General features: G+C 56.3%; 52 protein-coding genes and 4 pseudogenes (1 of these 56 cut by a window edge). 33 read left to right on the top strand and 23 right to left on the bottom strand.

The genetic code is table 11. From position 1 onward, the window contains the following. Window positions 1-258: 258 nt before the first annotated feature. Window positions 259-714 (bottom strand): flavodoxin, encoded by a 456-nt coding sequence (locus ACYZTU_RS05775; protein ID WP_461968642.1) that lies wholly within the window; start codon window positions 712-714, stop codon window positions 259-261. A 148-nt stretch (window positions 715-862) separates the two neighbouring features. Here ACYZTU_RS05775 and ACYZTU_RS05770 point away from each other — a divergent pair, with 148 nt between their 5' ends. Both ACYZTU_RS05770 and ACYZTU_RS05765 read left to right on the top strand, forming a co-directional pair. After that, a complete protein-coding gene (locus ACYZTU_RS05770) occupies window positions 863-1339 on the top strand; it encodes a PAS domain-containing protein (protein WP_461968640.1) in 477 nt (158 codons plus the stop codon). A 54-nt stretch (window positions 1340-1393) separates the two neighbouring features. Further along, the gene (locus ACYZTU_RS05765) at window positions 1394-1999 is read left to right on the top strand and encodes a hypothetical protein (RefSeq protein WP_461968638.1); all 606 of its coding nucleotides are present in this window, start codon (window positions 1394-1396) and stop codon (window positions 1997-1999) included. 1 nt (window position 2000) lies between these two features. Here the strand turns inward: ACYZTU_RS05765 and ACYZTU_RS05760 are convergent, their stop codons facing one another. Then, window positions 2001-2960 (bottom strand): MerR family transcriptional regulator, encoded by a 960-nt coding sequence (locus ACYZTU_RS05760; protein WP_461970969.1) that lies wholly within the window; start codon window positions 2958-2960, stop codon window positions 2001-2003. A gap of 210 nt (window positions 2961-3170) precedes the next feature. On the opposite strand from ACYZTU_RS05760, the gene ACYZTU_RS05755 reads away from it, so the two are divergent. From ACYZTU_RS05755 to ACYZTU_RS05725, 7 genes are all read left to right on the top strand, one after another. Further along, window positions 3171-3740 (top strand): antibiotic biosynthesis monooxygenase, encoded by a 570-nt coding sequence (locus ACYZTU_RS05755; protein WP_461968636.1) that lies wholly within the window; start codon window positions 3171-3173, stop codon window positions 3738-3740. A gap of 72 nt (window positions 3741-3812) precedes the next feature. Next, window positions 3813-4523, top strand: coding sequence for a dihydromonapterin reductase (gene folM, locus ACYZTU_RS05750; RefSeq protein ID WP_461968634.1), 711 nt, complete (start codon window positions 3813-3815; stop codon window positions 4521-4523). 25 nt (window positions 4524-4548) lie between these two features. Further along, a complete protein-coding gene (gene folE / locus ACYZTU_RS05745; protein WP_461968632.1) occupies window positions 4549-5124 on the top strand; it encodes a GTP cyclohydrolase I FolE in 576 nt (191 codons plus the stop codon). Window positions 5125-5126: 2 nt separating this feature from the next. After that, window positions 5127-5498, top strand: a complete 372-nt coding sequence (gene folX, locus ACYZTU_RS05740; protein ID WP_461968630.1) for a dihydroneopterin triphosphate 2'-epimerase — start codon at window positions 5127-5129, stop codon at window positions 5496-5498. A 69-nt stretch (window positions 5499-5567) separates the two neighbouring features. Beyond that, complete coding sequence (locus tag ACYZTU_RS05735) at window positions 5568-5864, top strand: DUF1244 domain-containing protein (RefSeq protein WP_008150700.1); 297 nt, start codon at window positions 5568-5570, stop codon at window positions 5862-5864. After that, a complete protein-coding gene (locus tag ACYZTU_RS05730) occupies window positions 5857-6195 on the top strand; it encodes a HopJ type III effector protein (RefSeq protein WP_461968628.1) in 339 nt (112 codons plus the stop codon). The genes ACYZTU_RS05735 and ACYZTU_RS05730 overlap by 8 nt, the downstream gene beginning before the upstream one ends. 123 nt (window positions 6196-6318) lie before the next feature. Then, entirely contained in the window at window positions 6319-7569 is a 1251-nt protein-coding gene (locus tag ACYZTU_RS05725; protein ID WP_461968626.1) for a 2-aminoadipate transaminase, read from the top strand. Window positions 7570-7689: 120 nt separating this feature from the next. Here ACYZTU_RS05725 and trxB read toward each other — a convergent pair whose 3' ends face one another. Next, a complete protein-coding gene (trxB, locus tag ACYZTU_RS05720) occupies window positions 7690-8652 on the bottom strand; it encodes a thioredoxin-disulfide reductase (protein WP_131061180.1) in 963 nt (320 codons plus the stop codon). A 315-nt stretch (window positions 8653-8967) separates the two neighbouring features. Here trxB and cysZ point away from each other — a divergent pair, with 315 nt between their 5' ends. From cysZ to ACYZTU_RS05685, 7 genes and pseudogenes are all read left to right on the top strand, one after another. Further along, window positions 8968-9720, top strand: coding sequence for a sulfate transporter CysZ (gene cysZ, locus ACYZTU_RS05715; RefSeq protein ID WP_461968624.1), 753 nt, complete (start codon window positions 8968-8970; stop codon window positions 9718-9720). Between the two features lie 86 nt (window positions 9721-9806). Beyond that, window positions 9807-11096, top strand: a complete 1290-nt coding sequence (locus ACYZTU_RS05710) for a DUF6538 domain-containing protein (protein ID WP_461968622.1) — start codon at window positions 9807-9809, stop codon at window positions 11094-11096. A 57-nt stretch (window positions 11097-11153) separates the two neighbouring features. Next, window positions 11154-11401, top strand: a pseudogene (locus ACYZTU_RS05705) (tyrosine-type recombinase/integrase); the annotation flags it as partial. 802 nt (window positions 11402-12203) lie between these two features. Next, window positions 12204-12986, top strand: a complete 783-nt coding sequence (locus tag ACYZTU_RS05700) for a phage antirepressor KilAC domain-containing protein (protein WP_461968620.1) — start codon at window positions 12204-12206, stop codon at window positions 12984-12986. 337 nt (window positions 12987-13323) lie between these two features. Continuing rightward, window positions 13324-13965 (top strand): ATP-dependent Clp protease proteolytic subunit, encoded by a 642-nt coding sequence (locus ACYZTU_RS05695; protein WP_461968618.1) that lies wholly within the window; start codon window positions 13324-13326, stop codon window positions 13963-13965. A gap of 57 nt (window positions 13966-14022) precedes the next feature. After that, a complete protein-coding gene (locus tag ACYZTU_RS05690; protein ID WP_461968616.1) occupies window positions 14023-14532 on the top strand; it encodes a phage antirepressor KilAC domain-containing protein in 510 nt (169 codons plus the stop codon). Between the two features lie 328 nt (window positions 14533-14860). Beyond that, window positions 14861-15706: a hypothetical protein gene (locus tag ACYZTU_RS05685; protein ID WP_461968615.1), complete on the top strand. Its 846-nt coding sequence runs from the start codon at window positions 14861-14863 to the stop codon at window positions 15704-15706. 725 nt (window positions 15707-16431) lie between these two features. Here ACYZTU_RS05685 and ACYZTU_RS05680 read toward each other — a convergent pair. Then, a complete protein-coding gene (locus tag ACYZTU_RS05680; RefSeq protein ID WP_461968613.1) occupies window positions 16432-16791 on the bottom strand; it encodes a hypothetical protein in 360 nt (119 codons plus the stop codon). A 37-nt stretch (window positions 16792-16828) separates the two neighbouring features. Beyond that, complete coding sequence (locus tag ACYZTU_RS05675; protein WP_461968611.1) at window positions 16829-17176, bottom strand: hypothetical protein; 348 nt, start codon at window positions 17174-17176, stop codon at window positions 16829-16831. A 95-nt stretch (window positions 17177-17271) separates the two neighbouring features. Here ACYZTU_RS05675 and ACYZTU_RS05670 point away from each other — a divergent pair, with 95 nt between their 5' ends. The 6 genes and pseudogenes from ACYZTU_RS05670 (at window position 17272) to ACYZTU_RS05645 (ending at window position 25491) form a co-directional block, all read left to right on the top strand. Further along, on the top strand, window positions 17272-17502 hold the full coding sequence (locus ACYZTU_RS05670; protein WP_461968609.1) for a helix-turn-helix domain-containing protein: 231 nt from the start codon (window positions 17272-17274) through the stop codon (window positions 17500-17502). Window positions 17503-18108: 606 nt separating this feature from the next. Continuing rightward, on the top strand, window positions 18109-18729 hold the full coding sequence (locus tag ACYZTU_RS05665; RefSeq protein WP_461968607.1) for a recombinase family protein: 621 nt from the start codon (window positions 18109-18111) through the stop codon (window positions 18727-18729). A gap of 659 nt (window positions 18730-19388) precedes the next feature. Next, entirely contained in the window at window positions 19389-21104 is a 1716-nt protein-coding gene (locus ACYZTU_RS05660; RefSeq protein WP_461968605.1) for a site-specific DNA-methyltransferase, read from the top strand. Further along, window positions 21101-23665 carry a DEAD/DEAH box helicase gene (locus tag ACYZTU_RS05655; RefSeq protein WP_461968603.1) on the top strand — a complete coding sequence of 855 codons (2565 nt, stop codon included), beginning with the start codon at window positions 21101-21103 and terminating at the stop codon, window positions 23663-23665. The genes ACYZTU_RS05660 and ACYZTU_RS05655 overlap by 4 nt, the downstream gene beginning before the upstream one ends. A 56-nt stretch (window positions 23666-23721) precedes the next feature. After that, window positions 23722-24045, top strand: a pseudogene (locus ACYZTU_RS05650) (recombinase family protein); the annotation flags it as partial. Window positions 24046-24153: 108 nt separating this feature from the next. Further along, the gene (locus ACYZTU_RS05645; RefSeq protein ID WP_461968601.1) at window positions 24154-25491 is read left to right on the top strand and encodes an IS4 family transposase; all 1338 of its coding nucleotides are present in this window, start codon (window positions 24154-24156) and stop codon (window positions 25489-25491) included. Between the two features lie 339 nt (window positions 25492-25830). Here ACYZTU_RS05645 and ACYZTU_RS05640 read toward each other — a convergent pair whose 3' ends face one another. The 3 genes from ACYZTU_RS05640 to ACYZTU_RS05630 all read right to left on the bottom strand — a co-directional run bounded on the left by ACYZTU_RS05640 (window position 25831) and on the right by ACYZTU_RS05630 (window position 29344). Continuing rightward, a complete protein-coding gene (locus ACYZTU_RS05640) occupies window positions 25831-26805 on the bottom strand; it encodes a hypothetical protein (protein WP_461968600.1) in 975 nt (324 codons plus the stop codon). Between the two features lie 728 nt (window positions 26806-27533). Next, window positions 27534-28352, bottom strand: a complete 819-nt coding sequence (locus tag ACYZTU_RS05635) for a hypothetical protein (RefSeq protein ID WP_461968598.1) — start codon at window positions 28350-28352, stop codon at window positions 27534-27536. A 107-nt stretch (window positions 28353-28459) separates the two neighbouring features. Continuing rightward, the gene (locus ACYZTU_RS05630; RefSeq protein ID WP_461968596.1) at window positions 28460-29344 is read right to left on the bottom strand and encodes a peptidoglycan recognition protein family protein; all 885 of its coding nucleotides are present in this window, start codon (window positions 29342-29344) and stop codon (window positions 28460-28462) included. A gap of 696 nt (window positions 29345-30040) precedes the next feature. On the opposite strand from ACYZTU_RS05630, the gene ACYZTU_RS05625 reads away from it, so the two are divergent. Next, window positions 30041-31192, top strand: a complete 1152-nt coding sequence (locus ACYZTU_RS05625) for a polymorphic toxin type 44 domain-containing protein (RefSeq protein ID WP_461968595.1) — start codon at window positions 30041-30043, stop codon at window positions 31190-31192. An 865-nt stretch (window positions 31193-32057) separates the two neighbouring features. Next, window positions 32058-32228: pseudogene (locus ACYZTU_RS05620) on the top strand (integrase); the annotation flags it as partial. Between the two features lie 68 nt (window positions 32229-32296). Here the strand turns inward: ACYZTU_RS05620 and ACYZTU_RS05615 are convergent. Next, entirely contained in the window at window positions 32297-33970 is a 1674-nt protein-coding gene (locus ACYZTU_RS05615) for a hypothetical protein (RefSeq protein ID WP_461968593.1), read from the bottom strand. Between the two features lie 541 nt (window positions 33971-34511). Between ACYZTU_RS05615 and ACYZTU_RS05610 the strand changes: the two genes are divergently transcribed. Further along, a complete protein-coding gene (locus ACYZTU_RS05610; protein ID WP_461968591.1) occupies window positions 34512-34730 on the top strand; it encodes a hypothetical protein in 219 nt (72 codons plus the stop codon). 1063 nt (window positions 34731-35793) lie between these two features. Here ACYZTU_RS05610 and ACYZTU_RS05605 read toward each other — a convergent pair. Then, entirely contained in the window at window positions 35794-35955 is a 162-nt protein-coding gene (locus ACYZTU_RS05605) for a hypothetical protein (protein ID WP_461968589.1), read from the bottom strand. Window positions 35956-36355: 400 nt separating this feature from the next. Between ACYZTU_RS05605 and ACYZTU_RS05600 the strand changes: the two are divergent. Beyond that, window positions 36356-36577: pseudogene (locus ACYZTU_RS05600) on the top strand (EI24 domain-containing protein); the annotation flags it as partial. Between the two features lie 40 nt (window positions 36578-36617). Then, on the top strand, window positions 36618-37841 hold the full coding sequence (locus ACYZTU_RS05595) for a glycosyltransferase family 4 protein (RefSeq protein ID WP_461968587.1): 1224 nt from the start codon (window positions 36618-36620) through the stop codon (window positions 37839-37841). On the opposite strand, the gene ACYZTU_RS05590 is transcribed toward ACYZTU_RS05595, so the two are convergent. The 3 genes from ACYZTU_RS05590 to ACYZTU_RS05580 all read right to left on the bottom strand — a co-directional run bounded on the left by ACYZTU_RS05590 (window position 37810) and on the right by ACYZTU_RS05580 (window position 40206). Next, a complete protein-coding gene (locus ACYZTU_RS05590) occupies window positions 37810-38913 on the bottom strand; it encodes an NADH:flavin oxidoreductase (protein ID WP_461968585.1) in 1104 nt (367 codons plus the stop codon). The genes ACYZTU_RS05595 and ACYZTU_RS05590 overlap by 32 nt on opposite strands. Window positions 38914-39113: 200 nt before the next feature. Next, window positions 39114-39596, bottom strand: coding sequence for a glutathione peroxidase (locus ACYZTU_RS05585; protein ID WP_449643766.1), 483 nt, complete (start codon window positions 39594-39596; stop codon window positions 39114-39116). A gap of 124 nt (window positions 39597-39720) precedes the next feature. Then, window positions 39721-40206, bottom strand: a complete 486-nt coding sequence (locus ACYZTU_RS05580) for an FKBP-type peptidyl-prolyl cis-trans isomerase (protein WP_045061434.1) — start codon at window positions 40204-40206, stop codon at window positions 39721-39723. Here ACYZTU_RS05580 and ACYZTU_RS05575 point away from each other — a divergent pair. The 3 genes from ACYZTU_RS05575 to ACYZTU_RS05565 are packed head-to-tail and all read left to right on the top strand — an operon-like array spanning window position 40175 to window position 43579. Further along, complete coding sequence (locus ACYZTU_RS05575) at window positions 40175-40513, top strand: DUF3565 domain-containing protein (RefSeq protein WP_461968583.1); 339 nt, start codon at window positions 40175-40177, stop codon at window positions 40511-40513. The genes ACYZTU_RS05580 and ACYZTU_RS05575 overlap by 32 nt on opposite strands. A gap of 60 nt (window positions 40514-40573) precedes the next feature. Beyond that, window positions 40574-42673, top strand: coding sequence for a phosphate acetyltransferase (gene pta / locus ACYZTU_RS05570; protein ID WP_282375127.1), 2100 nt, complete (start codon window positions 40574-40576; stop codon window positions 42671-42673). Further along, entirely contained in the window at window positions 42674-43579 is a 906-nt protein-coding gene (locus tag ACYZTU_RS05565) for an acyltransferase (RefSeq protein WP_461968581.1), read from the top strand. Between the two features lie 141 nt (window positions 43580-43720). On the opposite strand, the gene cysN is transcribed toward ACYZTU_RS05565, so the two are convergent. From cysN to ACYZTU_RS05550, 3 genes are all read right to left on the bottom strand, one after another. Continuing rightward, window positions 43721-45619: a sulfate adenylyltransferase subunit CysN gene (cysN, locus tag ACYZTU_RS05560; RefSeq protein ID WP_461968579.1), complete on the bottom strand. Its 1899-nt coding sequence runs from the start codon at window positions 45617-45619 to the stop codon at window positions 43721-43723. A 9-nt stretch (window positions 45620-45628) separates the two neighbouring features. Further along, the gene (gene cysD / locus ACYZTU_RS05555; protein WP_348123467.1) at window positions 45629-46546 is read right to left on the bottom strand and encodes a sulfate adenylyltransferase subunit CysD; all 918 of its coding nucleotides are present in this window, start codon (window positions 46544-46546) and stop codon (window positions 45629-45631) included. Between the two features lie 247 nt (window positions 46547-46793). Next, window positions 46794-47552 carry a Nif3-like dinuclear metal center hexameric protein gene (locus tag ACYZTU_RS05550; RefSeq protein ID WP_282375121.1) on the bottom strand — a complete coding sequence of 253 codons (759 nt, stop codon included), beginning with the start codon at window positions 47550-47552 and terminating at the stop codon, window positions 46794-46796. Window positions 47553-47654: 102 nt separating this feature from the next. On the opposite strand from ACYZTU_RS05550, the gene algW reads away from it, so the two are divergent. From algW to ACYZTU_RS05535, 3 genes are all read left to right on the top strand, one after another. Then, window positions 47655-48815: a Do family serine endopeptidase AlgW gene (algW, locus tag ACYZTU_RS05545; protein ID WP_461968577.1), complete on the top strand. Its 1161-nt coding sequence runs from the start codon at window positions 47655-47657 to the stop codon at window positions 48813-48815. Window positions 48816-48901: 86 nt separating this feature from the next. Beyond that, window positions 48902-51007 (top strand): TonB-dependent siderophore receptor, encoded by a 2106-nt coding sequence (locus ACYZTU_RS05540; protein ID WP_461968575.1) that lies wholly within the window; start codon window positions 48902-48904, stop codon window positions 51005-51007. Between the two features lie 12 nt (window positions 51008-51019). After that, window positions 51020-51739, top strand: coding sequence for a DUF4198 domain-containing protein (locus ACYZTU_RS05535; protein ID WP_461968573.1), 720 nt, complete (start codon window positions 51020-51022; stop codon window positions 51737-51739). Between the two features lie 55 nt (window positions 51740-51794). Here the strand turns inward: ACYZTU_RS05535 and hisC are convergent, their stop codons facing one another. The 7 genes from hisC to ACYZTU_RS05500 all read right to left on the bottom strand — a co-directional run. Then, window positions 51795-52847, bottom strand: coding sequence for a histidinol-phosphate transaminase (hisC, locus tag ACYZTU_RS05530; protein ID WP_461968571.1), 1053 nt, complete (start codon window positions 52845-52847; stop codon window positions 51795-51797). A 2-nt stretch (window positions 52848-52849) separates the two neighbouring features. Continuing rightward, window positions 52850-54187 (bottom strand): histidinol dehydrogenase, encoded by a 1338-nt coding sequence (gene hisD, locus ACYZTU_RS05525; RefSeq protein ID WP_449643236.1) that lies wholly within the window; start codon window positions 54185-54187, stop codon window positions 52850-52852. A 126-nt stretch (window positions 54188-54313) separates the two neighbouring features. Continuing rightward, a complete protein-coding gene (hisG, locus tag ACYZTU_RS05520; protein ID WP_007901570.1) occupies window positions 54314-54949 on the bottom strand; it encodes an ATP phosphoribosyltransferase in 636 nt (211 codons plus the stop codon). 128 nt (window positions 54950-55077) lie between these two features. After that, on the bottom strand, window positions 55078-56343 hold the full coding sequence (murA, locus tag ACYZTU_RS05515) for a UDP-N-acetylglucosamine 1-carboxyvinyltransferase (RefSeq protein WP_449643235.1): 1266 nt from the start codon (window positions 56341-56343) through the stop codon (window positions 55078-55080). A gap of 22 nt (window positions 56344-56365) precedes the next feature. Beyond that, on the bottom strand, window positions 56366-56605 hold the full coding sequence (locus ACYZTU_RS05510; RefSeq protein ID WP_007912386.1) for a BolA family protein: 240 nt from the start codon (window positions 56603-56605) through the stop codon (window positions 56366-56368). Between the two features lie 113 nt (window positions 56606-56718). Then, complete coding sequence (locus tag ACYZTU_RS05505; protein ID WP_449643234.1) at window positions 56719-57024, bottom strand: STAS domain-containing protein; 306 nt, start codon at window positions 57022-57024, stop codon at window positions 56719-56721. Further along, window positions 57021-57069 carry the final stretch of an MlaC/ttg2D family ABC transporter substrate-binding protein gene (locus ACYZTU_RS05500; RefSeq protein WP_461968569.1) on the bottom strand. The gene runs 608 nt beyond the window's last position, so only the last 49 of its 657 coding nucleotides appear in the window; its start codon lies beyond the right edge, outside the window; its stop codon occupies window positions 57021-57023. Before ACYZTU_RS05500 ends, ACYZTU_RS05505 begins: the two co-directional genes overlap by 4 nt.

The following is a 57069-nucleotide window of genomic DNA, read 5'->3' as shown; positions in this document are numbered from 1 at the left end:
GCATTGGCAGCCAGCTTGATGGCCTGGCGAGTCAGTACGCCGACGAGGCTGGATCCACGTCAAAGTACTGCCGCCAATAACGGTGCGGCGAACAGGTTCAGCAGCCCCGTCAGAACCATGACTAACCGCTAGATAGCCAGCAGTACGGCCAATTCAGTCGCCAGTCGAGCCAAGCTTTTTATTACTTGAGGGCGGTAGCCTGAACGACGCTCGTGACCGCCGCGCAAGCCTGGCTCGCTTTGCTGCGCGAGCGGCCGGTCAGCCCCGCAGAGCGTTGACCAGCTCCTTCAGCCAAGGCTCGGCGTCGGTTTCCGGCGTCACGCTTTCACTGGCGTCCAGGCGCAGCATGGGCAGGACTTCACGTAGGCCCAATTCGCCGAACAATTCGCGCATCAACTCGCCGCCGCCGCAAAACGTGTCGCCGTAACTCGCATCGCCCAGACCAATCACGGCACCCGGTAAGCCACGCCAGGCAGCCGGTAACTGGTCGCGAATTGCGAAATACAACGGCTGCAGGTTGTCAGGCAACTCGCCCATACCAGTGGTCGAAGTCACCGCCAGAAAGGCTTCGGGACCAAAGGCCTGAACATCGGCGAGGCTCGCACGCGGGTTGTGCCAGGCGTCGAAACCCGCGGCTTTCAAAATATTAGCGGCGTGGCGGGCGACTTCTTCAGCCGTGCCGTATACCGAGCCGGAAAGGATGGCGACTTTCATCAATCTGATCCTGAAGCTGAGTAAAAAGACGGGGGATATTAACAGCCGTGGCAAAAAAGCTGCGATTGACTCTCGATTAACGCTGATGGTCAGTAGACGGTGCTTCTTTTAGAATGCAGCCCACAATCAAATTGGAAAGGATTCTCCGATGATTAACGCCCAACTGCTGCAACTGGTGATCAACGCTTCCAACGACGGCATCGTGATCGCCGAAAAGGAAGGCGAGCAGGACAACATTCTGATTTACGTCAACCCGGCATTCGAACGCCTGACGGGTTACACCAGCGAAGAAATCCTCTACCAGGATTGCCGTTTTCTTCAGTCCGGAGACCGTGACCAGGAAGCTCTCCCGTTGATTCGCGAGGCGTTGAGCAGTGACGGTTCCTGCCGGGAAATCCTCAGGAATTACCGCAAGGACGGTACGCCGTTCTGGAACGAGCTGTCCCTTTCGACAGTGAAGAACCCGAGCGACGGGCAGACTTATTTTGTTGGAGTGCAGAAAGACGTCACCGCTCAGGTCAAGGCGCAGCAGCGAGTCGCGCAGTTGGAGGCGCAATTGGCTGAGGTCCAGGCCGAGCTTGCCGCACTAAAAACGACGAACGGCGAAAACAAAACGAAGAATTGATTGTCATTAACTACAATCACCAGTGACTTTGTAACTATTTCTGTCGAGCAGATCATGCAACGCGACGCACTCTTGACTCAAGATGAGCTGGATTTTATCCAGACCATGCAACACAACCCGCAACTCAATGTGCGGGATGCGACGTCGAGCCTGCTCGTCAACGGTGGTTCACAAATCCGTGATTTGCTCACGCGCCTTGCCGCTCATGAGCAAGTCACCATCCAGGCCAACTTCGAAAATCAGCAAATGACCTTCCCGCTGCACCTAGTGGAAGACGAGTTTCACGCGATGCATTTACGCCTCGGCGTCCCCAGCATCTATGAAGACGGACCGATGGTCCGGCCATGGCGCCTGGTACTCGAAGAACCGGTTGCACTGGAGAATGCCAGTGGCCAACCCGGTACGTTGTGGGTGCACGAAGTGTCGTTCAAAGGGGTTTTGGTGGAAGTTCGCAACAAGACCAAACCGCTCAAACATTTCGCCTTGTGGTTCAGCCCGTCAGGCTATGAGCGTATTTCGTTGCGCGGCTCCTTCGAAAAAGAAACCAAGAACGGGCTCTATGCCTATCAGTTGAATCAGGATGATAAGGACGAAACCGAGCGTCTACGCCAATACATTCTTCAGCAACATCGGCTGACGCATCCGGCCATGCATCTTTGATTCAAGTATCCAGGTTGCCTGCCAGGAACTGTTTCAGACGCTGACGCATGACAACTCCCTCGTTACCCAGACATCCAATCGACGATCCAGCCAGGTTCTCCTGCACCAGATCGGACGCATCCCCCGCCAGCATCAACTGACAATCCAGGCTCAAAGCCAAGCGATTCAAACGCCGTGGCAACTCGAGCGCAGGCGCGTGATTGGAAACAAGCACCAGCGCCTTGGGCTTGACCCTCTCGCAGATCAGGGTCAATTCGGCCAATGGCTGACCGATAGCCAACACTTGAATGGCCGAATCGACACTGCTCAGAAACAGCGCCGTTACCAGCAGTTCGAGTTCACGACACTGATCGTTCAGGGCGCTGACAATCACCCGTCGCGGCTGCATGACACGCACCAGTAGCAAGCGCTGCAACACTCGAGAACGCAGAAAACCATCCAGGAAAAGCCACTCGCTGGTCTGACCGAACGCGTCATGGCGCTGCAGCAATTGCTTCCAGAGTGGAAGCAGAATGTCCTGAAACACGACAGTCAGAGGGTAACTGGAAAAGATCTGTCCATAGACCTGCTCCAAATGAACCTCGTCAAAAGCACTCACCACCGCCTGAACTTGCTGCTGCCATTGCGTGTAGTCAGCTTGCACGAGTTCATTGGGGATGATGTGCGACAGCATTTGAAGCGGTGCAATCCTGGCCAGGATCTTGCCAACTTTACTGACGGCAACGCCGCGTTCGATCCAGCCCAGGATGCTGCGGACCCGATCGATATCGGCCATCGAATACAGACGGTGCCCACTTTCGGTGCGCGTAGGCTGTATCAGCCCATAGCGGCGTTCCCATGCGCGTAGCGTGACCGGGTTGACCCTGGTCAGGCGCGCCACTTCGCGAATCGGAAACAGTTCTTCCTGCTCGAGAGGAAGACCGGGCTGCAATCCCGGGACAACGTCAGTCAGGACTGGCATTTTAAAATTCTGCGTCCATGTATAAATTGGATCCCATTCTACCTCTCCTGCCCCCCTACTCTTCAAGACGTTGATGGCGACAAATTCACTGACGTACCCTGCAAATTCAGGAATAATCCTTGCTAGTTCCAAGACGCAGCCCACCATCCCGGCGCTGTGCCTGGCGAAACTCCTACCCGGAGCGACGCGTTCGTTATACGGAGATGCACAATGTCTACCTCACCCGTCACGCTGATGGTTGCGCGCCGCGTCGCCGATGGGCGTTATCAGGACCTGATCGCTTGGTTGCGCGAAGGCGAACAACTGGCTACCGATTTTCCCGGCTATCTCGGCTCTGGTGTGCTCGCTCCGCCGCCCGACGATGACGAATTCCAGATTATCTTCCGCTTCGCCGACGAGCAGACCCTGCACGCCTGGGAGCATTCTGTGTCGCGCACCACCTGGCTCGGACGCGGCAGCGACTTGTTCGCCCACCCAACGGAACATCGGGTCAGCGGCATCGAAGGCTGGTTCGGCGTGGCCGGCCAGCGCCCACCACGCTGGAAACAGGCCGTGGCGATCTGGTTGGCGTTCTTTCCGGTTTCCCTGCTGTTCAACTTTGTCCTAGGGCCGTTACTGAGCGACATGGGGCTGCTGAGCCGGGTGTTCATCAGCACCTTGTGCCTGACGCCGTTGATGGTTTATTTCTTCATTCCGCTGTCGACCCGCCTGCTGGCCAGCTGGCTGAGCAGCACGCCGCAACGGCCGCTGCCCGCCGAGCCTTCAACGCAGAATCGCTAAGCCTGCCACCACAATAGGTGTACGCCTCCCGTCGCTGGTATAGTTTTGCTCTTACCGCGACGCGAGCCGTTCATGACCTCTTCCGCAGCCCCAATCCTTATCACCGGTGCCGGCCAACGTGTTGGCCTGCACTGCGCGCAGCGTTTGCTTGAGGATGGCCAGCCGGTGATCTTCAGCTACCGCAGTGAACGCCCCGGTGTGCAAACCCTGCGCGACCTGGGGGCGACCGCGGTGTTTGCAGACTTCTCCACTGAAGCAGGGATCTTCGCGTTCATCAGCGAACTGAAAAACCACACCGACAGCCTGCGGGCGATTGTCCATAACGCCTCCGAATGGTTGGCCGAAACCTCCGACACCGACGCTGCGGCCTTCACCCGCATGTTCAGCGTGCACATGCTGGCGCCTTACCTGATCAACCTGCACTGTGCCGACTTGCTGCAACGCTCAAGCCCCGCCGACATCGTGCACATCGGCGACGACGTGACCCGCAAGGGCAGCAGCAAGCACATCGGCTACTGCGCCAGCAAAGCCGGGCTCGACAGCCTCACCTTGTCCTTCGCCGCGAAATACGCGCCGACAATCAAGGTCAACGGCATCGCGCCAGCCCTGCTACTGTTCAACCCTGACGACGACGCGGCGTACCGCGCCAAGGCCCTGGCCAAGTCCGCGCTGGGTATCGAACCCGGCAGCGAAGTGATCTACCAGAGCTTGCGCTATTTGCTCGACAACCCTTATGTCACCGGCACGACCCTGACCGTCAACGGCGGACGGCACATCAAATAAGCGGTCCCGCGAGGATGGATGCTCCATGACGTTATCCCTGCCCCAGAATTCCCTGTCCCAGAGCTATCGCGAGATCCTCATCGGCCTCGGTGAAAACCCCGACCGCGAGGGCCTGCAAGACACCCCGGCTCGCGCGGCAAAAGCCATGCAGTACCTCTGCCATGGTTACGAGCAAAGTGTCGAAGAGATCGTCAACGGTGCGCTGTTCGCTTCTGACAACGATGAAATGATCATCGTCGACAACATCGAGCTGTACTCGCTCTGCGAACATCACATGCTGCCCTTCATCGGCAAGGCGCATGTGGCTTATATTCCAACGGGCAAGGTGCTGGGCCTGTCGAAGATTGCGCGACTGGTGGACATGTTCGCCCGCCGTTTGCAAATCCAGGAAAACCTCACCCGGCAAATCGCCGACGCGGTGCAGCAAGTGACCGGCGCGGCGGGCGTCGCGGTGGTCATCGAAGCCAAGCACATGTGCATGATGATGCGCGGCGTCGAGAAACAGAATTCGACCATGAACACCTCGGTGATGCTCGGCGCCTTCCGCGACTCGAGCAACACCCGCCAGGAGTTCCTGCAATTGATTGGACGGAGCAAGTAGCAATGCCACAACTTCAACCAGGAATGGCACGCATCCGGGTCAAGGACCTGTGCCTGCGGACCTTCATCGGCATCAACGAGGATGAAATCCTCAACAAGCAGGATGTGCAGATCAACCTGACCATCCTGTATGCCGCTCAGGAAGCGGTGCGTGACAACGACATCGATCACGCGCTGAATTACCGCACCATCACCAAGGCGATCATCGCCCACGTGGAAGGCAATCGGTTCGCCCTGCTCGAGCGCCTGACTCAGGAAATTCTTGATCTGGTCATGACCAATGAATCGGTGCTGTACGCTGAAGTGGAAGTCGACAAGCCACACGCCCTGCGTTTCGCCGAGTCGGTGTCGATTACCCTCGCGGCGAGCCGCTAAGCGCGTCTGGCGCATTGTTCGTCAGACTTTTATCATCCGCGCCACGATTTGATTGCACAGAGCCCCGCCATGACCGATCAACAACGCCTGGAACTCGAAGCCGCCGCCTTTCGCCGACTGGTCGCCCATCTGGACAGCCGCAAGGATGTGCAGAACATCGACCTGATGAACCTCTCCGGTTTCTGCCGCAACTGCTTGTCCAAGTGGTACAAGGCCGCCGCTGACGAACGCCAGATCGAGGTCAGCCTCGATGACGCCCGCGAAGTGGTTTACGGCATGCCGTACGCCGAGTGGAAAGCCCAATACCAGCAAGAAGCCAACGCCGAACAACAAGCGGCGTTCGCCAAAGGAAAACCCAATGAGTGATTTGAACACCCTGCGCACCCGCCTCAAGAGCGGCGAACACGTTTTTGCCGACACCCTGGCCTTCATCGCCACCGGCTACGAATATCAGCCCCAAGCCTTCAACAACGGCGGCGTGGAAAACGCAGCCGGGCAGAACGAAGGCTCGTGCAAGACCTTGGGTCTGGTGCTGCTGGAAGGTTTGAGCGATGAAGAAGCGCTGTTGGCGTTCGGCGAACATTACCGCTTGGTGGTGGCCACGCCTGAAGGCAGCGATCACGGCAATATTCGCGCGTTGATTGCGCATGGTTTGGCCGGTGTGAAGTTCACTCAGCAGCCGCTGACTCGTCGCTGATTCCACGCCCACCCAACACATCCCGACTTTTAAGATTGACCCGGCGACTTTATTTCGTTTGCCGGGCACCGCTGCTCACGGCTTAGATAAAAAGAAGCATCCCTTCTTCTGAGTCAGGTATCCATGAGCAGCGAAACCATCAGCCGGTCGATCAACATCGTTCATCCCGTCACGCTCAGCCACGGCAAAAACGCCGAGGTCTGGGACACCGATGGCAAACGCTACATCGACTTCGTCGGTGGCATCGGGGTGCTGAACCTCGGCCATTGCCATCCGCGCATCGTCGACGCCATTCGCGAACAAGCCACGCGCCTGACTCACTATGCATTCAACGCCGCCCCTCACGTGCCCTACATCGAACTGATGGATCGTCTCACCGCGTTTATTCCGGTGGACTACCCGGTCAGCGGCATGCTCACCAACAGCGGCGCGGAAGCGGCGGAAAACGCCCTGAAGATCGTCCGTGGCGCGACCGGCCGCACAGCCGTCATCGCCTTCGACGGGGCCTTCCACGGCCGCACGCTCGCCACGCTCAACCTCAACGGCAAAGTCGCACCTTACAAACAGAAAGTCGGTGTGCTGCCGGGCCCGGTATATCACCTGCCCTTCCCGAGCAAGGATAACGGCGTGACCTGCACCGAGGCCCTGAAAGCCATGGACCGTCTATTCAGCGTCGAGATCGACGTCGACGACGTCGCCTGTTTTATCTTCGAACCGGTGCAAGGTGAAGCTGGCTTCCTGGCGATGGACGCTGAGTTTGCCCAGGCGCTGCGACGCTTCTGCGATGAGAAGGGCATTGTGCTGATCGCCGACGAAATCCAGTCCGGCTTCGGTCGCACCGGCCAGCGCTTTGCGTTCTCGCGACTGGGCATTGAGCCGGACCTGATCCTGCTGGGCAAAAGCATTGCCGGCGGCGTGCCGCTGGGTGCGGTTGTCGGCCGTAAGTCGCTGCTCGACACCTTGCCAAAGGGCGGGCTGGGCGGCACCTATTCAGGCAATCCCATCGCCTGCGCCGCGGCGCTGGCAACCCTGGACGAAATGACTGACGCGCACCTGCAAGCCTGGGGCGCACAACAGGAAGAAGCGATTGTCAGCCGCTACGAATCCTGGCGCACCAGTAAGCTGTCGCCCTATCTGGGCCGCTTGACCGGCGTCGGCGCAATGCGTGGCATCGAACTGATCAATGCCGACGGCACACCGGCATCGGCGCAGTTGACCCAGCTGCTGGCGTTGGCACGAGACGCAGGTTTGCTGGTGATGCCCAGCGGCAAGGCGCGCCACATCATTCGGCTGTTGGCACCGTTGACCACCGAGGCGGCAGTGCTGGAGGAAGGGCTGGATATCCTTGAGGCGTGTCTGGCGAAGCTTTCCTGAACAAACCGGTCTAGTGCCCCAACCTGTGGGAGCGAGCTTGCTCCCACAGGTTTTTTGATCGGCTATTAAATCGCGGCTACAAAAAAACCGGCCGAGGCCGGTTTTTTCATTGCTACGCAATCAGAACGAAGCGTTCTGCAGGTCGTCGAGGTAACGCTCGGCGTCCAGTGCCGCCATGCAGCCAGCGCCGGCCGAGGTGATGGCTTGACGGTAAACGTGGTCAGCCACGTCACCGGCAGCAAAAATGCCTTCGAGGCTGGTGGCAGTGGCGTTACCGTCACGGCCGCCCTGGACCACCAGATAACCGTCTTTCAACGTCAACTGACCTTCGAACAACGAAGTGTTAGGGGTGTGGCCGATGGCAATGAATACGCCGTCGACTGTCAGCTCGTCGAAGCTGCCGTCGTTGTTCTTCAGGCGGGCACCGGTTACGCCCATGTTGTCGCCCAGGACTTCGTCCAGAGTCGAGTTCAGCTTCAAGACGATCTTGCCTTCGGCAACCCGGGCATTGAGCTTGTCGATCAGGATCTTTTCGGCGCGGAAGGTTTCGCGACGGTGAATCAAGGTCACAGTACTGGCGATGTTGGCCAGGTACAGCGCTTCTTCCACGGCAGTGTTACCGCCACCGACCACAGCCACTGGCTTGTTGCGGTAGAAGAACCCGTCGCAGGTTGCGCAGGCCGAAACGCCTTTGCCCATGAACGCTTCTTCCGACGGCAGGCCCAGGTAACGAGCGCTGGCGCCGGTGGCGATGATCAGGGCGTCGCAAGTGTAGGTCGCGCTGTCGCCGGTCAGGGTGTACGGCTTGGCAGCGAAGTCGACGGCATTGATGTGATCGAAGACGATTTCGGTTTCAAAACGCTCGGCGTGCTCTTTCATGCGCTCCATCAGCGCCGGGCCGGTCAGGCCGTGGACGTCGCCCGGCCAGTTGTCGACTTCGGTGGTGGTGGTCAGTTGACCGCCGGCCTGCATGCCGGTAATCAGCAACGGCTTGAGGTTGGCACGGGCGGCATACACCGCGGCGCTGTAACCGGCAGGGCCGGAACCGAGAATAATCACTCGCGAATGACGGACTTCAGACATGACCTGCTCCTGTTGACCGGCCCGAAACTTCTGGCGCGGAACGCCGGGTTGCCGGCGGGAATAAAAAAGGACTGTTGAATGCCTTGGGGAAGGCTCGGGCTCGACAGTCCTGTAAAAAGTATGGGGTGCAGCGTATCGAGGGGGCGAAGATTAAGGAAATACGGTTTAACAATCCAGCTCATAGGCGGTCTCTATCCCATCACGAGGGAGAGATAGGCGCCTTTGTTACAGTTAATGTCGATGCTGCTGCCGCGCTTTCGCCCGTCAGGCAAAGCCGGTAAGGTCGGCGCGTTTCCCCTTTGCTCGGAGCACGATATGCCCGCCCCCGTTCTGTCCGGCCCGCAATACCTGCGCGAAGGCCTCAAGCTGGTATTGAGCCCCAGCCTGCGCTTGTTCGTATTGTTGCCGCTGGTGATCAATCTGGTGCTGTTCGTCGGATTGATCTATCTGGCCGGCCATCAATTCAGCCTGTGGGTCGATACGCTGATGCCCTCCCTGCCTGACTGGCTGAGTTTCCTCAATTACATTCTCTGGCCTATTTTTGTCGTACTGGTGGTGTTAATGGTGTTCTTCACCTTCACCATGCTCGCCAACGTCATCGCCGCGCCGTTCAATGGCTTCCTTGCGGAGAAGGTCGAAGTGGTGGTGCGCGGCACCGATGACTTCCCGGCCTTCAGCTGGGGTGAACTGATCGCCATGGTCCCCCGCACCCTGTCTCGAGAGATCCGCAAACTCGGCTATTTCCTGCCACGAGCAATCGGGCTGTTCATCCTCTCGTTCATCCCCGTGGTGAACATCATCGCCGCGCCGCTGTGGCTGCTGTTCGGAGTGTGGATGATGGCGATCCAGTACATCGACTACCCGGCGGATAACCACAAACTGGGCTGGAACGAGATGCTCGCCTGGCTGCGCGAGAAGCGCTGGCAGAGCATGAGTTTCGGCGGGAGTGTTTATCTGGTGCTGCTGATTCCGGTGGTCAACATCCTGATGATGCCGGCCGCCGTAGCGGGAGCGACCTTGTTCTGGGTGCGCGAACGCGGCGCTGAAAACCTGGTGACCCAACGCTGATCCTTCATGAACTGACAAGAAGTCCCGTTCGCTAGTCACGCTTGAACTGCCCTTTCCCAGCCAACTGATACACAAGGCTGGTACACATGGCACTGATAGCCCAACCGTTCCGGCACCCCGACTCAGGTATCTACTACCTCCGACGCAGGGTGCCGGATGATCTAAGGCACATCATCGGCAAGACCGAAATTCGCCGTTCGCTGAACACTCGAAACCACCTTCAAGCGAAGCCCGCATTTGCCGTTGCGTATGCGGACTCCGAGCGATTGTTCAATGATGCCCGCCAGGGGATCTACATCGAGCACCTTAAGCCTGAAGGAGTCACGACGGCCCTACCTGCTCCTTTACTGCCGGTACAGACAGAACCCTGCGTATTGCTGTCAGCAGCTCTTGCGAGTTACGTTCAATCCATCTCCATGTCGGGTAGGTCTGAATACGTATCGCGGCGTCACGTAGTCGACTACAGCCGTGCCGTCAATAGGTACATCACTGACATGGGCGACATGCCCATTGCGGCAATCCAGCCTTCTGATATCCACAAGTTCGCTACCACCCTGATCCAGCCTTCGGATCCCGAGGTTAAGCCGCTTGCAATCTCTTCTACGCGACTTCTATTGGCAAGGCTGTCATCGGTGCTGACGTTTTCGGTGGACTCTGGCTTGATTGAAACAAATCCCGTCAGTACATCACGGATTCACAAGCGTATAGGATCAGGTAAACCGAAACGCCGCCTGGACGATAACCGGGGGTACAGCTGGAGCGAACTAGTCACACTATTCAGTAATGCCGAGTTTCAACGACTTCGAACTGCCGAGGGCCGTCCGGGCAACGCAGTGTTCTGGATACCGTTGATAGCCGCTTACACTGGTGGCCGTCGCGAAGAACTGGCTCAGCTGTATGTTGAAGACATTCACCAGCACGAAGGGAACTCGTGGTTTATCCGTGTCATTGACGACCGCCCCGACAAGTCCGTAAAAACAGATAGCAGCCGAAGGGAAATTCCTGTCCATCCTGACCTGATCGCCCTTGGTTTGTTGACGCTCGTGCAAGGACGCAAGCCTGGAACGAGAGTTTTCCCCCTGCTGGTCAAAGTCTCCGATGGTTTTGCAGGAATCGTCTCCAAATCATGGCGTCCGATCACTCAGCTCTGCGGAGTCTATCTACCAGGCCGCAATCCCCTTCACGCGTTCCGACACAGTTTCAAGACTCTGGCCAGGGAGCATGGCATCCCCAAAGAGGTTAGCGACTGGATCACAGGGCATGCTTCAGGACACATCGGGGACAGCTATGGCATCAACCCGCTGTCACGAATGGCCTCGGAGATACAGAAACTACCCAGTCTTGCGAAAGCGGCAGGTCTGCTGCCCAGCGGCTAGGGAGAACCGCATAGGCGAAGGCAGAAACTGGCGGGCTTTGTGCTGCTCGTCGGCTGGGATATGCAGAGCGTGCGGGGAAAACTTGGTCACGCACCGTCGAGTGGTTCGGTCGGTACAAGACCAAGCAGGGCATCAGCGACCCCAAGAAGACATTCCACAGTTTTCGGCACACGCTCATCGACGATTTGCGGGACGCTGGAGTACAGGACTCGCTCATAAAGCGGATAGCAGGACACGAAGACGGAGCGGTCACGTTCAGCATTTACGGTAGTCGCAGCCCACTGACGGCGATGGCAGAAGCGCTTGCCGCATCGACATCCCTTAACGGATCTCACGTTCGTCCTGCGACTGGTTGGACAATCCGCACCGCTTATAAAGAAGCCACCCGAGGAAACCAGCAACTTAGACAAAGTTAACCGCTTACGTGTAGAAAACAGCAAGTACTACGCCACCACTTTCTTCTTGACCAGTTCAATCCAAACACAGAACATGCGTCAAGCCACTTGTTCCTAGGGAGCCCCAGCGATGACAACTTAGACAAAGTTAACCGCTTACGTGTAGAAAACAGCAAGTACTACGCCACCACTTTCTTCTTGACCAGTTCAATCCAAACGTCGAACATGCATCAAGCCACTTACTCCTAGGAAGCCCCAGCGATGACAAATAAGAGAATAGTTTTATCCTGCCCGAGACTCAGAACGCCCTGAACTGCCTAGCCCTAATTTAAATTACGCGAGAGAACACCATGCCATAAACGCAAGATAAGTCCGCCCTAGCAAAATGCCCCGACCACCTATAGAGAGCAACAATATGACATAAGAGAATCGCCCTCGCATACATGGCTGAGCATAGAGCCATTAAAGCACTACGATTCCCACCTGTTAATACAACGGAACTCTAAGTTGCCGTGACGGCCTTCTGCTGCCCTTACAAGCCCGAATAACAAACTACAGGACGAAACTATGACCTAGCTCCAACCCGAACTTGTACTGACCTCGCCCAGTACTGAAATAATGCGCGAGACAAGTCTTTACCATCGCCCGCATTAAACGCTACTAAGTTGTAGCGACGGGCAGCTACATCCTAATTTTGAGAGTTACCAATTATATGAAAATGCAAACCACGTATACCAGCGCTGCACACAACCAAATCGCTAGCGCTGTCATCATGGCTAACGGGAGCCCCTTCATCCATCAGTTGCAGGGGGTCTCGGTGGATTACTCTGGCGATACAGCAACTCCCATTACTATGAGCAGCCTGGAGATTGCAAAGCTGACTGGGAAGGAGCACAAGCATGTTATCCGCGACATCAAAACCATGCTTCTTGAAGTTGGAGATGGCCCAATATTGGACCATGTTCATAAGGTGAAGGATGCTCGGGGCTACACGTCTGAAATCAAACTCCCTGGGATTCTGACACAGACTTTAATTACTGGTTACAGCATACCGCTACGGTATCGAGTGCTCCAACGTCTGAATGAATTGGAGGTAGAAGCGGCCAAACCAGTTACCTTCGGGCACTTGCTCCTAGACTACACCGCGCGGTTGGAGCAGAAAATCAGTGAAGATGCCGACAAGGTGGAATTTTATGAAACCATGACTGGCACAGAAAACCTGTTCAACCCAGTCACGGCCTCTAAACTTTTCGGCACAGGACGAACTAGCTACTTGCAGTATCTGCGTGACCATAAGATTCTCATGAGTCGTCCAAACCGGATCAATATGCCGTACCAGAAGTACATGGACGCCGGGCTATTTGAGGTTAAGCTGGGCGACTATGAAAATTCTAAGACTGGTGAAGCTGAAGCAAAGGCGCATCCAATGCTCACTGGAAAGGGTGTGATTTGGCTTAAGCAATTCATTGATCAGAATGGTCGCGATGGCTTGTAATGGGATTGGTTTGACACTACCAATGCGGTAATTGATGCGTACCACTGCATCATGATTGCCACTTGGTGAGCCAGGCCAAAATGGGAAAGTGCGGAGCCGGGGAAGACGTTATGCACCGATCTTGGCGAAGCACTCTTAGAAGGTAGCTGGTGAAACACGCCAGCCATCCTCTAGCGCCCGAACTCATACCCCTATTGACTGCACCAATAGCAAGAAACAAACTCGCCATGCATCAAGCCATGCGCGAGTTAAATGAAAAAACCGAGCCCAATCACAATGCTACATATGTGGCGACGGTCAACCATTGCCTAAAAACCGCAATCGAAAGAGATAACTTATGAAATACCACACCAGCAATCAAATCGTTAATCTTGAGAGCAACCGACATCCAACTAACATCATTACAAGAACGAGAAGTGCGACCCAATACACCATACCAATTACGGGCCCTATTGGTGAGATTTACGAGTATGGCGAACTAGTTAACATCCTGGCATGCGCAACGGAAGAGGATGAGGTGTATATCCGGCTCTCATCACCCGGTGGAAGCTTGGAAACTTGCGACTACCTATGCCGCCGCATGGATGAGTGCGAGGCAAAGATTACAGTCGAGATCGGCTTTACATGTGCTTCAGCCGCTTCGGCTATAGCCCTACAAGCCGATGTTTGGGTGATCTATGAAAGTAGCACGATGATGATTCACTCATGCTCCTATTCCCCTGGACACGGAAAAGAGTCGGATGTTCGGGAGAGAGCAAAATTCGTTGAACGAGTAAACTATGAATGGGTTCAGCGAACCTACCAAGGATTTCTCATCGAGGAAGAGTTGATTGACGCTCTAGATAATGGCAAGGATCTGTACTTCTATGCAGACGACTTGCGTGAACGTATGCCGCTATACAAGGAGTACCGCAAAGAATGTAAAGCAAGAGAAGTCGAAGAAATACTGCAATATTGGAAAAACCAAGACGCAGCCTAACATACTAGCGTTGGTATTCGCTGACGCTCTATTCGCCCAGGAGGGCATTAGTAAAACATGAGTAACATTGTAAACCCGTCTGACTATCAGACAAAAGAAGTTGTAACGGATGATGTCGCTGTCCACGAGAGCGCTGCTCAGGATCTACTCAATAACTCGTTGAAGTACCTTCAAGCACTGGCGGGCCAAGCACAGGCCCTAGTGGAAGATAACGCCCGGCTGGCGCAGAAGATTGAAGAAGATGCATCGAAGGTTGAGTACTATGACGCAGTAAAGAGCGCTATTAACTGCCAGACGATGGAACAAGTAGCAAAAAAGTACGGGGTAGGCACTCATACACTGTTCAAACTCCTGCGCGAGAGCAAAGTGCTGCGGAGCACCTTGGACAATCCCCCGTACCAGCAATACATTGACTCCGGTCACTTCAAGGTCGAGGGACGGGTGTATCAGGTTGCTGGTAAGGTGCGCCAGTACAACCGCACCATGGTAACTGGCAAGGGTGAAATCTACATCGGCAAGTTGCTCCGCAAAGCCGGTTTGTTGCCAGAGGGCAACGCGGCAGGATAAGCGGGAGCCTGTCCGCTACCCGTTCAAGTGGCAGACCCAAGGCTTAGGTATTCCCTAGGACGCATTCTAAACAGTCCTAGCCAAAACGCTCTTTGAAGATGGCTGGTGTCGCGAAACTAGCCATTGATGAAGAACCATAGAAGTTCCAGCCAGCCACACTGCATTGCACTAGTACATATTCCCCTTCGTTCGTTCACGCCTCTAGGCCGCTGAGCAGAGCGAACTGTTGTCGTCTGCGATATGGGTTGACGTGTTTCCGGAACTGATCAACCGGCAACCAACTGAGGATTTGCCCATGAAATAAACTTAATTAACGAAGAGAAGTACAATGGAACTTAGCACTATCGCAGCACGCAATACCGATTCAATCCCCGTAGAAGAAACCGTCGTCGAGCTTTATAAAGGCGGCATGTCAATCGCCAACATCATGAAGGAGACCGGACTACCAGAGCGTAAAGTCAAAGACTTAACCAAAGGAATTGCTAAGCCCCGCAAGGCGAAGAAGGTCCTTGCAAAGACTCAAAAGCCACTAACCAAGGCAGTAGAGCGCGTGTTTTCGCTGGCTAAAACGCAGTACGGCATTCGCGATTACGAGCTACGCAACATCATGCATGAGGAATACCGGTCGGAGTGGGACACCACTACAGGCAACTACGTCAGCAATTACGATCAGAGCACCATCAAGCGGGTTAAACAAAAGGTGAGACTCCGGGCAGCAGAGGAAGATTGCAGCGTCCTGTTCGTGATGGACTGGGTGGATGAGGAAGCACCAACTGCGGGGCGTGAGTTTCTGGAAGCTGCTGCTGCCGACTTGATGTTCAGGATTAAAGCCCACACGCACCAATATATGGAAATCCACGCCACACGCTGGCGAGAGGATAGTGAAGCGGCTGACCTAGCCCAACGCAAGCAACTGTACGCCGTGGAGCACCACCTGCTGAAGATGGCAGTCAAAGGGTATGGTGGGCCAGAACCGTTGGCCTTATTGCTGGAGCGTTCACTTGTCCTGACTGACTTGCTTGCGGGTACACCAGACGCACTTATGCCCGTAAATGAAGGTGACTGGCAGGATGAGAAGCCGGAATACTACCCTGAGCCGAAAGGCATAAACCCGTTCCTAGATTTCGTTCATTCTCAAGGCTGGTTGAAGGAAGTGGAAGACAGGCTTGTCTGACGATAAATATTCTCATTTGTCCGGAAATTGAAATTCGCGCCCACCATACTAAGTGTATGGCGAGAGCCGGACACGCTACTGTATGAGATTAACCTTTTATATTTACCTTGTGACGGTAACGTCACCGATTATAACCTTTGCCGTGAGGCACACCCATTACAACTCTATTCAGTTAAGGGGAAGAGGGCAGAAAGCCCCCCCTGCTTTTGGCTCTTGATCTTGATCTTAACTGTGCAAATTACTGTAGAAGTTATTATCCCGTGGCGTATACGCCACATATAACTATGCACAATTCAGATCAACAGCTTTGTGGGGCTTTGTGCCCTGCCCCACTACTATTTAATATAGCCGTAAGGAAAGATAACAATCCTTTATAGAGCCAATTGGTGACGTTCCGTCACAGCATATTAACCTTTGCCGTGAGGTAAGTTATCAACTCTATTCAGTGGGTGGATAGGGGCTCAGCCACCACCCTGCTTCTAGCTGTTGATCTTGATCTGACCATGCCGAACGGCATAAGGAGCCTGGATGAACTGGTCGCTAACGTGCAGGGCTGTCCATAGGAAAGCCGTATAAGTAACCCATGGGAAGCACCTTAACGTCCAGACGGTGAGCATTAGAATGCAGCGGGGGGACTCAAGATTCTTTTAAGTAGCCCATCCCACGCATGTTAACGTCCAGATGTGATCATTAGCGTGCAGAGATGGGCTTGGGACAGTTTTCGCCTAGTGAACATCCACCGCCGTTAAGCGGGTGTTTACTATCCTCATCAGCGTATCGAAGTCTGCGTGGATGAAGGCTGGGTGGACAACGCAATCGAGGATGCGATATCGCATCGCACGATCATCAACTGAATCTACCCAGCCATTCTTGATGAGGCTTGAGATCGCACGTTCCACCCGTTCACTTCTGAGCGTAAGAAAATCAGGCAACAGAGACGTGTCGATCCTCACAGCACGGTTACGGTCCATTCGCGTCAGTAGAAGCAGCATCACTGCGACTTTGTCCTCGTCCAGCGCTGTACAAGCCGCCATAGCCTCGAACGCATACCGTGGAACATGTACTGTTTGGTCCTTGGGTGTCATCGGTAATTCTCTATCCTGCTACGGAAAGTGGGTCAGACTAGACCGGCTTTTCTGCTCGGGCAAGATTCGGATTCACCACACAGGCTAGGGTTCCACCTGGCTCGCTGCTGGTCTGAACCGAGCTGATCAATCCAGCTGCCTCAAGGTCGGCAATGGCCTTCACGACCTCTTGCAGGGTGATCCCACACTGCCGAGCTACCGCTGCCAGGATGACCTGTACAGCGCTGTCGTCATCGATAGCGGCCACCAGAATCAGCATTACTGGCGCCGTGTGAGGATTGGTTCGGTTCAGCTTACTCAGCTCTCCGAACAGGGACGGGTTGTAGAACAAGCTTTCGCCGATCTCTTCATTATCTGCGGGTAGTGCCACGATTCGCTTGGTCATTTCTCTGCTCCAAGGACACTGCGAGGGCTGACCGCTCAACCGCAATGTCACGATTAGTGTGTTCACGATTAGATCACATCGCTGGACCATGGGGAATGCCAGCACCTCCCTCCGCTCCAGCCCTTCAACACCAATTCGGCCATCGTGTTCGCGAGCTGCGTATTGCTACGGGCATGAATCAGGAAGCGTTTGCCGACAGATGCGGCTTCGCCAGGACCTACATGTCCCGCATTGAAACAGGGGGTGCCAACCCATCTATCAACGCTATCAAAGTGTTGGCTGATGCTTTGGGTGTGAGCATCTCGGTTCTGTTCGAAGGAATGTGAAGCAGGCTAGTACTACAGAAGGGTCTTCCATGCAGCTGATCAAAAACTAACCAATATCTATCGCCTCGCAGGCGTCGGTCACATCCCCTACACCACCCTAGACTCGCCAAAGCCCCTGTTTTCGGGGGATACAAGCATCGGTATCAAGCAGATCGCCCGTTCTTTTATATCCCATATAGGTTATATGGTTATTGCCTGTTGCCGTGATTTCCGTGGCAATGAAGGATCAACTCTGAACCAGCTACCCAGCCGGGGTCGTTCGTACTCTGAGGTGGAGTACAACCTGAACATCGGTGCTTCGGCCTTGTACTCCCCCATAAAGTACAAAGCGACGTTCCCCTGATAACGACTTTGTACTCGTGTATCTCATAGGAGTACGGAAAGCCTCCGACCAACCATTTCAGGGCAACAGGACGCACTTCCATCAGCGTCTCGACTAAGCCAGGCCGTGGGGTAACAGCCAGGAATGGCCCTATCTATCAATGAAGTAGACAAGTCTGGTAGCCCGGCAACACCCTCAAAACCACTATCAAATAACTATTGCAGATAGCTATACGACTCTATTATCATTGATCTATCGAATTTTAGAGCAAAGGATAGTAGGTCATGAATACTCATCTTTACCTGCGTGCATCAACCAAGGATCAGGATGCCCACCGTGCAAAAGTCGCACTGGAATCATTCGCTGCTGACAAGGGTTTGAATATCACCGGTGTGTACGCCGAGAACATCAGCGGCACCAAACTCCTTCGTCCTGAACTGATGCGCCTTCTGGACACTGCCGAGAAGGGTGAAGTGCTGCTGGTAGAGTCAGTAGACCGCCTGAGTCGTCTCTCACAAGCCGACTGGGACACCCTCAAGTCAACCATCAAGGCCAAAGGACTTCGCTTGGTTGTGGCCGATCTACCCACCAGTCATATGATGGTTGAGGACAAGGGCATCACCGGCCAAATCATGGAAGTAATCAACAGCATGTTGCTAGACCTGATGGCGACAATGGCCCGCCTTGATCAAGAGAAGCGAGTACAGCGGATTAGGGAAGGTCTGGAGAACAAGCGTGCGGCAGAGCCGGAGTGGAAACCAACAGGCAAGGGACGGAATCAAGCGAAGTGGGACAAGGTAGCAGGCTTGCTTAAGCGGAATGGCAACACCGTGGAAGAAATCGCCAAGATCGCGGACGTGGGAATTGCTACCGTGTACCGCATCAAGAGGGAGCTGACTCTGTAAGCCCCACCAGCGTGACATCAGCCGCTACGGGCGGTTTTTCGTGCCAGTCATATTTTGAATTTGTAGCCGCTGACAGCGAGGTGGCACGGTAGTGGCATCAAGGTCCGACCCATCCTGAATAGGATTTTCACCATTCTGCCAGATGCCACAGCGATATTCCGCCACAGATTCACAAGTGATACTCGGCCAGGGGCAAAGGTCGATTATGAAAATTTCAGGTAGCAACTGATTGGGAAAATACCCGATATTCGACTACGTCCTTTGGTGTGGATATCTGTGAGTCCGCCTTAGCTTTTTGGCTTGAGGATGTCTTTTAGGAAAGGAAATTCTACAACCCACGTCAAGTCGATCTGCTGTCTCAACGCCTAGTCGCTCATCGTATGTTTGCCGATTCCGGCTGCAGCAACCTGCTATCGCCATCCGGTTCAATACATCATAATGCGCCGATTAAGTAGAGCCTTCTCTTCGCTCCCCATGGACGTACCAGACAAGCTATCCACCGGTTAGCTTCCCCCTATTCATTAGGCACAGGCGCTGCCCTGACGCTCAGTCGAAAGTCTGTTCCGTCGAGAAGCTCATCAGCTACTGCTGTGAACTGCACGGCCTCGGCCTGGACGCCAGGAGCGTCACATGCCCACAACTAGAAACCAGAGGAAAGCTTGAGCGCCTTAGACTATTCCGCCTTGACAAAAGAGCAGCTCATCGAAGTGCTCAAACGTCGTGATGTACAAGCCCACTACGGCCTGCATTGGGAGCGTCAGAGCATCGAACGAGACAACGCGCTGAACCGAGATTTTGTTGGTTTCGAGCTTGTACCTGAATATTCCTGCGGTGCAGGTCCGTGGGAAGACCTCGTCATTGAAGGCGATAATTACGACGCACTGAGACACCTAGCGACCACCCACGCGGAGCAGTTTCACCTCATTTACATCGACGTTCCGTACAACACGGGTAACAAAGATTTCGTTTACAACGACCACTTCTTCGACCCTCGAAACCGCTACAGGCACAGTACCTGGCTGGAGTTCATCTATCAGCGCCTGGTATTGGCTAAGGCGCTGCTGCGGGAAGACGGCGCTATCGTCGTCAGCATCGACGACAACGAGCTCTTCAACATGGGATTGCTCATGAACCAAGTATTTGGTGAACGCAGCTTCTTGGCTAACTGCATCTGGCAAAAACGCTACAGCCGTGAAAACCGAAGCGCCATCGGCGACGCTCACGAATACCTATTGATATATTCGCCTAATCCTGACGCCTTCAAGCAACGGAGAGGCAAGCTGACCCTAGGCGATAAACAAAAAGCAGTTTACAGGGATACAGGGCATCCTCGAGGTAAGTGGCGAGCCGTATCGCTCTCAGCACAGGGCTTCCGACCAAATCAGATGTACGAGATTACGTCGCCCAGCACAGGTAAGGTGTTTAGCCCACCCGAGGGAGGCTGCTGGAAAGTTATCAAATCAAAATACGAGGAGCTTCTGGCACAAGGGCTCATTTACTTCGGCAAGGACGGCAATGCGATGCCGAGCCGGATGCAGTTCCTGGAAGATATTGATGGCATGACACCATGGACTTGGTGGCCCCACGAAGAAGTTGGCCATACCGATGAGGCACGCAAAGAGATTCAGAACATCTTCGGCACCCAAACGGCATTTGATACTCCGAAGCCCACCCGACTGATGGAACGCGTCCTGCAAATCTGCGCACCAGAAAAAGATGCCAAGGTACTTGATTTCTTCGCAGGCTCAGGCACCACAGCCCATGCACTGCTCCGAATGAACAATGCTGACGGCGGCAAGCGACGGTTCGTAATGGTTTCCAGCCGTGAATCGACTGTCGACAACCCTGACAAGAACCTTTGTCGCGACATTTGCGCTACTCGTATTCGCAAAGCAATCGAAGGTTACTCCTCAGAAAAAACAGGAGCCGTTGAGCCGCTCGGAGGATCATTCGCGTATGTGAAGGCGTCACCAGTCCCGATGCACCGATTTGAGGAACAGCTCTCGGACTCAATGGTGTGGACGTTCGCGCTACAAGCTAGCGGGCATGCTCTTAGCCCTGCACAACAAGGACTTTCTACATCCCTAAATGGCAATCACCTAGTCGCCTATTGCGCAAACACAAAGCCTTCAACAGTGGCGGCGCTTAGCGCGGCACTAGTCCATCATAAAGGCCCTGCCGTAGTACTCAGCTGGGCTGTCCAGGCGGTGCAGGAAGCCCTGGTCGGAATAGATACCAATGCAAGCTATGTGGCCGTCCCGCAGGATCTTCAGCGCGCCTTCCGACAAGGCAATGCACAGGCTCGAGAGCCCGAGCCACCCCAAACAGAGGCCTGGGATTTGCCAGCCACTCATGACAAGGAAGAACAATCGTGAGTCGAACCATTCCGATGCAATTCCAGAACCGTCACATCGACGTGCTGGTCGACCGGTTTACTGCTCTTAAGTCCAGTTACGATGCGCTTGGTTCGACGCCAGATATGGCGGAACTTGCGAGGCTTCGCCGCGATGGTGCTTGCGTACTACTGCAAGCACCTACCGGAATTGGCAAAACTTTGATGGCTTGCGAGTTCATGGCGAGGTTTTCGCCGATGGACCGTGTGCTCTGGTTCTGGTTTGCGCCTTTCACAGGAGTTCTCTCCCAAGCAAAAGGATCGCTCAAACGACAAGCCCCAAGTCTCGTGCAATTGGATATCGACACCGACCGGCAGGTCGAGAAGCTTACGCCTGGCGCTGTCTTCGTCTTGAGCTGGCAGACAGTAGCGGCTCGGTCTCGCGACTCCCGAATAGTTCGACAAACTGGCGACGTTGGAATGGCAGTTGACGATCTGATTAAAGCGGCCAGACACGCGGGGTTTCGCATTGGGGTTGTTGTCGACGAAGCCCATCACGGGTTTGTTCGTGCCACAGAAGCCGGGCGCTTTTTCGCCGAAGTCATGTCCCCAGATTACGTTCTACTAATGACCGCTACGCCACGCGATACTGATGCAGCCAAGTTTGCCCAGCAGACGGGCTACCGAATCGGAGGCCCTAACGAGTGGGCGTCCGTCACGCGTGTAGAAGGCGTAGACGCGCAGCTTCTCAAGAAGAGCGTGAAGGCCGCGCGATTCATAGCCCAGAACCAGGACGACGCGCAATTACTCGCCTTCGAAGAGGTCGCTCTGTCAGAGGCGGCTGCCATGCACCGACTTATCAAAAAGACCTTGGCTGACATAGGTGTTGGCCTGACCCCGTTAATGCTGGTGCAAGTACCGAATGGCGGCCAAATGCTGGAGAAAGCAAAGAGCTATTTAGTGAATACTTTGCGCTTCCCCGAGACTGCCGTTCGAAGCCACACCTCAGACGAGCCAGATCCGAACTTATCTGCACTTGCAGATGACCCGCAGGTTGAAGTCATCCTGTTCAAAATGGCCATTGCAACCGGTTTCGACGCACCTAGGGCATTTACCCTCGCCGCGCTTCGTGGAGCTCGCGACGCAAACTTCGGTATCCAAGTGGTCGGGCGCATTATGAGAGTACACCGGCTCCTTCAAGGCAGGCTCGATGAAGTCCCCCCGTTATTGCATTATGGCTATGTCTTTCTGGCCAACGGTGAGGCACAGGAAGGATTGCTCAATGCTGCAGCGCAAATCAACCAGCTCCCAGACCAACTGGCGGCTGCTTCGCCGGCCACTGTCGTCACCATCATTGGCGGACAGGCTAGCGTGCAAGTAGCTAAGACCGGGCAGACTTTCTCTCTTCTCGCGAATCAGTACGTCTCGGAAACACCCCTACTGACAGCAAATGTCGACGAGCCTTCCGGTAGCGCCTCTGAGACGCCCGTACCAATAGGAAAACTCCTACCCGTCCAGAGCGAGCAGGCTGATTTGTTTCAGGTATTGGCCACTCCCATCAATACAACCTCCGCAGGGGGCAATGAGGCTCCCGCTGACCCACTGCATCCGAGGCTAGCCCATGGATATGCGGAGACGTCCCCGTTGGCTCGGGCGTTCCAACTTGAGGCCGAATCAGCCGGGTTCAGCTACTCACTCAGATCAACGGGCCCACGGTCTTTCCTGACAGAAATCCTTCCTGCTTTGCCTGAAGACTTTGAGCTAAGGCTTGCCCAGCATATCGACTTTTCTCGTGTACTTGGCGATAGATTGAAGGTGCGATCGAGGGTTACTGAGCGCGTGACCGACTTGTTCATGACCGGTACCACCCCCGAAGACAAGGATGTATGGGCAACGGTGTCTTCGGTCGCCATCGCTCATCGGGCTCGTCAGATCGCTTTCAAATTCGAGGATGTTGACCGACGTGAGCTACTTCAGGCACTGCGCAATCGCTTCCGAGAAGTGCTGGTAAGTGAAGGGCATGAGCCACCGGATAGCGAAGAGGAACTAACCAGGCAATTGGAGCTAGTGCTGGTTCGTAACGATAAACTCATTCGTGACGCCCACAAGCGACTAAGGGCAGAGCAGGTCGGTACGGCAATCGTGCCGCTTCCGGCATCGGTCTCCTCGACGCTCCCATTGGAGCCGGCTGTACGAAACCTCTATGGTGTATTTCCTGACGACCTGCGCCCGCAGGAGCGGGAGTTTGCTGAGATGCTCGATACCTCGGAGCAAGTATTGTGGTGGCACCGCAACCCAGTTAAGAAGCCCTTTTCGGTCGCCTTGTACGGTTGGGCTGATGGTGTTGGCTACTTTCCCGATTTTGTCGTCGGCGTGACCGAGCGTACTGAAGGAGCTGGTGTCGCACTGAGCGAGGTCAAAGGCCCACATCTCCAGCAGTATGAAAAATCAAAAGCAGGGGCTCACCACATCACCTATGGTCGAGTTTACATGGTCGGCAAGGCAGGCACCGAAGGCAGCTTCCGACTGTGGCGCCTCGCTAATGAAAGCCAGGCTTTAGTCGACGATGGCCCTTTCGAAGTTCAACGGATGCGATATTCCTAGAGCTGACACGCACCACTGGCCGGAAGGGTCCGCCTATGAGCTAAACAACTACACTTCAGACCGTCAAGCATTTGGCTACTTGCTACATTCATGTGCACTGCCTCGCCCTTGGCGGCGTGGACCTAACCAGTGCGGCAGGCAAGATGACCATGCAGGTGCTGGGTGCCGTGGCAGAGTTTGAACGTGACCTGCTGATCGAACGTACGCAGTCGGGCTTGAAGCGAGCAAAGGCCGAAGGTAAAAAGCTGGGAAGACCAGAGGCAAAGGGCACCACAAAAGCAGTGTTTCATCACAAGGCATTGAATATGACGCAGGCAGAGGTAGCAGCTGTCCTTAAAATCGGTATTGCCACCGTCAAGCGACACTGGAACAAGGCCTAACCCACTCTGTAAGCCCCGCACTTGGCGCAATGCTGTTCACTTAAGGATTGTTGACTAATTCTCAGACAGCAGGAAAATCCGGAATCTGATAAGGATTCCGGATTTTTTATGTCTGTTGCTCAGGATTTAAGCGCTGTTCTGGACTTCGCTGAACAGCCACTCTCACGCCTTGGGGTGTTCACCGATCACATTCCTCAGGATTGGATCACCGCTGCGGCCGCTCTGGCGGACAAAGCGACTATCCGACGTCGACGCCTGCCTTCGGACATGGTCCTTTGGCTGGTAGTGGGGATGGCGCTTTTCAGAGGAGAGCCAATAGTTGAGGTCGCTCGCCGACTCAATATCTGTGCCGACGGCCTTGCCAATGAAGTGCTTTTGGCCAAAAGCGGCCTGTCTCAGGCGCGCCAGCGCCTGGGTAACCAGCCCGTGGCCTGGCTGTTTCAGCAGTGCGCCAATACCTGGGGATACGAGCGCTACCCGCAAGACGACTGGCACGGCCTTCAGGTTTTTGCCGTCGACGGTGCCTTGTTTCGAACCCCGGAAACGTCATCATTGCGCGAACATTTTGGCTCCGGCAATACCTCCTCCGAGCGTCAAACTCCCTATCCGGTGCTGCGCCTTGTTGCGCTGATGAACGCCCGCTCTCACATCATCGCCAATGCGGCTATCAGCCCTTACCGCAAGGGCGAAATCCCGCTGGCCAAGGACTTCGTCGAGACCATACCCAATCATTCGGTGACACTGCTGGACAAAGGTTTTTTCAGTGCAGACTTGTTGTTGAGCATCCAAAGTACTGAGAGAAACCGGCATTGGATGATCCCGGAGCGCAAAGGTACGGTTCGTACAGAGATTGAACACTACGGCGATGGTGATTACCTGGTACAGATGAAAGTCTCGCCGCAGGCACGCAAGAAGAACCCACTTTTGCCTGAGTACTGGCAAGTACGGGCCGTCACCTATGAAGTCGAAGGGAAAGAAAAAACCGTCTTCACCTCGCTGCCGGCCTCACACTTCAGCGCCGAACAGATCGCCAGCCTTTATCACGAGCGATGGGAAATAGAGCTGGGCTTCAGGGATATCAAAAGCTCGATGCAAGACAATGCCTTGACCCTGCGCAGCAAGACCGTGGATCTGGTGTATCAAGAGTTGTGGGGACTGTTACTGGCTTACAACGTGGTACGTCGGGAAGCCAGCCAGGCGGCGGTTGCTCATAAGCGAGCGCCGAGCGAAGTGAGTTTCAAGTTTGCCTGTCGGCACATCGCCAGCCATCTCGTCGTCATGGCTGGAGCAGTGTCGCCGTCACACACACCAAGACGTCTGGAAGAGCTTCGCGGCAGCATCGGTGTGCTTTTCATAACAAAACGCCCCAGACCGGCGAGGCCCAGGGCGGTGAAGATGTCAAAAACCCGGTATCCGGTTAACCGCAAAGCTGCTCCGCTTAAGTGAACAGCATTGCGCACTTGGCGGGGCTTTTCTCTTGTACTCGATATTCGAGGATTGTAGCCGCTGATAGCGGGGTGGCACGGCAGATGCTCTTAACCTCGACCCACCCTGTGCGGGAAATCTGCCGTTCTGCCAGATACCTCGTTGATATTTCGTCACGGATTCAAGGGCGATATTCGATCCTGGGTAGGTGCCGATTTTGAAAAGTTTGGGTATCAGTGGATTTCAAAGGGTGGCTTACGACCGACAGAGAACGACCAATAAAAGTCATTGATATGCTAAGGAGCCCTGCTTCGAGGTAGTTCTGCACTACAGACTCCCGGCCTCAGGCCTTCATCTGACCTATTTCTTCAGCGCCTCAATCGTTGAAGGATCGACGCAATCCGACAGTGCAACATCGATACTGACAGTCCCTGTCGACGCCGCATTTGCTGCTTTGATCGCTAACTCATGGGACGCGTCCCCGCTTACAGACGCCGCTTCTTGCTGCTTCTTCAAATCAGCCCTTTTCTTAACGGTTTCACCGGCCATTCCAACAATCAAGTTTCTCTGCTTGTTGGCTGCATCCTCATTGATCGTTGAGTTTGCCGTGAGCTGATCTATCACACGTTGGCGAAGGTTTAGAACCGCTTTGGAAAGCTTGCCGCCAATCTCTGTCTCAGATCCAATTGAGTCAGCAACATCTCGAGCAGTCTTTGCCATGACCATGTACTGTTGGTCCTGTTCCTGAGCCTTGAAGAGGTTTAAGACCTCTTGGGCATTTAAGGCAGCCTTGGTTTTTCCGACATCAATGAACGATGTCATGACCTCCGCACGTGCAGCAGCAATCCCTTGAATAGCAGTCTGGCTTTGCGCTGCTACGCCCTTCAAACTCGCATCGCCCTGCGCTTTATGAACTGCTTCAGCGACGGAAACGATGCAACTTAGTTCCTTCTGAGCGGCCGAAGCAATCTTTCGCTGATCCTCAGGCTTCACCACCGCATTGAGCCCTACCAAGCTCCCCACGGCTACAGCTAGGCCTTTTAGGACGTCCTCGCCGCCGTCAAAGGCCAACACACCGCCGGTAATCGCGCCAAGGAACCAAGCCGAGTAGGAGCTGAACAAGTTGTACTCGTGCACCCCCTTCGTCAGTTCCGATAATTCACCGTCCAAGGTTGCAGCACACTGCATGGCTTCTGCGTAGTGTTGGGTATTGCACGGGATCCCCGCAGTAGTTGCAGGCTTGAAATCCTGCTGGCTCTTCAGGACCGGGTAAAAAGCACATCCGGAGAAACTCAATGCCACGAGGATAGAGAGAGCAATCGCGCGAGTGTTCATTATTCCAAAGTCCCTTTGACTTGACAGAGTTCTGGTTGTTCTTTTGGGGCTAGCGCTTCATGTATAGCACCTATAACTTTTTGCCACACGTGCGATACGCCATGTGCTTCGAAGCCTGTCTCAAACGGTTCATAACCCACAATCCGCTTTGGATTGAGATTGGCCCTGGCACTTTTGGAAGGTCTGGCAACTTAAAGACATAACGAACTCCGAGACTAAGATCTCTCATCGTTCGACTCAGCCAGGCGTATCGGTAGTTGATCAGCCCTAAAACGCTTTAATGTTAATAAAGCCCTACCCGAATCTTGGGGAGGACCAAGTTAAGGTCTGCAGTCATATACACCTACAGTATTGACTGGGTAGTAGCTAAGGCTTACTGCTGAACGCCTCAGTCAATTTGTTGTAACTGGTCCTGCGACCTGATTGTCACGCCGCTCTCAAGACCCACGCCCGGGGCGCAACTAGCAGTAGCAGAGCAGGGAGAAATAGGAGGAATGGTAGGAAAGCTTGGAGATGGCGCAAGACTGGGGGGCGTCGGCGTCGGCGTCGGCGATGTGGCGGGCTTAATCTCCGCCGAACTCGGGTATCGCCAAGATGGACTAAATATCGGCCTTTCATAATTATCGAAGGTTCTGGGAGCCATAATGGCGTCATCAGCATGTGCAAAGCCGCATAACAGAAACACGCCGAGAGTGATTCTTTCGAGTTTCATTGTTATCTCCCACCTTTTATACGCATGGCATTGTTACGCGCCCCGGAGACTTTCCCTGGTTGGAAATAAAGTCTTGGACCTTGGAAGACCATTCAGAAATAGCCACTTCACAGGTGCTGGTCGCTTCCTTATCGTCAATGTTTATTGTTATGTCTATTTTTATCTTTTGATTGTTGGTGGTCTTGATGGTGTTAAGGAAATCTCCCCAGGTCAATGCTGAGTCGTTGCTGTGTAGGATCTCTCTATATTCCGCTGATCCTGACGCTACCTGGAACTGTGAGGCGTCACCCACTATGCCAAGCCAGAGTCCGTACCTTTCTTCGTGCATGACGACGAAGTTTCTCCAGTCGTACACGTAGTCTTTCCCATTGAGCTTGAACTGTACTTTGGAGTTTCGTACGAATGCATTTAGTGCTGGTTGCGCTTCGTTCGATAGACTTATCGGGACCGTGACGTAGACTGGGGACGCAAGCCTCGTTTCGTCGTCTTTTTCTGGGGATGCCTGTGAGCGGAAATCGATTTGCTTGATTTTCTCTACTCTGACATTGGCGGTACGTAGATTTAGCTGTTCGATTTCCGGGGCACTAAAGAAGCAGATAACGAAAAGTGCAGCTGCTCCAGCAGCCCTTATGGCAAATCCAAGGCCATCGAATTTGAGCCTAAGACTTTCGCCTACAACTCCGCCACCTAAAACAGCAACTGCTAGGGCAAGAATAATCCGCAACGCCTGTGCCAATGTTGTATCCGTGATCGGCTCACCTCGTAGGAGCAGATAGGCAACAAGGCAGATAATTCCGACTCCAGTAAAAAGGACGACTCTCCGCTCGAATTTCATTTTGACTTCCCTGCATTCTATTAAATGGGCGCAAGGTCACTATAGGTAGGGGGTACCTGTCATGCTGTGCATGCGTAGCTTCCTGCGTTTCTCTGGGAGTAGTGAGGTCAATAGCGATTGCCCGAGTACCGGACATCCCAGGCCTCGGGAATAGTCCGCCCATTACCCACGGTGAATGCTGCTCCTCCGTCAGACAGCCCCAATGTGTTTTGGGCCCACAAGCCTACGGTCTGCCAGATCAGTGAGCCCGGATCAGACTGTCGATCCTTGCTGGATTGCCGGTGTGGATGAATGTGGGTCACCTTTCCGCCATTAGCCGCCACTGTGTTCACGATCCACTGCACGGTCGCCTTGGCAGCTTCAGCCTGTACAGTGGGCAGATTCATGGGTTGCCTAGGAGTGGCCAGCTTCTTGGTCTTGGGTTGCCACAGCGTTTTGGGCTGCCCCTCGATACCTGCATACCACCCATCTATCTCTATGCCGACACTGGGCTGGTTGAGTCCGTTGGCGTGGTTGCAAACTTCAGTCAGGTCATAGAGCTGAATGACCTTGCCAGCCCGGGTGATGCAGAAGTGAATGGGTACGCTATGCCACCTCGCGGGCTTTTCGCCAAGGTTGGTCGCCGTCTGATGCAGGACCACGGCCGTGATCTTCGACCAGAGCCGGTACGGCGTGTCTACCGAGCGTCCCGCATGCGGGTGGTTGGCTCGCTCATCGACAATGTTCGCTTCGGACCCACCTTGGTCCAGAGCCTTAAAAGCCATGTCGAGGGCTGCGGCGCCAGCAGGCGTGATGGAATTCGGATGCTCGTCCGTAGGTGCACGGAGCCCCTGTGATACCAGGAAGGCGCCGTAAGCGGACAGGGTCTCATCGCCCAACACACCGTCGACACCAAAGCGCGGTAGGCCATACCCCAGCGCAATAAGCTGCTGCTGCGCAATGGTGACGTATGGATCTTCGGAATTCTTTCTCAGAGGAGCTTGAATGGGCATGATGGTCTCCTGGGGTTGATGGATAGCAGATGTCCAACAGCCAGCAGAGTACTGCCCACCCGGCGCGGCTCGTCGGGCTGCTCAGGGCAGCTGCAGTCCCACCATATCGGGCCGAACATTACGGCCCGGTATGGTGGGACTCTGTCGTCAACCAGCAAACGCTCACTGAAATTCCGTCAATTCCAGCAGTGAGGAGAACAACTGGCGTCCAGCCTGCGGGGCTTCATTGCGTACTTGATGCTAGTAGACGATGAGTCATGTGGCAAACGCGCAAAATGGCGAATGGCTATCAAGCAAAAAGAAGCAAGGACGGGGGGCGCATTTATTTTTCACAGCGTGACGTCCGCTTCTGGCCCAGAGTGTGTAAAAACGCTTCGTCAAAATTGAAGTTTGCGCGTCTATGCGAAATCTGAAAATTATCGACTGCTCAGCCGATCTGGATTTTGCGTAGAAACGCGATTTTCACTCCAACACTGGGCTCCAATCGCGTTGAAAAACGTTTTTACACAGCCTCGGCCGATAGCGGGCCTAGGACGACCATCCACTTGGCCCAGAGACGCCCGTCGTATGGAGTGACACACAAGTTCAGATCTTTCTTACAGACCGCTCACCATCACATGCGTTAACCTCGCGGCGCCTGCAAAATGATCTACGCCTCCACCGACGGGGGCTTTTTATGCACGACAAGGACGACGAATGATTTCCTCTGCTCGATTGGGTGACAAACATGTCTGCCCATTACCGGGACACGGTATTACCCCGATTGCCACTGCCTCCGCTGACACGAACATCAACTTCATGGGTTCTGCACGCGTAGGCGATACCTGTGGGTGTGGCGCTGTTATCACGACCGGCTTTCCTTCCATTCAAGTGAACGGCCGTCCCATGGCTCACTTGGGCAGTCCAACCAGCCATGGCGGAACCATCATCACCGGGTCAAGCGATGTTGGCGGTGGGTTTGTCATGGGGGATGCTGGTGGTGCAACAATCATCAACTTCATGGCGCTCGGAGCATTCCGACCAGACGGCACTGTGGACGATGAGAAAATGGCCACACTGCTGGCTGATCCAAAACTGAAGGAGAAGGCAACCGCTGCAAATGCCCTTGTAGATCCTAAGGCAGCTGTTAAGCAACCGGACGCGAAGCCTGAACCAGGGGCGGAACCCGCCGTTTGCAATCATCCTGACGAAATAGAAGGGCTGGCCAACTACATTGCCGGTGAGATGAACCGAAATATATTGAGTTCGGAAGTCTTAGAGATGCAAAGGCTTAATAACTATGATCCCGCTTCGCCGGACAGGGAGCCCCCGCGAATCACAGGCTTGGGCGGACCAGCAGCCCGTGCCCTGAACAAATACAGGGACACAGCTACATCGTGGATAATCTGGGCAAACAAAGTAGGCCCACATATGGATTGGGATCATAAACCGAAGCTTCGTAAGCTATTTGTTGGCCTGCACCATAAACAGGGGGCCTACGAGTACTTTTACGACATCTGGTCGAACATCCACTATGGATACGTTGGAATCATAGGAGGCTTGTCAGAGAGCGAGCTACTGGATGGCGCAGGGGCTGCACAATTTTTGTCTGACGCCGCTACCAAAGCCGGCGAGATGAGCAAGCCTGAAGCGGAGAGAGTGCATCCCGGTCCACATACTACGGCGAGTCCATGGACTGAACCGCGATCATGGGACGACGTTGCCGATAGGGTTTCCATTGAAATTGGGATGAAGCTCGCCAAACAGCATCCCACAGGGGAAGTAACCGCGAAGATGATCATGGATGAAGTTTTAGCCGTACCACCAGCGAACTGGGGGGATGGAATCCGTGCCCATAAATGCCAGTAAGCGTCGGACGTGGTACAAGCGGATACTGTGGATACCTGTGTTGTATGTAATGTTCACTCACTGGGACATAGCTTTGCCGACCGTGAATGTTCACTACTCTAAAGCTGGGCGAGATGAGCTCCGGTACATCTGGAATGTCCATGACCGGATTTACAAAGGTGGAATGCTTCCTGGAGGCGGTGCGGTTGATAATGGGGTGCTCTTCCCAGGCGACGAATTCTTCATAGAATTTTCGTGGTGGAGCAAAAAAGAAGGGCGTAATCATTGCATCAGCATCTCGCCGAAGTGGCCCAACACCGACATCTACCTAGACGCAGATGGCAACATCGACATGCGAAAAGACAGCGGAACTGACGCAGACAGGTTGAAAGAGTGTCAATGGGACCGAGTCAAGCCTTAGGTAGATGCCTGCGTTGCGGGCTGAAGCAAGCTGGCTGCTCGCTCACACCAAAGAACCGTCATCCAGGGCGGCGGTAAAACTGAGGATGTGAGCGAGTGAATTCTACGGTATGAGTCGCCCTTGATTTAGTAGACACCTCCGACCGGCTGCTAATGGCCCAGGCTGTGTATAAACGTTTTAGAGCAGGTTTGAAGGTCCGAATCGGAACGAAAACCGGGTTCCTACGCAAATTTCAGGACCAAACTGATCTGCCAATCGCTGTCAGATTTTACGTAGCGACGCAGACTTCAAAACTAGGCCTGCGTTTTTACACAGTCTGGGCCGGTTGCGGACGTCCGCGAACGACCGCTTTGGGTCGTTTTGGCCTACCATCACTGGTAGCTTTGGGTCGGAAAACGACCACCAGCCATTGAGACTGATCCACCCTTGTCCTTCCTCAACGTGGAGGACGAGCCATGAACGCTCTTGCTATACAGCCATCAGCCTTGGAACAAGGGAAAGCTTGTTGGGCAGAAAGCCCCGCTTCGAGTCAGAGATATCTGGGCCATCCGCGTAAGACTTCAGCTTGCTGAGAAGACGCGTGATTTGGCGCTCTTCAACTTGGCCATCGATAGCAAGCTGCGTGCCTGTGACTTAAACGGGAAGACCGGATCATTGAGACACTGCTACTTCAGGCTATCCTCGAACCATTGCAGACCCCGTTGTCAGCATGCGGTCGGGGCTTTTTCATGGCAGGGGTTCACCGCGAAGTACGTGAAAGACGTCCTGCCCAGCTCATCAGGTTGATAGGCCAATTCCAATCGACAATATTCGCGGTCGTAACGCATGTCCTCCACGAAGCAATAATGCTCCATTGTCGGATAGCGGGTTAGCAGCGTGGCGATATTCGCCTTTGTCCACTCGAGCAGGCGTATGTGTAACTCACGCCAGGAAGAGCCGTACACCTGATCTTTTTCGCCTAGGCGAAGGCCAAGGACGTTCAAGCAGTAGCCCAGTAGCAAGACGCTATCCATGTCGGGGCACTGGTACACCTTCCGCTCCAACCATTCGTGGACTTGCTGCTGGATTTGCCGGCCGATGGTAGTCCTAAGCATGTGGGAGTTCAGTATCGATTGCCAAACGAGTTCATGTTGGATGCGCCGAGCGATAATCCGTGGCTTTCGTACGCTAGAGGCGGCTTTGATAAGTGAACAGATCAGCCTCACAACGTCTTCAATGGTGTGGGATGGTACAGACAGCCCATTTGATTCCCGCTCATCTAGACAGGAAACCATGTCTTTTATGAGATCCCCTATTGCCGTCATGCGCAGATAGAGGTCATCGTGAATCTTCAGTCGGGTCAATTGTAGGTCTTCATTCAGGTCATCGAAGATCGATCTGATATTGCGCATGGCCCAGTGCAGCGCCATAGGTCGTGAAGGGGCATTGCTTCCGACATGGCTGGTAAACGCTTTTAGTACCAAGCGGAAATAAGCTCGCCATTGATCAATATCCCAAGGCGCTCGTCGTGAATATGTGGGGGAGAGCAGCGTGTCTATGTGTTGAATCAGCCGGGGATCCTCGCACAGCGCAGATGTGATTGGTTTTGTGAGGCCCTCCAAGCCCGACTCGTAATAATCCGTTTCGTTGTAGAGGAATGAGCCTCGGTTGTCGATCGCGGCGGTCACGATATTCTTGGCGAAGATCTCGATGCATACGTGATGCTTGCCTTGTCGGCTGATCGCACTGAACAGGTCGTAGATTAACCCCGGGGCGTGTTCCACGGTTGCCCGGCAAAACTTCGGGCTGCCAATGGCAATTAACAACCGGTTGGCCAAGGTTTCCGTTATTCCAAGTTGATCGGCGTCGAGAGTTTCACCATCGCGGAGGGGCTCCGTGGCATGCCGGACGATACTGTCGGCGGACCTCGCCAGCTCATCGGCTACGATCCCCAGCTCAGTCGATGCTCCACGCAAAATGCAAGAGTCCACGGCGGAGAAGTAGTGTCTAGCATTCCAACGATTAAATGTGGTCGGGCGGATGAACGCGAACCACAGCCAAGTGAACAAGGTAAAAATCAACATGGCGCCCAGACAGAACTGCCATGATTCGGGAGTAAACAGGGGACCAACGGGAACCCAACCTTGCTTGGCCCGCCAGAGGTCGGTCAGCAGAGTTAGGACGCCTACGCTGAAGGTGACGAGCAGGGTTAGGCCTCTCAAGGGCAAGATTGCAGTTGCAATGCGGAACCTATAGCGCGCATCGGCGATGGTCCAAGCCAGCACCATCAATGCCAAGCCTGCGATGAACTCTGAGAAACCGAAGAACTTGGGGGCATTGCTATTGAGTTGAAAGCACTCGAAAACGACTCGAGCCAGTGAACATGTTTCCGCCGGCATGTAAACGTCCTGTTTCTGCGCCCATGGAGGTTATTTGGGCGATCGTACGAATGAATGGCAAGGAATAGCATACCCACACCAACCGGTAGCGTCGCAATATTGAAGCATTGCCAATCTAGGTGGGAGCATTAGCAGATACGCTTGGCGAGACGGTCGGGGATGGCGTTCAAAAGAGAGAAGAGGTTTTCTCGGACACCTCAATCGTTGGCTGCTTTGTCGCATTAATTTCCGAAATGGCGCATTTGTTTCCAAATCCTACACTTCCACCTTCCACTCCCATTTCAGCTTGATCTGAAGCTTCTTCATCAGGTATTCCCTTCTTAATCGATGACCGTTTCGTGTCTGTCCGCTTCTGGCCGTTCACTGCCGGTCATGGTGGCTAAGTGTGCTGGTCAAGCCCGATGCAAATGGCTGGTCAGTCGATTGCAAATGGGTGGTCAAGTCAGTGCAATTACCCAGGCGTCAGCCGATCTGGAGAAGTGGCTCCAGCCAGCGGCAAGTTGAACTAGGATTCCCGCATCACCACTCAAGGACGATACCCATGTCAGATAACTCAGAAGCCAACATCGCCACTGCGGACGCTCTAACGTTGCTCCTGCACAACCAGCACGCCCTAAGTGCTGCTCTAGAAGAGATCACCAAGTGGCTCTCAGAAAACGGTGTGGGGTGTGTTGCCGCTAACGCAATGGCAGCCATGGGAACACTGGACACGAACGCATCAGCGGTCACGGATGCCATTATGCGGTTAAGGCAATCGTGAGATAAGCGGGGAGTTCGGCGGGACGAACTTGGTCGATCAGAGAGGAACCACCAAATCAGCGAAAGCTTGGTGGCTTGTCGCTACGCCTTAACGAGGCGGACTACGGTGGTGATGGCAAACATCCTCCCATTCGCCGAAACGGAACCGGCGATACTGACGGACAGGGATGGTTTTCTTGCCAGCGGTGGTGCGTTCAAAGCTTTGCATATGGTCATTCCTTATGCGTGTGAGTTAATCGCACGTATCCAGAAACGACCACCGATCAATCGACAATTGACGCAGTGGCATCAATTAGATCTAATGGCGTCCTTCTCTTGAACCGTGCTAAACGCATGCGAAAGAGGGCGAGTGGTCACGTTTTTGTCCGCTAAAACGATACGTGGCTACTCGTAGACATCTTCAACAGAACCGCCCCCATGGGCGGTTTTTTTGCGTCTGGAGAAAGTGTAATCGATTTTAAGATGGGGCGGCAAGCCCCCATGATCCATTCTGGGCAACTTTCTTTGCTTGGCCGCCCCGTCGCCCTTCGTAATTATGTCAAAACGCTCCTGAGGGCCTCATAGGAGCCTGAATAGGCCCTTAATTACACCCTCTAAGGCCGTTTTTCAGGTGCAGCCATTCTCTCCGGTAAAAGAGTATTTGTAGGGAAATCGAGGGTTTCAAGGCGCGTAAACCCCAACATGTAGGGTTTCGCAGGGAGGCGGCATACAAGATAGTGCGTTTTGAGGGGGTGTTGCAACGTACTGCCTGTGGATAAACCTGTGCGTAAATTGTGTGTGAAAGAGGAAATTCACGTGCAGACCACGAATTCGCCGGTGTGGATCGCGCGACACTGTTTTCGCCATTCAGAGCGTTTTTTTGCGGAAACGAGCGCTATCACAAATTCTTTCTATATATAGAAGGGGGGTTGCTGATCGTTTTAGTGGGCAGAAATGCTCACTTCTTTTCGTAGTCTCCGTAGGCATAGCCCATCCTCGCCGTTTCCCGTTCGCTCTCCCTCCGGTACATATCGCTCAGCGTCCATCGCAGGCGCTCATGCTCCAGCTTCAATGCTGCCAGCTCCTTAGAGCAGTCGCGCCACGGCAAGGTTCTTGTGGGCCTGCCTAAGGTCCCGCCGGGTAACGTCCAGTTCAGAGCACAGCAGATCACACTGGTGCTTGAGCATTTCCTCGCGAGAGGGCAATCCCAGTTCAAACCCGCTGTCATCGATCAAATCGTCTTTCATCACGCACGCACCGAATACTGTATTTACGCACAGTATATAGCTGGACGACGGCGTTCAATCTGTCTTCGATGGGTGGTGAGCCCAGTGTTGGTCAGATGGACTTTCGCTGCATTGCAAACTCCTCAACCACGGTCGCAGGAATCCGCCAGAGCGGCTTGGATTGCTTGCTGGTTGACCCACTCGCCTGATGGCTGTAACAAATCTGTGCTCACCCGTTTGTTCTCGACCAACCTCTTTCACCCTGATCAGCGATGTGGACTGCAACGATGCCTGATTCCCAGCATTAGGAAAGCCGCGTGGCATCTTTTCAGAACATACATCTGGCTGATACATTTCCCCCTCACTCCCTTGGGAAAGGGCAGTGATTTACGTGGCTTTCAGACGATGTCGCACCTTTTTCCAGTACATCGACTACCCGGCGGATAACCACAAACTGGGCTGGAACGAGATGCTCGCCTGGCTGCGCGAGAAGCGCTGGCAGAGCATGAGTTTCGGCGGGAGTGTTTATCTGGTGCTGCTGATTCCGGTGGTCAACATCCTGATGATGCCGGCCGCCGTAGCGGGAGCGACCTTGTTCTGGGTGCGCGAACGCGGCGCTGAAAACCTGGTGACCCAACGCTGATTCTGTCACAAATCCATCATCGAACCGTCACACTGACGACATGGCCTCAGCCGACACTGAGGTCATGACGACAGCTCTGCATATCACTCTGATCACCGAAACCTTCCCACCGGAAATCAACGGCGTAGCCAATACCCTTGGCCGCTTGTGCGACGGCTTGCGCGCGCGCGGGCATCAGGTGGAATTGGTGCGACCTCGTCAGGGTTGCGACCAGCAGCTGGGCAGCGACGATGCCTTGTTGCTGTGTCGGGGCTGGCCGCTGCCGGGCTATCCCGGCTTGCAATGGGGCCAGTCGTCGATGCACAAACTGCTGCGGCGCTGGAAGCGTCATCGGCCGGACGTGCTGTACATCGCCACGGAAGGACCGCTGGGATTGTCCGCGTTGCGCGCGGCACGGCGCTTGGGGATTTCGGTCGTCAGTGGCTTCCACACCAATTTCCAGCAGTACTCCAGCCAGTATGGGCTCGGGCTGCTGACACGTTTGCTGACTCACTACCTGCGCTGGTTTCACAATCGCTCGACCCTGACCCTGGTGCCCAGCGTCAGCCAGCGGCTAGAACTGGAGCGCCGGCATTTCGAGCGTCTGGCGTTGCTGTCCCGAGGGGTCGACAGCCAGTTGTTTCACCCGACCAAACGGATTAACGCCCTGCGTGAGAGTTGGGGGGTGGGGAACGACGACATTGCTGTCATCCACGTAGGACGCCTGGCACCGGAGAAAAATCTGGGCCTGCTCAAGCGCAGTTTCGACGCGCTGAAAGCGACTTATCCACAGCGAACAATAAAGTTGATCGTGGTCGGAGACGGTCCGCAACGAGCGGCACTTGAGAAGGAACTGCCTGAAGCGATTTTCTGTGGGTCACAACGCGGCGAAGCCTTGGCCAGTCACTATGCATCGGGGGATGTGTTTCTGTTTCCGAGCCTGACCGAGACTTTCGGCAACGTGGTGCTTGAGGCACTGGCTTCGGGTCTGGGTGTGGTGGCTTACGATCAGGCTGCGGCGGCTCAGCACATTCGCCATGGCTACAACGGCGTACTGGCGATGCCCGGGGACGAAGAGGCGTTCTGCGATGCGTCGTGTTGGCTGCTGGAGAAGCGCGAAACTTTGCGCTGCGTGCGGCTTAATGCGCGTCAGCATGCGAGTCGTCAGGGCTGGGCGGCGATTATCGAGCAGTTTGAAGGGCAGTTGCGCGGGGCTTGTCAGACCCCGCTTGCCTCAAGCCTTGAGCCTCGGCTTAAACCAGGGTCATCAACGCCTCACGGCTGAACGGCAGGATGTCTTCTTCGCGGCCATCACGCACTTTCTGCGCCCAGTCCGGGTCCACCAGCAGCGCACGACCTACCGCCACCAGATCGAACTCATCATTGTTCAAACGCTCCAGCAGTTTTTCCAGGCTGGCCGGCTGCGCGATCTTGTCGGTGTTGACCATAAACTGCAGGAACTCGCCGTCCAGGCCGACACTGCCCACCGTGATGGTCGGCTTGCCAGTGAGCTTGCGGGCCCAGCCTGCCAGGTTCAGCTCGGAACCGTCGAATTCCGGCTCCCAGAAACGGCGCGTCGAGCAGTGGAAAATATCCACGCCGGCGTCGGACAACGGTTTGAGGAATTCGCCCAACGCTTCGGGTGTTTGCACCAGACGCGCGGTGTAATCCTGCTGCTTCCATTGGGAGAAACGAAAAATAATCGGGAAGCCTTCGCCGACCGCTGCACGCACCGCCTGGATCAGTTCAATGGCGAAACGCGAACGGTTGGCCAGGCTGCCGCCGTATTCGTCGGTGCGCTGGTTGCTGCCTTCCCAAAAGAACTGGTCCACGAGGTAGCCGTGGGCACCGTGAATTTCCACGCCGTCCATGCCGATGCTCTGGGCATCTTTGGCGGCCTGGGCGAACGCGGCGATCACATCCTGGATATCTTGCTGGGTCATGCCGTGAACCACGACCTGACCGTCCTTCAATTTCTCCGACGGGCCATAACCCGGCACGCTCGCGTCGGGCTCGGTGCCGATGCGGCGCACGCTGCCGACGTGCCACAGCTGCGGAACGATCTTGCCGCCTTCAGCATGAACCGCGTCGACCACTTTCTTCCAGCCGGCCAGCGCTGCTTCACCGTAGAAGTGCGGCACGTTTGGGTAGCCGTTGGAAGCCTTGTGGTCGACGGTGGTGCCTTCGGTGATGATCAGACCGACGCCTGCGGCGGCGCGACGACGGTAGTACTCGATCACTTTGGAATTGGGAACGCCACCCGGCGAAAACGAGCGGGTCATCGGCGCCATGACGACGCGAGTCGGCAATTCAAGGGTGCCGAGGTGGAACGGTTTGAACAGGGCTTTGACTGGCATGGGACGCTCCACGTGGAAATGACTTTATGACGGCTATAATATGGAGACCTGCCAGCCTTGAACAGCACTATTGATTTGGGTGATTAAGGATAAAAAGACAGTAGGAGCGAAGCTTGCTCGCGAAGGCGTCAGGTCAGTCGATATCAACTTTGAATGACATGACGCCTTCGCGAGCAAGCTTCGCTCCTACAGAGGGGGGTTCAGCTCAGCGCTTTTTCGATCGCCTGAACGACAGACGGATCGTCTGGAGGTGTGCGTGGCGAGAACCGCGCCAGCACACGCCCGTCCTTGCCCAGCAGGAATTTTTCGAAGTTCCAGGTAATGTCACCGGGGAACTCAGCGCCCTCGCCCGCCAGCAGACGGTACAGCTGATGGCGATCGTGACCGTTGACTTCCAGCTTGCTGGACAACGGAAACGTCACGCCATAGTTGAGGTTGCAAAACTCCTGGATCTCTTGCTCGGTACCCGGTTCCTGCCCGGCAAACTGGTTGCACGGCAAGCCCAGCACGCTGAAGCCTTTGTCCTTGTATTGCTGGTAGAGGTTTTCCAGCGCCGCGTATTGTGGGGTCAAGCCACATTTGGAGGCGACGTTGACCACCAGCACGACGTTCCCTTTAAAAGGCGCCAGCGGTAGCTCCTGACCATCCAGGGCTGTCAATTTAAGGTCGTGAAAAGCACTCATGACGAACTCCAAATTCCCGTGTTCTTCTCGAAACAGCCACTTGGCGGCGTCACCAGGGACAGCCGCGGACTAAAAAGGCGCCCCTCGGGCGCCTCTCCAGTTCTCGAAAGCTTAGCGCAGAAAATCAGTGGTGATGGCCACCTTCGCCATGGACGTGACCATGAGCGACTTCTTCCTGGCTGGCGTCACGGATGTCGATGATCTTGACCTGGAAATTCAGGCGCTGACCGGCCAACGGGTGGTTGCCGTCGACGGTGACATCGTCGCCGTCCAGATCGCGAATGGTGACGATCTGCATCTGGCCGTCTGGAGCGGATGCGTGGAACTGCATGCCCACTTCCAGCTCGTCGACGCCTTCGAACATGCTGCGGCTCAACGTGCTGACCAGTTCGGCAGCGTATTCGCCATAGGCATCTTCAGGTTCTACGGCAACCGTCAGTTCGTCACCGACTGCTTTGCCTTCCAGAGCCTTTTCCAGGCCCGGAATGATATTACCTGCGCCTTGCAGGTAGACCAGCGGCGCGCCGCCGGCGGAGCTGTCGATGACCTCACCAGCGTCGTTGGTCAGGGTATAGTCGATGGAGACAGCCTTATTGGCGGCGATCAGCATGGGGCGAGACCTTTTGCATAAGAATGAAGAATGGCCAAGTTTAGCGAAGCAATCGCCCGAAAGCGAACACAACCCGGACAGACGGAACGCGGCGAAAGGCTCGACGGTCACAGGTTTCCATCAGGATGAGGACGGGCACTGGGTGGCCGAGCTTTCCTGCGGTCACACCCAGCACCTGCGCCACCAGCCGCCCTGGCAATCGCGCGCCTGGGTGCTGGACCCCGCGCAACGTATTGAACAAATAGGCCAGCCCTTTGATTGCGGTTGGTGCGCACAAGGCTCGGTTAGCGATAACCTTGGCGACTGAATTTCGGTAGATCGTCAGTCATAGACGTTCACCACTGCCATGCACCTCCAGAGAATTCGCATGCAAACTTTTTTTATCGCACCCACCGATTTTGGTGTGGGTCTGACCTCCATCAGCCTCGGGCTGGTACGTACCCTTGAGCGAGCCGGCCTCAAAGTCGGCTTTTTCAAGCCGATTGCCCAGCCGCATCCGGGTGACACCGGACCTGAACGCTCCACCGAACTGGTGGCGCGCACTCACGGCTTGAAGCCGCCTCAGCCGCTCGGTCTGGCACACGTCGAGCGCATGCTCGGCGACGGTCAGCTGGATGAACTGCTCGAAGAAATCATCACCCTCTATCAGCAGGCGGCCGTCGGCAAAGATGTGCTGATCGTCGAAGGCATGGTCCCGACCCGCAGCGCCAGCTACGCCGCGCGGGTCAATCTGCATTTGGCCAAGAGCCTCGACGCCGAAGTGATCCTGGTCTCGGCGCCGGAAAACGAAGTGTTGACCGAACTGTCTGGTCGAGTGGAATTGCAGGCGCAATTGTTCGGCGGCCCTAAAGATCCGAAAGTCCTCGGCGTGATCCTCAACAAAGTCAAAACCGACGAGAGCATGGAGGCTTTCGCCTCGCGCTTGAAAGAGCATTCGCCGTTGCTGCGCAGTGGCGATTTCCGTCTGCTGGGTTGCATCCCGTTCCAGCCGGAATTGAACGCCCCGCGCACCCGCGACGTCGCCGACCTGATGGGCGCGCAAATTCTCAATGCCGGTGATTACGAAACCCGGCGCATGACCAAAATCATCATCTGCGCCCGCACCATGCGCAACACCGTGGAGCTGCTCAAGCCCGGCGTGTTGGTGGTGACACCTGGCGATCGCGACGACATCATCCTCGCCGTCAGCCTCGCCGCCATGAACGGCGTGCCCCTGGCCGGCCTGTTGCTGACCAGCGACACCCTGCCCGATCCACGCATCATGGACCTGTGCCGTGGCGCGTTGCAGGCTGGCCTGCCGGTGTTGTCGGTGAGCACTGGCTCCTACGACACCGCCAACCAGTTGAACGGTTTGAACAAGGAAATCCCGATCGACGACCGCGAGCGCGCGGAGATCATCACCGACTTCGTCGCCAGCCATCTGGACGCGAACTGGCTGCACCAGCGCTGCGGTACGCCACGGGAAATGCGCTTGTCGCCCGCCGTGTTCCGCTATCAATTGATTCAGCGTGCCCAGGCCGCCAACAAGCGCATCGTTCTGCCCGAAGGCAGCGAGCCGCTGACGGTGCAAGCCGCAGCGATCTGTCAGGCGCGTGGCATCGCTCGTTGCGTGTTGCTGGCGAAACCTGCGGACGTCGAAGCCGTCGCCCGCGCCCAAGGCATCGAGTTGCCGCCGGGGCTGGAAATTCTCGACCCGGACCTGATCCGCGAGCGCTACGTCGAACCGATGGTCGCCCTGCGCAAAAGCAAAAGCCTCAACGCGCCGATGGCCGAGCAGCAACTGGAAGACACCGTGGTGATCGGCACCATGATGCTGGCGCTGGATGAAGTCGACGGCCTCGTGTCCGGGGTCATTCACTCCACCGCCAACACCATCCGCCCAGCCCTGCAACTGATCAAGACCGCGCCGGGCTGCACGTTGGTGTCGTCGGTGTTCTTCATGCTCTTCCCCGAGGAAGTGCTGGTCTACGGCGACTGCGTGATGAACCCGCACCCGAGCGCCAGCGAACTGGCGGAGATCGCGCTGCAAAGCGCCGACTCGGCCGCCGCATTCGGCATCACCCCTCGCGTGGCAATGATCAGCTACTCCAGCGGTGAATCGGCCAGCGGCGAAGAAGTCGAGAAGGTTCGCGAAGCGACATTGCTCGCCCACGAACAACAGAACTCGCTGTTGATCGACGGCCCATTGCAGTACGACGCCGCCGCCAACGAAACCGTCGCCCGGCAACTGGCGCCGAACAGCCAGGTCGCCGGTCGCGCCACAGTGTTCGTATTCCCCGACCTGAACACCGGCAACACCACCCACAAAGCCGTGCAGCGCAGCGCCGATTGCGTCAGCCTCGGGCCGATGCTGCAAGGCCTGCGCAAACCGGTGAACGACCTGCCGCGCGGCGCGCAAGTCGACGACATCGTCTACACCATCGCGTTGACCGCGATTCAAGCTGCCAACCGACCTTTGGATCTTTAAATGCTGGATTCCCTACCTGCACCGCTGCGAGGCGTCATTGCCTCGATGTTGTTGGCTCTGAACACGATTGCCTGTTGCACCCCGCTGTTCATCGTGGCGATCTTTAAATTGCTGCTGCCCTTCCCCGCCGCCCAGCGCTTTACCGATTGGCTAATGGGCCACATTCACGAAGCCTGGATCAGCAACAACAAAGCCTGGATGGACTTGCTCGGGCACACGCGCTGGAAGCTCAGCGGCCTCGAAGGCCTGGACTATCAGCACTCGTATTTGATCACCAGCAACCACCAGAGCTGGGTCGACATCATGGTGCTGCAGTACGTGCTCAACCGCCGCATCCGCCCGCTGAAGTTCTTCCTCAAACAGGAACTGATCTGGGTGCCGGTGATTGGCCTGGCGTGGTGGGCGCTTGGCTTTCCGTTCATGAAGCGCTACTCAAAGGCCTATCTGGAGAAGCACCCGGAGAAGAAAGGCAAAGACCTGGAAACCACCCGCAAGACCTGCGACAAGTTCCGCAATAACCCGGTGGGGATTTTCAACTTCGTCGAAGGCACACGCTTCGCCGAAGGCAAGCATGCGCAGCAGAAATCACCGTTCAAGTATCTGCTTAAGCCCAAGGCCGGCGGCATTGCCTTTGTGCTGGATGCCATGGGTGAGCAACTGGAAGCCATCGTCAACGTGACCATTCACTATCCGGCCGGGCGCCCTGGCTACTGGGATCTACTCTGTGGGAATGTGAAGGATGTGGTGGTGCACTTTCAGGAGCTGAAGATTCCGCCGCAGTTCATTGGCAAGAACTATGACCAGGACGGCGAGTATCGACTGCAGTTTCAGGGCTGGATCAATCAGTTGTGGGAAGACAAGGATGCGCTGCTTGCGCAGATGCATCGTGAGTATCCAGCCAAGTAACAAGGCGCCTGTACCGGCCTCTTCGCGGGCAAGCCTCGCTCCTACAGGAATCTCGCAATCGGTAGGAGTGAAGGCGATCTAAAGAGCACAAAAAACCCGCCGATGATCACTCATCGGCGGGTTTTTATTAACGGCTAACGCTTAGATCGCGCCACGCTGACGCAGCAGATCCAGCACTTGCTTGACGCTTTCTTCCAGCGTCAGCGACTGGGTGTCGACCACGAGGTCGGCGTCCAGCGGCACGTCGTACGGGAAGGAATCGCCCGGGATGTTATCCCCGGCCGCCGCGTACAGACCTTGTGGGTCACGCTCGGCACAGACCGTCGGAGAGGCCTGGACGTAGACCGTCAGCAGACGCTCCTTGCCGATCAGGTCCCTGGCCTGCTCACGACCTTCGGCACTCGGCGCAACGAAGGCTGCCAAGGTCAGCAGACCGGCTTCGTTGAACTGACGCGCAACGTGAGCCGCACGACGCCAGTTCTCGGTACGCCCGGCGCGGTCCTGTGGCAGACCTTTGTTGAGGTCATGACGCAGGTTCTGACCATCGAGTACAAACACCGCACGGCCCATGTCGAACAGCTTGCGTTCAACCGCGTAAGCCAGGGTGCTTTTACCCGCGCCCGACAAACCGCTGAACAACACGGTGGCCGGTTGCTGGCCGAAGCGCTGGGCACGTTCTTCGGTGGCGACGTGAGCCAGTTTGCCATGATGCGTGCTGGTGCCATGGCTCAACGGCTGAGCGATGATCATGCCGGCCGCAACGGTGCCATTGGTCAAACGATCAATGACGATAAACGAACCGGTGGTGCGGTTGCTCGCGTAACCGTCCAGCGCGATGGCCGCGTCGAGGCTGATCTTGACCCGACCGATCTCGTTCAGATGCAAGGAACTGGCCGGACCTTCTTCCAGGGTGTTCACGTCAACGCGGTTGACGATGCTGGTGATCGAACCCGGCACGTAAGTGGTGGCGCGCTTGATGTCGTATTTCTTGCCCGGCAGCATCGGCTCTTCAGCCATCCATACCAACATGGCGTCAAAGGCATCAGTCACTTGCGGCTGGTTATCGGCGTGCACCAGCAAGTCACCGCGGGAGATGTCGATCTCGTCTTCCATGGTCAGCGTGACGGCCTGACCTGGACCGGCGTGCTCCAGCTCACCTTCGAAGGTGACGATGGATTTCACGCGGCTGCTCTTGCCCGACGGCAGCACAACGACTTCGTCGCCCTTGTGCACGACGCCGCTGGCCAGCGTACCGGCGAAACCACGGAAGTTCAGGTTCGGACGGTTGACGTACTGCACCGGGAAACGCAGGTCGGTGTAGTTGCGGTCGTTGGCGATCTCGACGGTTTCAAGAATCTCCATCAGCGACTGGCCGGTGTACCACGGCGAGCGCTCGGACTTGTTCACCACGTTGTCGCCCTTGAGCGCCGACATCGGCACGAAGGCCATGGTGGTCGGCTTGAACGCGATGCCTTCGGCGAACTTCAGGTAATCGGCCTTGATCGACTCGAAGACTGTTTCGTCGAAGCCGTTGAGGTCCATCTTGTTGATGGCGACAACGATGTGCTTGATGCCGAGCAACGAGGCAATGAAGCTGTGGCGACGGGTCTGGGTCTGCACACCGTAACGGGCGTCGACCAGGATGATCGCCAGGTCACAGGTGGACGCACCGGTGGCCATGTTGCGGGTGTATTGCTCATGGCCAGGGGTGTCGGCGATGATGAATTTGCGTTTGGCGGTGGAGAAGTAACGGTAAGCGACATCGATAGTGATGCCCTGCTCCCGCTCGGCCTGCAGGCCGTCGACCAGCAATGCCAGGTCGATGTCATCGCCGGTGGTGCCGACTTTTTTCGAGTCGCGGGTAATGGCTTCCAGGTGATCTTCGTAGATCATTTTGGAGTCGTGCAGCAGGCGCCCGATCAGGGTGCTCTTGCCGTCGTCGACGTTGCCACAGGTAAGAAAGCGCAGCATTTCCTTGCGTTCGTGCTGGCCCAGATAGGCGAGGATGTCCTCGCTGATCAACTCAGATTGATGCGACATGACAACCCCTTAGAAATAACCCTGACGTTTCTTTTCTTCCATCGAGCCGGCGCCATCGTGATCGATGACTCGGCCCTGGCGTTCGGAAGTTCGCGTCAGGAGCATTTCCTGAATGATGTCGGTCAGGCTGGTGGCCTCGGACTCGACCGCACCGGTCAACGGGTAGTCACCGAGTGTACGGAAACGGACCTTCTTCTTGACGATACGCGCCTTGTCTTCATCGCTCAGGTGATTGAGCAGACGTTCGTCGTCGATCATGATCCAGGTGCCATTCATCTCGATGACGTCGCGCTCGGCGGCGAAATACAGCGGCACAATCGGGATGCCTTCGAGGTAGATGTACTGCCAGATGTCCAGCTCGGTCCAGTTCGACAAAGGGAACACGCGGATCGATTCACCCTTGTTGACCTTGCCGTTGTAGACGTTCCACAACTCGGGACGCTGGTTTTTCGGGTCCCAGCGGTGCTTGGTGTCGCGGAAGGAATACACGCGCTCTTTGGCACGGGACTTCTCTTCGTCGCGACGGGCACCACCAAAAGCGGCATCGAAACCGTACTTGTCGAGGGCCTGCTTGAGGCCTTCGGTTTTCATGATGTCGGTGTGCTTGGCGCTGCCGTGGGTGAGCGGGTTGATGCCCTGCGCGACGCCATCGGGGTTGACGTGCACGATCAGGTCCAGGCCGAGTTCTTCGACCATGTGGTCGCGGAACGCGTACATTTCCTTGAACTTCCACCGGGTGTCGACGTGCATCACCGGGAACGGCAGTTTGCCCGGGAAGAATGCTTTGCGCGCAAGGTGCAGCATCACGGCGGAGTCTTTACCGACGGAGTACAGCATCACCGGGTTATCGAACTCGGCGGCGACCTCGCGGATGATGTGGATGCTTTCGGCCTCCAGCTGTTTCAGATGCGTCAGTTTGTCGACCATGGCTACTCACGAAAACGATCTTATGGACGGCCAGCGGGCCGTGTTCGAGCGAGGAATGCTAGCACAGCGACCTCTTCTAATCAGGCCGCCGACTAGATCGAAAGGGTATATGAATATACCTCCGCGTTTGGGCACCATGCCCCTGTAGGAGCGAGGCTTGCCCGCGAAGAACGACAACGCGGTGCATCAGGTAAACCGAGTTATCGTTCTTCGCGGGCAAGCCTCGCTCCTACGGGGGACAACGATGTCAGATGGGGTTCGGGCAATCGATGAAGATGTGCTCAAGGGCAAAACGCCGCGCCAGATAATCCCCCAGCGCCTGAACGCCATAGCGCTCGGTGGCGTGGTGGCCGGCGGCGATGAAGCTGATGTTGTTTTCCCTGGCGCTGTGGAAGGTCTGCTCGGACGCCTCACCGCTGAGGTACAAGTCGACGCCAGCCAGCACGGCCTGATCGATGTAACCCTGACCGCCACCGGTGCACCAGCCAACGCGGCGGATCATCTCGCTGCCTTCAATCAGTAACGGCTCGCGCCCCATGACTTCCTGTACGCGACGGGCAAAATCACGGGGCGTCACTGGCTCGTTCAATGAACCGACCAGGCCGACCACTTTGAGGTTGTCCGGGTCCAGCGGGCCTTCAACGGTGATGTCCAGCTGACGTGCCAGTTGGACGTTATTGCCGACTTCCGGGTGCAGATCCAGCGGCAGATGGTAGGACAACAGGCTGATATCGTGCTTGAGCAGGGTTTTCAACCGACGCTGCTTCATGCCGGTGATGCACGGATTCTCACCCTTCCAGAAGTAGCCGTGATGCACCAGCACCAGGTCGGCGTTGGCTTCCACCGCGGCGTCGAGCAGCGCCTGGCTGGCGGTGACGCCACTGACGATGCGCATCACCTGCGGCCTGCCTTCGACCTGCAGCCCATTGGGGCAGTAATCGGCAATCTTGGCACTGTTAAGGTAACGGTCGGCTTCTTCGACCAAAGTGCTCAGGGCGACGGCCATAAAAGACTCCTAAATATCCCGTTCAGAGGCACGCTTCGCCTCGTATAATGCGCGACATTATGGGCGGTCTCATACCGCCTGCAACCTCTCAGGACGTGCTTAATGCTCAAGGCGCTGCGTTTTTCCGGCTGGCCGCTGTTGGCCGGCGTGCTTATCGCTCTATTGATAATCCAGCGTTACCCGCAGTGGGTCGGGCTCCCAAGCCTCGACGTCAACATGCAGCAAGCCCCGCAAACCACCACGATGCAACAAGGCCCCGTGTCCTATGCCGACGCCGTGACCACGGCGGCGCCGTCGGTGGTCAACCTGTACACCACCAAAGTCATCAACAAACCGAACCATCCGCTGTTCGAGGACCCGCAGTTCCGCCGCTTCTTTGGCGACAACTCGCCCAAGCAGAAGCGCATGGAATCGAGCCTCGGCTCCGGCGTGATCATGAGCCCGGAAGGTTACCTGCTGACCAACAACCATGTGACCAGCGGCGCCGACCAGATCGTGGTGGCGCTCAAGGACGGTCGTGAAACCCTGGCCCGAGTGATCGGCAGCGACCCGGAAACCGACCTTGCGGTACTGAAAATTGATCTGAAGAACTTGCCATCGATCACGGTCGGGCGTTCCGACAACATCCGCATCGGCGACGTAGCCCTGGCTATCGGTAACCCGTTCGGCGTCGGCCAGACCGTGACCATGGGCATCATCAGCGCCACCGGGCGCAATCAGCTGGGCCTGAACAACTACGAAGACTTCATCCAGACCGACGCCGCGATCAACCCAGGCAACTCCGGCGGTGCGCTGGTGGATGCCAACGGCAACCTGACTGGCATCAATACGGCGATTTTCTCCAAGTCCGGCGGCTCCCAGGGCATCGGTTTCGCGATCCCGGTGAAACTGGCCACGGAAGTGATGAAGTCGATCATCGAGCATGGCCAGGTCATTCGCGGGTGGCTCGGTATCGAAGTGCAGCCGTTGTCTCAGGAACTGGCGGAATCTTTTGGTCTGTCGGGGCGTCCGGGCATTGTGGTCGCGGGAATTTTCCGCGACGGGCCGGCGCAGAAGGCCGGCCTGCAATTGGGCGATGTGATTCTCGCCATCGACGGCGAACCGGCTGGTGATGGTCGGCGTTCGATGAACCAGGTTGCGCGGATCAAACCAACCGACAAGGTGACGATTCAGGTGATGCGCAACGGCAAGGAGCTCAAGCTGACCGCAGAGATCGGTTTACGTCCGCCACCGGCGCCGGTTAAAGAGAAAGAAGAAGACTAACGCTGGCCCAAGACTCTCTGGCTAACAGCAGACATTCTCATTAGGCATGTTATATTGTTTCAATATCTATATTGGAACAACATAACATGTCGTCTCGAACAATGGCTTCCCTAGCAGGTCTGGCCCTCAGCCTGATGGGAGATCCGGTCTTCGCTGAAGAGTCCAAAACTCTTGAGCTGGACGCCATCAGCGTCACCTCCGACTACGAATCCCCCACCGGTCCCGTCAAGGGCTATCGTGCGACACGCTCTTCCAGCGCAACCAAAACCGACACTGCCCTTCGCGACATCCCGCAATCGATCAGCGTGATTCCCGCCAGCGTGCTCAAGGATCTGGGCAGCACCAGCGTCGAACGAGCACTGGACTTTGCCGGTGGCGTGTCGAAGCAAAACAACTTCGGCGGCCTGACCCTCTACGAATACAGCGTGCGCGGCTTCACCACATCGGAGTTCTACAAGGACGGCTTCAGCGCCAACCGTGGCTACCCGAGCACACCGGACGTGGCGAACATCGAGCGCATCGAAGTGCTCAAAGGCCCGGCGGCCAGCCTCTATGGCCGAGGCGATCCAGGCGGCACGGCTAACATCGTCACCAAGAAACCACAGCCCGAAGCGTTCACCACGTTGCAAACCAGCGCCGGCAGTTGGGATCGCTATCGCACCGCGCTGGATGTCAACACGCCGCTGGATGACGACGCCAACGTACTGTCCCGAGTGAACCTGGCCGTCGAGGATAACCACAGCTTCCGCAATCACGTCGACAGCCAGCGAGTGTTCGTCGCGCCCTCCTTCAGTTGGCAACTGAACCCGGACACCAACCTCTTGGTGGAGAGCGAATTCGTCCGTCACAGCTCCACGTTCGATCGCGGCATCGTCGCGCCGAACAACACGTGGAGCGGCGTGTCGCGATCAACCTTCCTCGGCGAACCCAATGACGGCAACATCGACAACCACAACAACCTGCTGCAAGCCACCCTCGAACACCATCTCAACGACAGCTGGAAACTGCGCCTGGCCAGCCATTACAAGGAAGGCAAACTCTGGGGTTACGCCTCGGAAAACCGTCCGCTGAATGCCGACGGCCACACGCTCAATCGACGTTATCGCGAGCGCGATACCAATTGGCACGACAGCATCACCCAACTCGAATTGCGCGGTCTGTTCGACCTCGGTAGCTGGCAGCACGAACTGCTGATTGGCAGCGAGTACGAGAACTTCCGCAAAAACGAACGGGTTACGACCATTGCCGGCGGCCCCTACGCCATCGACATTTATCACCCAATCTACGGTCAGCCGAAACCCAATGGCACACGCTCGGGGACCGACTTCTTCGAGCATGTTGAAAGTCAGGCGCTGAACCTGCAGGACCAGATCGTCTTCACCGACAAACTGCGCGGCATGCTCGGTGCACGCTTCGAACATTTCGAACAAAGCATCGACGATCACAGCCGCAACGCGACCAGCCGCCAGAACCACGACGCGTTGACCCAGCGGGCCGGCCTGCTCTATCAGCTGACACCGCAAGTCGGGCTGTTCGCCAACGCCTCCACCTCGTTCAAACCGAACAACGGTCTCGACGCTGGCGGCAAATCCTTCGACCCGGAAGAAGGCGTCGGTTACGAAGTCGGAATCAAGAGCGAGCTGTTCGACGATCGTCTGAGTACCACCCTCGCCGCCTTCCATATCGAAAAGGAAAATGTCCTGGCGCTCGACCCGAGCACCGACTCCAGCCGCGCCATGGGCAAGGCCCGCAGTCAGGGTGTCGACCTGCAAGTCACCGGGCAAGTAACCGATGCTGTACGAGTGATAGGGGCCTTCGCTTACATCGACGCCGAAGTCACCCAGGGCGACAAGGTCATTCCCACCGGCAGCCGAATTCTCGGCGTGGCCAAACGCAGCGGCAGTCTGCTGGGCGTCTATGAATTTCAGAATGGCCATTTGCGCGGTTCTGACGTCGGCGCGGCGTTCACTTACGTCGGCGATCGTTCGGGTGAAGCCGGCGGCGAATTCGAATTGCCGGCTTACCACACCGTCGACCTGCTGGCCCATTACGAGGCCAGCGAAAACGTCACTGTAGGCCTGAACCTGAACAACCTTTTCGACGAGGAATACTTCGAGCGTTCGTACAGCAATTACTGGGTCAACCCCGGCGAGCCGCGCAATTTCACCGTCAGCCTCACACTTAATCTGTAAAAGGAAGTTCCCATGCAACACCTCAAACCTCTGGCACTGCTCGGCCTGCTTTTCGCCACCCAGGTCTCAGCCCATGGCCTCTGGACCGAACAACGTCGCGGCAATATCGAAGTGATTTACGGCCACGGTGCCGAAGACAACGCCTTCAAGGCGCAGAAGATCAGCGGCGCCTGGGCGTATGACGTCAGCGGCAAAATGATCCCGGTGACCGTGCAGCGCTTGGCTGATCACGCACGTCTGCAACCGCTGAAGCCGCCCGCCGTGATGGCGGTGGCGTTGGACAACGGCATGTGGTCGCAGACGGCGGATAAAAAATGGATCAACGAAGGTCGCAGCAAAGTGCCAGGGGCTATTGAGTCTACTCAGACCTTCAAGTACAGCCTGGCGATTTACCAGCCGGGCGCGAAATTGCCGAAGCTCGATCAAATGAAATTGCTGATTCTGCCGGAGGTTGATCCGCTGACCGTCGGACCGGGTAAGTCGTTGCCGGTTCGAGTGCTACTGGATGGCAAACCAGCGGCGGGTGTGAAGTTGATTGGTGACTATCGCAGCGCGCCGAATACCTTGAGCACCGAGACCGACGCGGATGGCCGGGCGCAAGTACTGGTGCGTAATGAAGGATTGAATGTGATTGCAGCGCAGATGGAAGTGCAGCTCAAGGACAATCCGGATGTGGCGACGCGAGGGCTGTTCAGTTCGTTGACGTTTTTGGGCGAACCGCATCACGAGTAAGACACAACCCCCTGTGGGAGCGAGCCTGCTCGCTCCCACAGGATCGGGGGATGGCTTAGAGGTCGCCGAGACCGTCGATCAGTGCCTGATTCTGCTCAGGCGTGCCAATCGAAATCCGCAGAAACTGGGCAATCCGCTCCTGCTTGAAATGCCGAACGATCACGCCTTGCTCGCGCAACTTCGCCGCCAGTCCCGCCGCATCGTGTTTCGGATGACGGGTGAAAATGAAATTCGCCGCCGACGGCAGCACTTCAAAGCCCTTCGCTTCCAATTGCGCAACGACCTGTTCACGATTCTCGATGACCAACCGGCAGGTCTTGTCGAAGTACTCACGGTCTTCAAACGCTGCGGCTGCACCGACATTCGCCAGACGATCCAGCGGATACGAGTTGAAGCTGTTCTTGATCCGCTCCAGCGCCTCGATCAGGTCCGGATGCCCCACCGCCAGACCCACCCGCAGGCCCGCCAGTGAACGGGACTTGGACAGGGTCTGGGTCACCAGCAGGTTCGGATATCGGTCCACCAGGCTGATCGCCGTCTCACCACCGAAGTCGATGTAAGCCTCATCGACCACGACCACCGAATTCGGGCTGGCCTTGAGGATTTGCTCCACGGCATCCAGCGCCAACAAGCAGCCCGTCGGTGCATTCGGATTCGGGAAGATGATCCCGCCGTTCGGCTTGGCGTAGTCCGCCGGGTTGATCTGGAACTGCTCGTCCAGCGGCACCGCGTCGAAGGTGATGCCATACAAGCCGCAGTAAACCGGATAGAAGCTGTAGCTGATGTCCGGGAACAGCAGCGGCTGGTCGTGTTGCAGCAAACCGTGAAAAATGTGCGCCAGGACTTCATCGGAACCGTTGCCGAGAAATACCTGCTGGGTCTGCACGCCGTAGTACTGGGCGACCGCTTGCTTGAGCAGGTCGCTGTTCGGGTCCGGGTACAGACGCAGGTTGTCATTCAGTTCAGTCTGCATCGCCGCCAAGGCTTTTGGCGAGGGGCCGTACGGGTTTTCGTTGGTATTGAGCTTCACCAGTTTCGCCAGCTTCGGCTGCTCGCCCGGCACGTAAGGCACCAGATTCTTGACGAACGGGCTCCAGAATTTACTCATGTTCAGTTCCCCTGCCCTTGCGGAAAATCTTCGTCAACGATGCGGTATTCGGCGCTGCGGGCGTGCGCGGTCAGCGACTCGCCACGGGCCAGCACAGAAGCAGTTTTGCCCAGTTCGGACGCACCCTGCTCGGAGCAGAAAATGATCGACGAACGTTTCTGGAAGTCGTACACACCCAGCGGCGAAGAGAATCGCGCGGTGCCGGAAGTCGGCAACACGTGGTTTGGACCGGCGCAGTAGTCGCCCAAGGCTTCGGAGGTGTGGCGGCCCATGAAGATCGCGCCGGCGTGGCGGATCTTCGGCAGCCAGGCCTGCGGATCAGCAACGGACAACTCAAGGTGTTCCGGCGCAATGCGGTTGGCCACTTCGATGGCCTGGTCCATGTCACGAACCTTGATCAGCGCGCCACGACCGTTGATCGAGGTTTCGATAATCTCGGCACGCTCCATGGTCGGCAGCAGTTTGGCAATGCTGGCGGCAACCATGTCGAGGAACTCGGCGTCCGGGCTGACCAGAATCGCCTGGGCATCTTCGTCGTGCTCGGCCTGGGAGAACAGGTCCATGGCAATCCAGTCAGGATCGGTCTTGCCGTCGCACACCACGAGGATTTCGGAGGGGCCGGCGATCATGTCGATGCCGACCTGGCCAAACACGTGGCGCTTGGCCGTGGCGACATAGATGTTGCCCGGACCGACCACCTTGTCGACCTTCGGCACGCTTTCGGTGCCGTAAGCCAACGCAGCGACCGCTTGAGCGCCGCCGATGGTAAACACGCGGTCGACGCCAGCGATGCAGGCTGCGGCCAGTACCAGTTCGTTGATTTCACCACGAGGAGTCGGCACCACCATGACCACTTCGGTCACGCCGGCCACCTTGGCCGGAATTGCGTTCATCAGAACCGAGGAAGGATAAGACGCCTTGCCACCCGGTACATACAGGCCGGCGCGATCCAGCGGCGTGACCTTCTGGCCCAGCACGGTGCCGTCGGCCTCGGTATAGCTCCAGGAATCCTGTTTCTGTTTCTCGTGGTAGCTGCGTACTCGAGTCGCGGCTTTTTCCAGCGCTTCACGCTGAGGCACGGTGATTCGGGTCAGGGCCAGTTCCAGACGTTCGCGAGGCAGGATCAGGTCCGCCATGGACGCGACTTGCAGGCCGTCGAACTTCTGGGTGAACTCCACCAGCGCCGCATCGCCACGCTCGCGCACAGCCTTGATGATGTCCAGCACTCGCTGATTGACCGAGTCGTCAGACACACTTTCCCAGCTCAGCAGATGATCCAGATGATGCGCGAAATCCGGGTCAGCAGCGTTGAGTCGGCGAATTGCAGTGGGTGCGGTCATAGCGAGAGCCTCATAGAATTGGCAAAAACTCAGGCGCCCTAACTTAGCAGTCGTTTCCGCTTGGGCACCTGAGAATTCTGGCTATGAGGCGGATAGACGGGCGCGGCTTATGGCCGCGCGGGTGAGTCAGCCGCGGTGTCGAGACTCCACTGCCTTGCGCAGGGTGTCGATCAACGCCTGGATACGGGCGTGCTGCATTTTCATCGAAGCTTTGTTGACGATCAGCCGGGAGCTGATGTCGGCAATGAAATCCTGGGGTTCCAGGCCATTGGCGCGCAGGGTGTTGCCGGTGTCGACCACGTCGATGATCTTGTCCGCAAGACCGATCAGCGGCGCCAGCTCCATCGAGCCGTAAAGCTTGATGATGTCGACCTGGCGGCCCTGTTCGGCGTAGTAACGCTTGGCAACGTTGACGAACTTGGTCGCCACCCGCAAACGGCCCTTGGGCTCGACATCGCCGACACGGCCGGCGGTCATCAGCTTGCAGAGGGCAATTCGCAGGTCTAAAGGCTCGTACAAACCTTGGCCGCCATATTCCATCAGCACATCTTTACCGGCGACGCCCAGGTCAGCGGCACCATGCTCGACGTAAGTCGGCACATCGGTGGCGCGCACGATCAGCAGCCGCACATCGGCCTGGGTCGTGGGGATGATCAGCTTGCGGCTCTTGTCCGGATTCTCGGTCGGCACGATGCCCGCTTCAGCCAGAAGCGGCAGGGTGTCGTCAAGGATACGGCCCTTGGACAGTGCGATGGTCAACATGGGAAACGTCAGTCCTTATCAAGGTACTCATGCCCGGTCGCAAATGGCGCCGGACACACATCGAGCCGGTAACCGGCTCGACTTGAAACGAAATCAACGGGCACGTCCTTGCGCCCATAAAGCAGAAACTAGCCCGGCACGCGGCGGATCTTGGCGCCGAGCATCTGCAGTTTCTCTTCAATGCACTCGTAACCACGGTCGATGTGGTAGATGCGGTCGATCAGGGTGTCGCCTTCAGCGATCAACGCCGAGATCACCAGGCTGGCCGAAGCACGCAGGTCGGTGGCCATCACTGGCGCGCCTTTCAGCTTCTCGGTACCGGTGACGATGGCAGTGTTGCCTTCGACCTGGATCTTGGCGCCCATGCGGTGCAGTTCGTAAACGTGCATGAAGCGGTTTTCGAAGATCGTCTCGATCACGGCACCGGTGCCTTCGGCAATGGCGTTGAGGGAGATGAACTGCGCTTGCATGTCAGTCGGGAACGCCGGGTAAGGAGCGGTCCGCACGTTGACGGCTTTTGGCCGCTTGCCGTGCATGTTCAGCTCGATCCAGTCTTCGCCGCAGGTGATTTCCGCGCCCGATTCCTTGAGTTTCTCAAGAACGGCTTCGAGGATGGTCGGATCGGTGTCCTTGACCTTCACTCGACCGCCGGTCACGGCAGCAGCGACCAGGTAGGTGCCGGTTTCGATACGGTCAGGCATCACTTTGTAAGTGGTCGGGTGCAGACGCTCGACGCCATCGATGGTGATGGTGTCGGTGCCGGCGCCAGTGATCTTGGCGCCCATGGCGATCAGGAAGTTCGCCAGGTCGACGACTTCAGGTTCGCGCGCGGCGTTGGCCAGGACGCTGCGACCTTTGGCCAGAGCGGCCGCCATCATAATGTTCTCGGTACCGGTCACGCTGACGGTGTCGAAGAAGAAGTGCGCACCGCGCAGGCCGCCTTCAGGCGCCTTGGCCTTGATGTAGCCGCCCTCGACGTCGATGACCGCGCCCATGGCTTCGAGGCCACGGATGTGCAGGTCAACCGGACGCGAACCGATGGCGCAACCGCCAGGCAGTGCGACTTCGGCCTCACCGAAACGGGCAACCATCGGGCCCAGCACCAGAATCGACGCACGCATGGTTTTAACCAGTTCGTACGGGGCGATCAGGGTCTTGATGGTACGCGGGTCGATTTCGACGCTGAGTTTCTCGTCGATCACCGGCTCAATACCCATGCGACCGAACAGCTCGATCATGGTGGTGATGTCGTGCAGGTGCGGCAGGTTGGCAACGGTAACCGGGCCATCGCACAGCAGGGTTGCAGCCAGGATCGGCAGGGCAGAGTTCTTTGCCCCGGAGATGCGGATTTCGCCATCAAGACGAACGCCACCGGTAATAATCAATTTATCCATAAGAATCTCGACGCCCTTGGGCTCAGGTGCGCTCGGCCCAGGCCGCGCTGCTGAAAAATTTCATAGTGACCGCATGGATGCTGCCATCGGTGATCCATGGGTTCAAATGGGCATAGATCTGCTGCTGACGCTTCACCGGGCTCAACGCCGCCAGTTCATCGCTAATCACGTTCAGCTGAAAGTTGCAGCCTTCGCCTTCAACTTCTACCAACGTTCCGGGCAGCTTTCCTTCAAGGAAGCTCTTCACTTCTACGGCCTGCATGCTCAACCTCAATCGGCGCCCTGTGCGCGCGGGTCGGACATCATACAAAAAAGCCCCGCGCCTGCGAACCCCGCGAAGCAGGACTCTGACAGGGGGCTTCCTTATAGATGCGGTTAGGGATGCGCCAACAGCTCGGTCAATTCGCTGACCTGAGCGATTTCGCGCATATCTTCTGGCATTCCACGGATGCTCAGCGCCTTGCCGGCCTCCTCTGCATCACGCATGAAGCACAGCAGCAGCGACAAGCCGACACTGCTGGACTTCAACACCGCCGAGCAATCGACCACCAGTGCAGCGGCCTTACTGGACTTGATCAGCGCCTGCCCCTGCTTGCGCAAGCCCGGGCCGGTGCGGTAATCCAGCATGCCGCTAAGCGTCAGCTCGCCGGATTCGCTCATGCGAATGGCCGACACACTCATTGAGCTTGCGTCTCAGTGGTTTGCTTCTGGCTGGTTTCCTTGGCT

The organism is Pseudomonas sp. HLT2-19-2 (genome assembly GCF_054898005.1).
This window is presented reverse-complemented; position numbering and strand designations above follow the sequence as displayed.

Coding starts and splice junctions, on each gene's coding strand:
- ACYZTU_RS05775 (WP_461968642.1), bottom strand. CDS start 714: ATGAAAGTCGCCATCCTTTCCGGCTCGGTATACGGCACGGCTGAAGAA.
- ACYZTU_RS05770 (WP_461968640.1), top strand. CDS start 863: ATGATTAACGCCCAACTGCTGCAACTGGTGATCAACGCTTCCAACGAC.
- ACYZTU_RS05765 (WP_461968638.1), top strand. CDS start 1,394: ATGCAACGCGACGCACTCTTGACTCAAGATGAGCTGGATTTTATCCAG.
- ACYZTU_RS05760 (WP_461970969.1), bottom strand. CDS start 2,960: ATGCCAGTCCTGACTGACGTTGTCCCGGGATTGCAGCCCGGTCTTCCT.
- ACYZTU_RS05755 (WP_461968636.1), top strand. CDS start 3,171: ATGTCTACCTCACCCGTCACGCTGATGGTTGCGCGCCGCGTCGCCGAT.
- folM (WP_461968634.1), top strand. CDS start 3,813: ATGACCTCTTCCGCAGCCCCAATCCTTATCACCGGTGCCGGCCAACGT.
- folE (WP_461968632.1), top strand. CDS start 4,549: ATGACGTTATCCCTGCCCCAGAATTCCCTGTCCCAGAGCTATCGCGAG.
- folX (WP_461968630.1), top strand. CDS start 5,127: ATGCCACAACTTCAACCAGGAATGGCACGCATCCGGGTCAAGGACCTG.
- ACYZTU_RS05735 (WP_008150700.1), top strand. CDS start 5,568: ATGACCGATCAACAACGCCTGGAACTCGAAGCCGCCGCCTTTCGCCGA.
- ACYZTU_RS05730 (WP_461968628.1), top strand. CDS start 5,857: ATGAGTGATTTGAACACCCTGCGCACCCGCCTCAAGAGCGGCGAACAC.
- ACYZTU_RS05725 (WP_461968626.1), top strand. CDS start 6,319: ATGAGCAGCGAAACCATCAGCCGGTCGATCAACATCGTTCATCCCGTC.
- trxB (WP_131061180.1), bottom strand. CDS start 8,652: ATGTCTGAAGTCCGTCATTCGCGAGTGATTATTCTCGGTTCCGGCCCT.
- cysZ (WP_461968624.1), top strand. CDS start 8,968: ATGCCCGCCCCCGTTCTGTCCGGCCCGCAATACCTGCGCGAAGGCCTC.
- ACYZTU_RS05710 (WP_461968622.1), top strand. CDS start 9,807: ATGGCACTGATAGCCCAACCGTTCCGGCACCCCGACTCAGGTATCTAC.
- ACYZTU_RS05700 (WP_461968620.1), top strand. CDS start 12,204: ATGAAAATGCAAACCACGTATACCAGCGCTGCACACAACCAAATCGCT.
- ACYZTU_RS05695 (WP_461968618.1), top strand. CDS start 13,324: ATGAAATACCACACCAGCAATCAAATCGTTAATCTTGAGAGCAACCGA.
- ACYZTU_RS05690 (WP_461968616.1), top strand. CDS start 14,023: ATGAGTAACATTGTAAACCCGTCTGACTATCAGACAAAAGAAGTTGTA.
- ACYZTU_RS05685 (WP_461968615.1), top strand. CDS start 14,861: ATGGAACTTAGCACTATCGCAGCACGCAATACCGATTCAATCCCCGTA.
- ACYZTU_RS05680 (WP_461968613.1), bottom strand. CDS start 16,791: ATGACACCCAAGGACCAAACAGTACATGTTCCACGGTATGCGTTCGAG.
- ACYZTU_RS05675 (WP_461968611.1), bottom strand. CDS start 17,176: ATGACCAAGCGAATCGTGGCACTACCCGCAGATAATGAAGAGATCGGC.
- ACYZTU_RS05670 (WP_461968609.1), top strand. CDS start 17,272: ATGCCAGCACCTCCCTCCGCTCCAGCCCTTCAACACCAATTCGGCCAT.
- ACYZTU_RS05665 (WP_461968607.1), top strand. CDS start 18,109: ATGAATACTCATCTTTACCTGCGTGCATCAACCAAGGATCAGGATGCC.
- ACYZTU_RS05645 (WP_461968601.1), top strand. CDS start 24,154: ATGTCTGTTGCTCAGGATTTAAGCGCTGTTCTGGACTTCGCTGAACAG.
- ACYZTU_RS05640 (WP_461968600.1), bottom strand. CDS start 26,805: ATGAACACTCGCGCGATTGCTCTCTCTATCCTCGTGGCATTGAGTTTC.
- ACYZTU_RS05635 (WP_461968598.1), bottom strand. CDS start 28,352: ATGAAATTCGAGCGGAGAGTCGTCCTTTTTACTGGAGTCGGAATTATC.
- ACYZTU_RS05630 (WP_461968596.1), bottom strand. CDS start 29,344: ATGCCCATTCAAGCTCCTCTGAGAAAGAATTCCGAAGATCCATACGTC.
- ACYZTU_RS05625 (WP_461968595.1), top strand. CDS start 30,041: ATGATTTCCTCTGCTCGATTGGGTGACAAACATGTCTGCCCATTACCG.
- ACYZTU_RS05615 (WP_461968593.1), bottom strand. CDS start 33,970: ATGCCGGCGGAAACATGTTCACTGGCTCGAGTCGTTTTCGAGTGCTTT.
- ACYZTU_RS05610 (WP_461968591.1), top strand. CDS start 34,512: ATGTCAGATAACTCAGAAGCCAACATCGCCACTGCGGACGCTCTAACG.
- ACYZTU_RS05605 (WP_461968589.1), bottom strand. CDS start 35,955: ATGAAAGACGATTTGATCGATGACAGCGGGTTTGAACTGGGATTGCCC.
- ACYZTU_RS05595 (WP_461968587.1), top strand. CDS start 36,618: ATGGCCTCAGCCGACACTGAGGTCATGACGACAGCTCTGCATATCACT.
- ACYZTU_RS05590 (WP_461968585.1), bottom strand. CDS start 38,913: ATGCCAGTCAAAGCCCTGTTCAAACCGTTCCACCTCGGCACCCTTGAA.
- ACYZTU_RS05585 (WP_449643766.1), bottom strand. CDS start 39,596: ATGAGTGCTTTTCACGACCTTAAATTGACAGCCCTGGATGGTCAGGAG.
- ACYZTU_RS05575 (WP_461968583.1), top strand. CDS start 40,175: ATGGAGACAGCCTTATTGGCGGCGATCAGCATGGGGCGAGACCTTTTG.
- ACYZTU_RS05580 (WP_045061434.1), bottom strand. CDS start 40,206: ATGCTGATCGCCGCCAATAAGGCTGTCTCCATCGACTATACCCTGACC.
- pta (WP_282375127.1), top strand. CDS start 40,574: ATGCAAACTTTTTTTATCGCACCCACCGATTTTGGTGTGGGTCTGACC.
- ACYZTU_RS05565 (WP_461968581.1), top strand. CDS start 42,674: ATGCTGGATTCCCTACCTGCACCGCTGCGAGGCGTCATTGCCTCGATG.
- cysN (WP_461968579.1), bottom strand. CDS start 45,619: ATGTCGCATCAATCTGAGTTGATCAGCGAGGACATCCTCGCCTATCTG.
- cysD (WP_348123467.1), bottom strand. CDS start 46,546: ATGGTCGACAAACTGACGCATCTGAAACAGCTGGAGGCCGAAAGCATC.
- ACYZTU_RS05550 (WP_282375121.1), bottom strand. CDS start 47,552: ATGGCCGTCGCCCTGAGCACTTTGGTCGAAGAAGCCGACCGTTACCTT.
- algW (WP_461968577.1), top strand. CDS start 47,655: ATGCTCAAGGCGCTGCGTTTTTCCGGCTGGCCGCTGTTGGCCGGCGTG.
- ACYZTU_RS05540 (WP_461968575.1), top strand. CDS start 48,902: ATGTCGTCTCGAACAATGGCTTCCCTAGCAGGTCTGGCCCTCAGCCTG.
- ACYZTU_RS05535 (WP_461968573.1), top strand. CDS start 51,020: ATGCAACACCTCAAACCTCTGGCACTGCTCGGCCTGCTTTTCGCCACC.
- hisC (WP_461968571.1), bottom strand. CDS start 52,847: ATGAGTAAATTCTGGAGCCCGTTCGTCAAGAATCTGGTGCCTTACGTG.
- hisD (WP_449643236.1), bottom strand. CDS start 54,187: ATGACCGCACCCACTGCAATTCGCCGACTCAACGCTGCTGACCCGGAT.
- hisG (WP_007901570.1), bottom strand. CDS start 54,949: ATGTTGACCATCGCACTGTCCAAGGGCCGTATCCTTGACGACACCCTG.
- murA (WP_449643235.1), bottom strand. CDS start 56,343: ATGGATAAATTGATTATTACCGGTGGCGTTCGTCTTGATGGCGAAATC.
- ACYZTU_RS05510 (WP_007912386.1), bottom strand. CDS start 56,605: ATGCAGGCCGTAGAAGTGAAGAGCTTCCTTGAAGGAAAGCTGCCCGGA.
- ACYZTU_RS05505 (WP_449643234.1), bottom strand. CDS start 57,024: ATGAGTGTGTCGGCCATTCGCATGAGCGAATCCGGCGAGCTGACGCTT.